The following is a 56,681-nucleotide window of genomic DNA, read 5'->3' as shown; positions in this document are numbered from 1 at the left end:
CGCGGCCGGTGAGCATCATGTCGGTCATGCAGGCCACGCCCACCAGGCGCGGAATGCGCGCCGAGCCGCCCCCGCCCACGAAGATGCCGCGCTGGCCTTCGGGCAGGCCGAAGTAGGTGCTGCCGTCGGCCACGCGGATGTGGCAGGCGGCGGCCAGCTCCAGCCCGCCGCCCACCACGGCGCCGTGCAGCGCGGCCACCACCGGCATGCGGTAGTACTGCAGCGCATCCATCACGGCATGCCAGCCGCGCGAATGTTGGATGCCCTCGGCCACGGTGCGCTCGGACAGGTCGGACAAATCGAGCCCGGCGCAGAAGTGCTGCCCCTCGCCGCTGATGACCAGGGCCTGCGCGGAAGAGGGCAGCTGGATCAGCGCGGTGTGCAGCTGCTGCATCAGCGCTTCGTTGATCGCATTGCGCTTGGCGGGCCGGTTCAGGCGGATGTGCGCGACCGCGCCGCTGAAGGACACGTGCAGCTCGGTCAACTGGGCCAGCAGGCCGGCGGCCGGGGTGAAGTGGGGAAGGGGCATGGCGTGTGGGTTCGGTGAGGGGGTGAAGGGATTCAGCGGGCGCCGAGGGCCGCCCGCAGGCCGCCCCATTGCGTGCTGAAGAGACCGGCGTCCATGGTGCGCAGGTCGCGGATCAGCGGGTGAAAGCCCATGTGCGCGAGCACGTCGCGCTCCAGGTCGATGCCGGGGGCGATCTCGGTCAGCTCCAGGCCCTCGGGGCGCAGGCGCAGCACGGCGCGTTCGGTGATGAAGCTCACCTCCTGCTGGCGCAGCGCGGCGTCGCGGCCGTTGAAGGTGAGCTGCTCGACCTGTTCGACGAACTTGCGCGAGCGGCCTTCCTGCGCGATGGTCAGGCGCCCGCCGCCGACTTCGAGCCGCAGGCCGCCGGCCGTGAAGGTGCCGCAGAAGACCAGGCGCGGCGTGGAGCGGGTGATGTTGATGAAGCCGCCGCAGCCCACTGGCCGGCCGTTGAACTTGCTCACGTTCACGTTGCCGGCCGCATCGGTCTGCGCCAGGCCCAGGAAGCTGCAGGCCAGGCCGCCGCCGTCGTAGAAGTCGAACTGTGACGACTGCTCGATGATGGATTCGGCGTTGTAGGCCAGGCCGAAGTCGCCGCCATAGGCCGGCACGCCGCCGTTGGCGCCGCATTCGACCGAGAGGCTCAGCAGGTGGGCCGCGCCTTCCTCCGCCGCCACAGCCGGGATGCCCGCCGGAATGCCCACGCCCAGGTTGGTGAGCGCGCCGGGCTGCAGCTCCAGGGCGGCGCGGCGCGCGATGACCTTGCGCTCGTCCAGCGGCAGCGAGGGCACCGAATGCATGGGCAGCCGCACGTCGCCCGCCAGCGCGGGGTTGAACGCGGTGGTGATGGTCTGCAGATGGTTGCGCGGGTCGGCCACCACCACGTAGTCCACCAGGAAGCCCGGCACCTTGACCGACTTGGGGTGCAGGCTGCCGGCCTGCACCACGGCCTCGACCTGGGCGATGACGATGCCACCGCAGGCGCGCGCCGCCTGGGCGATGGAGAGCTGCTCCAGCAGGAGCCCTTCCTTGTCCAGGCTCAGGTTGCCGTTCTCGTCGGCATAGGTGGCCCGGATCAGCGCCACGTCGATGCGCGGGCAGGGGTAGTAGAGGCATTCCTTGCCGCCGAATTCGACCAGCTTCACCAGGTCTTCGCTGCAGGCCTTGTTCAGCTTGCCGCCTTCGATGCGCGGATCGACGAAGGTGCCCAGGCCCACCTGCGTGAGCAGGCCCGGCGTGCGCGCCGCGATGTGGCGCGTCAGGTGCGAGAGCGAGCCCTGCGGGAAGTTGTAGGCCTCGACCTCTCCGGCATGCACCAGACCCATCATGCGCGGGCCGGTCTGGCCGAAGTGGCCGGCCACCACGCGCCGCACCATGCCCGGGTGCGCCAGGTGGGCCATGCCGCCCTCGCCGCCGTTGCCGATGGCGCCGCAGGCCCAGGTGGTGAGCTGGCGGGGGTGGCCGGTGGCGAGGAAGTGTCGCTCCAGCCCCAGCAGCACGTCTTCGGCCAGGCCGGTCATGGCGATGCCGCCCAGGAAGATGGTGGCGCCGTCTTCGATGAGCGGGCCGACCTCGTCGGATTGGATGACTTTCATGCTTCGATCTTTCTCTTCAGGGGTCCAAGGGGCAGTCGCTGTCGGCTGGGGCCTTCGCAGTGCCGCGTTCTCGTTCGTCCGATGGCCGCGGAGCAGGCCAGGCCACCGGACGCCGTGGAACTGGCTTCGCCAGGCCACTGGCGGCGTCCCTCGGGGGAAGGCGCCGCAGGCGACTTAAGGGGGTCACAAGCCCGTGTTTTCGATCAGCAGCGCCATGCCTTGGCCGCCGCCCACGCAGGCGGAGACGATGGCCCAGCGGCCGCCGCGCCGGCGCAGCTCGTGCGCGGCCGTCAGGGTCAGGCGCAGGCCGGTGGCGGCCAGCGGGTGCCCCATGGCGATGGAGCCGCCGTTCACGTTCAGCCGGTCCATGTCCAGCCGCAGCTCGCGGGCGCAGGCCAGCACCTGGGCGCCCTGGGCTTCGTTGATCTCGATCAGGTCGATGTCGGCCAGCTGCAGGCCGCAGCGGTCCAGCAGCGCGCGGATGGCGGGAGCGGGGCCGATGCCCATGATCTCGGGCGGCACGCCTGCGGCGGCCGCGCCGGCCAGCCGCGCCAGTGGCTGGAGGCCCTCGGCCCGCACGCGCTGGCCGGACGTGACCACGGCGGCGGCGCCGCCATCGACCAGCGCAGCGGAGTTGCCGGCCGTCTGCACGCCGCCGTCATACACCGGGCGCAGCGTGGCCAGCACGTCCAGCGGGGACGGGCGCACATGCGTGTCGCGCGCCTGCACGCCGGCCTTGCGCGGAAGCCGGATGCCCCGCGCCTCGTAGCCGGCGAGCTCGAAGCGCACGTCCTGCACCGGGGCGATCTCTTCGTCGAAGAGGCCTGCGGCCTGCGCGGCCACGGCGCGTTCGAACGAGCGGGCGGCATAGGCGTCCACCTCGGCGCGGGTGATGCCGTAGTGGACGGCCAGGTTCTCGGCGGTCTGGATCATGGACACGCGGGCTGCCGGGTCGTCCAGCGCTTCCCAGAGGAAGTCCTTGAACTCCACCGGCGCGCCCAGGCGAAAGCCGCTGCGGTGGGTGTAGGCGCAGATGGGGTTGCGGCTCATCGATTCGGCGGCCACGGCCAGCACCGTGTCGGCATAGCCCAGCGCGATCTGGTCGGCGGCCTGGCGCAGCACCTCGAAGCCGCTGCCGCAGATGCGCTGCACGCCGATGGCAGGCGCCTGCAGGGGCACGCCGGCATAGAGGCCCACGTGGCGCGGCAGCACGAAGGCGTCGAAGTCGGCCTGCGCCATGGAGGCCACGACGGTGGACCCCACCGAGCCGGGCGCGATCCCGCCGCGAGCGAGCGCGGCCCGCGCCGTGTGGATGCCCAGGTCGGTGGGCGAGACGAGCGCGAGCGGGCCGCAGTAGTCCACCCAGGGGGTGCGGGCGCCGCAGAGCAGCCAGGTGTCGTCGATACGGCGCGAGAAGAACGTGGAGGTCATGGGCGGGCGGTACGGCGGCCGATTGCAGCGGCCGGCGAATTGATTTTTGCGGTATCAGTTAGTCTAGCTAACGATATGGAAAAAACAACGCCTTTGCCGTGCGAGCTTGCTGGGGTTTTCCCCGGTCAGGGCCGGTGGAAGGGCCGGTGGGCGTAGCGGTGATGGGCGCCGCCCCGGGCTGTAGGCACGGCGGCCCACGGCTTGGCCAGTCCCTGCGCCTGGGACGGGCGGATTCGATGCATCAAATCAGGCTACAGCGCCCATGGAACAAGCGCATGCAGCTATGAAATAGATAGCATCTACATGCCCAGCGACCGCAGCAGCGCATCGGTGTCGCTGTCGCCGCCGCTGGCGGCCGGGCGGGGGGCGGGCGCGGTGGCGGCCTGGCCCTGCGCGGCGATGAGGGCGTCCGGGTCGGGCGCGTCCTGCGGCTCGAAATCGACCACCTTCACGAACTCGGTGCGGTCGATGGCCAGCTCCAGGTAGAAGATGTGGTTGCTGGCGGTGTAGAAGGTGACGCGGCGCGCCTCGGGCTTGTCCAGGTTGGCGTCCACGCTCAGCACGACCTGCTGGTTCAGCACCAGCATCTTGGGCTGGTTCTGGGTGATGTGCGTCTGCAGCTCGCGCCGCACCTTGCCGGTGAAGTCGCCCACCACCTGGTTCATGAGCTCGCCCATCACGTTGGACACCTCGTCCGAGGTGTACGACGCCGCCAGGTCGGCCTGCGACATGCCCATGCTCAGCAGGTAGCTCTGGTAGATCTCCATCGCCGCCTCTTTCGAGAAGTTGATGATGACCAGCCCCGAGAAGCCGCCGTCGAACAGCACGAAGCAGCCGATGTCGGGCTTGAGGCACGTCTTGGTGATGCGCTGGACCAGGCCCGAATAGTGGAACGGCTTCTGCGTGGCGACGCTCAGCACGCGCGTGACGGAGTTGCACAGGCTGACCAGGATGTCTTCGGTGCCGTACACGACGGTGTTTTCGTTGGGGTGCATGGGATCGCAGCGTGGGTTGGGCAGGGGTGGACAGGGGGGCGCCAAGGGCGGCGGAAAAGTCGCCCCGCGCCCGGTGCCAGTCAGTGAGCCCGCTCGCGGGCAGCCTGCCGCAGTGTATCGCCGGGCGAAGTGCCCGGCACGCCCGCCGCCGCGGTTTCGGCGCGCCGGGCGCCGGGCGGGGGCGCCACCACGACGACGCCGCCAGCCGGCCAGGCGCCCGGCGCCCGGCGCCCTCCACCCTCAGTGCGACGAGATGCGCCGCGCGTACACCGCCAGCACGATGCGTTCGGAATGCACCAGGTACTCGCCCAGCGTGGCGGCGGCCTCGGGCAGCTTGCCGGCCTCGAACAGCTCGACGATCTTCACGTTCATGTCCACGTACGGCGCGTGCAGGAACTCGGGGTCGTTGAGCAGGCCGAAGGCCAGGCGCAGCTCGGCCAGCAGGTGCGAGAACATGACGTTCAGGCGCTCGCTGTCGGCCAGCTCCACCACGGCCATGTGGAATTCCATGTTGGCCGTGCCCACGCCCTGCCAGTCGCCCGCGTCGCGGCAGCGCAGGGCGGTGTCGACCGCCGCGCGCAGGTGCTTCTTGGCCGGGTGGCGCGGGTAGGCCTGGGCCAGCGCCTGGCACTCGATCAGCCGGCGCACGCGGTAGATGTCGATGATCGACGCGATGCTGGGCGCCGCCACCGACACGCCGCGGTTGGGCTCGTGCGTGAGCAGCCCCTCCTTGGTCAGCGTGCGGAACACCTCGCGCAGGGTGTTGCGCGAAATGTCCAGGCTCTCGGCCAGGGCCGCTTCCGACAGGCGCTGGCCGGGCGCGATCTCGCCGGTCACGATCTTGCGGCGGATCTGCTCGCTGACGCGGTCCGTCAGGGTCTGGGCGGGTGGTTCAGTCATGCAAGGCGACAAACGAAAAAGCGAAGGGGTGGGGCGGTGCCGGTCCATCGACCCGCTTGCCGCAGGTTCGTCGACGGGCCTGGCCGTCGTCGCGGGCGCGCCGCACGGGCCGCCAGTGTATCGGGCGGGCACGGCCAGCGGCCCGCTGCGCGCTGCCGGCGCACTGGCGCGGTGCGAGGCGCGCACCGTTCCCATGCGGGTTATCCCCATCAACGATCAATTCTGCTTTGTTGAACAATCCAATCAGTTGGTCAGGCAATGACTCGGTTGTTGATGAGATGTTGGCCCGGTAATTGCTCAAGACTTGCAGTCTTCCCCTTCAAGAAACGGACACGCACCATGTGGATCAAGGAAACCAGCAAGGAAGAGCGCAAGACGCTCTTCGCCGCTTTCGTCGGTTATGGCGTCGATGCATTCGACTACATGATCTATACGTTCATGATCCCGACCTTCATCCTGGTCTGGGGCATGACCAAGGCCGAGGCGGGCTACATTGCCACCGGCGCGCTCATCAGCTCGGCCGTGGGCGGCTGGCTGGCCGGCATCCTGGCCGACCGCTATGGCCGCGTGCGCATCCTGCAGCTCACCGTGCTGTGGTTCAGCTTCTTCACCTTCCTCAGCGGCTTCACCCAGTCGCCCGAACAGCTCTTCGTCACGCGCATGCTGCAGGGCATCGGCTTCGGCGGCGAATGGTCGGTGGGCTCGGTGCTGATCGCGGAGATGATCCGCGCCCGCCACCGCGGCAAGGCCGTGGGCCTGGTGCAGAGCAGCTGGGCGGTGGGCTGGGGCCTGTCGGCCATCGCCTTCTGGGCCGTCTATGCCGTGTTCGACCAGCAATACGCCTGGCGCGTGCTGTTCTGGCTGGGCGCGCTGCCGGCGCTCTTCATCCTCTACATCCGCCGCAACATCAGCGAGCCGGCCGTCTACCGCGAAACCAAGGCGCAACTGGCCCGCACCGGCCAGAGCGCCAGTTTCTGGCTGATCTTCAAGCCGGGCGTGCTGCGCACCACGGTGTTCGCCAGCCTGCTGGCGACCGGCATGCAGGGCGCCTACTACGCGGTCACCACCTGGCTGCCCACCTACCTGAAGATGGAGCGCAACCTGTCGGTGCTGGGCACCAGCGGCTACCTGATGGTGCTGATCGTCGGCTCGTTCGCGGGCTACCTGACGAGTGCATGGCTCTCCGACCGGCTGGGCCGCCGCCGCTGCTTCATCCTGTTCGCCGTCTGCGCCGGCGTGCTGGTCACCTGCTACACCCAGCTGCCCATCACCGACGCCGCCATGATGGTGCTGGGCTTTCCGCTGGGCTTCTTCCTCTCGGGCATCTTCTCGGGCATGGGCGCCTATCTCTCGGAGCTGTTCCCCAGCCACATCCGTGGCTCCGGCCAGGGCTTTTGCTACAACTTCGGCCGCGCCGTGGGCTCGGTGTTTCCAGCGATGATCGGCCACATGAGCGCCACCATGTCCCTCGGCGTCGCAATCGGCTACATGGCGGCTGGCGCCTACCTGATCGTCATCGTCGCCTGCCTCATGCTGCCCGAGACCCAGGGCCGCGAGCTGTCGGCCAGCACGGGCGACTGACCGGCCCTACCCTGATTCCCCTTCATCAGCACCTTCTTCACATGCACATCGACCTGAACAGCGACCTGGGCGAGAGCCTGGGCGCATGGACCATGGGCGACGACGCCGCCATGCTCGGCATCGTCACCAGCGCCAACGTGGCCTGCGGCTTCCATGCCGGCGATGCGGCGGGCATCCTGGCCACGCTGCGCGCCGCCCAGGAGCGCGGCGTGGCGGTGGGCGCGCACGTGGCCTACCCCGACCTGGCCGGCTTCGGCCGGCGCAACATGGACGTGGCAAGCAGCGATCTGGTGGCCGACGTCATCTACCAGATAGGCGCGCTGCAGGGCCTGGCCACGGCCGCGGGCACGCGCGTCACCTACGTCAAGCCGCACGGCGCGCTCTACAACACCATCGCGCACGACCAGCGGCAGGCCCGCGACGTGATCGCCGCCATCCGCGCCATCGACCCGTCGCTGGCGCTGGTGGTGCTGGCCGGCTCGCCGCTGGAGGGCTGGGCCGAAAGCGCCGGCCTGCGCGTGGTAGCCGAAGCCTTTGCCGACCGCGCCTACACGCCCCAGGGCACGCTGGTGTCGCGCCGCGAGCCCGGCGCCGTGCTGCACGACGCCGCCGAGGTCGCACGCCGCATGCTGCAGCTGGTGCGCGAAGGCACCGTGCAGGCCATCGACGGCAGCACGACCCGCGTGCGCGCCGATTCGATCTGCGTGCATGGCGACAGCCCCGGCGCGGTGACCATGGCCCGCGCGGTGCGCGAGGCGCTGGAGCGCGAAGGCGTCACGCTGCGCGCCTTCGCTTGAATACGGGAGGCCACCGATGAACTCCCCCCTCGAAGCCGTCCGCGCCGCCGCCGTGGAGGCCGCGCGCGAAGCCCGCGCCCGCTACCGCGCCGGCCTGGTCGAGCCCACCGCCGGCCGCGCCCCGGGCATGACCCAGGCCAACATGATCGCCCTGCCGCGCGAATGGGCCTGGGACTTCCTGCTCTACGCCCAGCGCAACCCCAAGCCCTGCCCGGTGCTGGACGTGATCGAGGCCGGCCACCACGCCACCGTGCTGGCCGAAGGGGCCGATCTGCGCACCGACATCCCGCTCTACCGCGTCTGGCGCAACGGCCGGCTGGCCGAAGAGGTGGCCGATGCCGGCGCGCTCTGGGCCGAGCACCCCGATCTCGTCACCTTTCTCATCGGCTGCAGCTTCACCTTCGAAACCCCCTTGCAGGAGGCCGGCATCGAGGTGCGCCACATCGCCCAGGGCTGCAACGTGCCCATGTACCGCACCCAGCGCCAGTGCCGGCCCGCAGGCCGCCTGCATGGCGAGCTGGTGGTGTCGATGCGGCCCATTCCCGCCGAGCGGGTGGCCGATGCCGTGTCCATCTCGGGCCGCTTCCCGTCGGTGCACGGCGCGCCGGTGCACGTGGGCGACCCGGCGGCGCTGGGCATCGCCGACCTGGCGCGCCCCGACTTCGGCGACCCGGTGGAGATTCGCTCCGGCGAGGTGCCGGTGTTCTGGGCCTGTGGCGTCACGCCCCAGGCGGCGGTGATGGCCTCGGGCGTGCCCTTCGCCGTCACCCATGCGCCGGGCCACATGTTCATCACCGACGTGCCCGACAGCACCTACCACGTTTGATAGCGGCTCACACAACCCTTCTGGCGTCGTTGCCGCATCTGGTCGTACGACCCGTACTGCCTGCGATGCAGCGCCTCGCCAGAACCGCTTCGCTGGGCCGTGTGAGCCGCTCCCAGCACAGGAGTTTCGATTGCGCTTCCTTCCCGTCAACCTGAACGCCCTGCTGGTCGAGCTGGACGACCTGGACCAGACGCTGGCGTTGCTGGCGTCGCTGCGGCGCGAGCCCATCGCCGGCATCGAAGAGCTGGTGCCCGCGGCACGCACGCTGCTCGTGCAGTTCCGCCCCAGCGCGCAGAGCTTCGCCTCGCTGGTCGATGCGATCGCGCGGCGCGACGTGAGCGCGGCCGCCGAGCGCAGCGACACGCTGGTCGAAATTCCCGTCCGTTACGACGGCGAGGACCTGGCCGAAGTGGCGCAGCTGCTGGGCATCACGCCCGAAGAGGTTGTGCGCCGCCACACGGGCAGCGAGTACACCGTGGCCTTCACCGGCTTCGCGCCCGGCTTCGGCTATCTGGTGGGCGGGCACCCCAGCCTCGACGTGCCGCGCCGCGCCACGCCGCGCACGCGCATCGCCGCCGGCTCGGTGGGGCTGGCCGGCACCTTCAGCGGCGTCTATCCGCAGGCCAGCCCGGGCGGCTGGCAGATCATCGGCACCACGCCGCTGGCGATGTGGGACATCGACCGCCAACCGCCCGCGCTGCTGCAGCCGGGTTTTCGGGTGCGCTTCGTCGACATTGCTGCCAAAAAGATAGCTGCTGGCGCAGGTGCATCAAGCGCTGGAGGCCAAAAAGACCTCCAATCGGCCACTCCTGCGCGCTTGCCGGACCCCTCGGGCCTGCACGGCACGGCGCTGCAGGTGCTGACCCCGGGGCTGCAGACGGTATTCCAGGATCTGGGCCGGCCGGGCCAGGCGGGGCAGGGCGTGTCGGCCTCCGGCGCCATGGACCGGGCCGCCTGCCGCGCCGCCAGCCGGCTGGTGGGCAATGCGCCGGGCCACGCCGCGGGCGACGCCTGCCTGGAGACGGTGAACGGCGGCCTGCGCCTGCAAAGCCGGGGCGACACGGTGGTGGCCGTCACCGGCGCCGAGGGCCCGCTCACCCTGACCACCGCCGCCGGCCGCAGCTGGCCGGTGGCGCGCTGGCAGCCGCTGGCGCTGGCCGACGGCGACGTGCTGTCCGTGGGCGAGCCGGTGGCCGGCACGCGCAGCTACGTCGCGGTGCGCGGCGGCTTCGCCGTGGCGCCGGTGCTGGGCAGCCGCGCCACCGACACCCTGGCCCGGGTCGGCCCGCCGGCGCTGGCGCCCGGCGACGTGCTGGCCGTGCGCCCGGCGCCGCGCGGCGCCATCGTCGGCCCGGCCGAATCGCCGCCCGGCGACCTGCCGACCCTGCAGGCCGACGTGGTGCTGGACGTGGTGCTCGGCCCCCGCACGGACTGGTTCACTCCCGAGGCGCTGGAACTGCTGGCCCGCCAGCGCTGGCAGGTCACGCCACAGTCCAACCGCGTCGGCATCCGCCTGGCGGGCGAGGCGCCGCTGGCCCGCGCCGTCGCGGGCGAGCTGCCCAGCGAAGGCACCGCCACCGGCGCCATCCAGGTGCCGCCCAGCGGCCAGCCGGTGCTGTTCCTGGCCGACCACCCGCTGACGGGCGGCTACCCCGTCATCGGCTGCGTGGCGCCGCATCACCTGGACCGCGCGGGGCAGATTCCTGTCGGTGCCTGGGTGCGTTTCAACCCCAGCCGGGCCTTCGAGCCGGTGACTGTCTGAGAAGCCGGACCCATGAACAACCGAATGAACGTTTGTCGCGGCAAGAACGCCTGCGCAGCAAACGACGGCGATCTCGCCCACCCCTTCGCCGCTAACGGCAGAGAGTCCATCCGATGAAGAAAGTCCTGATAGCCAACCGTGGCGAGATCGCCGTCCGCATCGCCCGCGCCTGCGCCGACTACGGCGTGCAATCCGTCGCCGTGTATGCCGATGCCGACCTGGACGCCCTGCACACCCGCATGGCCGACGAAGCCCATGGCCTCGGCGGCGACCGGCCGGCCGATACCTATCTGAACGCGGCCAAGCTGCTGGACGTGGCGCGGCGCAGCGGGGCCGACGCCGTGCATCCCGGCTACGGCTTCCTGTCGGAAAGCGCGGCCTTCGCGCAGGCGGTGATCGATGCCGGCCTGGTCTGGATCGGCCCGTCGCCCACGGCCATCGCCCGGCTGGGCGACAAGGTGGAGGCCCGCAAGATCGCCCTGAAGGTAGGCGCGCCGCTGGTGGCCGGCACCGAGGGGCCGGTGAAGGACTCGGCCGAGGTGGCGGCGTTCGCCGAAGCGCATGGCCTGCCCATCATCATCAAGGCGGCCTTCGGCGGCGGCGGGCGCGGCATGAAGATCGCGTGGCGCATGGACGAAGTGGAAGACCTCTACGCCTCCGCCGTGCGCGAGGCCGTCACCGCCTTCGGGCGGGGCGAATGCTTCGTCGAGCAGTTCCTCGACAAGCCGCGCCACATCGAGGCCCAGGTGCTGGCCGACCAGCACGGCAACGTGCGCGTGCTGGGCACGCGCGACTGCTCGCTGCAGCGGCGCAACCAGAAGCTGGTGGAAGAGGCGCCGGCGCCGTTCCTCACCGACGCGCAGCGCGAGCGCATCCACCAGGCCGCGCAGGGCATCTGCGCCGAGGCCGGCTACAGCAGCGCGGGCACGGTCGAATTCCTGCTCTCGGGCAGCGGCGCGCTGTCGTTCCTGGAGGTGAACACCCGCCTGCAGGTCGAGCACCCGGTGACCGAGCAGACCACCGGCATCGACCTGGTGGTGGAGCAGCTGCGCATCGCCGACGGCCACCGGCTGGAGCGCACCGACGTGCCCGCGCCGCTGGGCCATGCCATCGAATTCCGCATCAACGCCGAGGACGTGGGCCGGGGCTTCCTGCCCACGCCCGGCGCGGTGCTGCGCTTCGATGCGCCCAGCGGCCCCGGCGTGCGGGTGGATGCGGGCGTGGCGGCGGGCTCGCAGGTGCCGGGCACGTTCGACTCGCTGATGGCCAAGCTCATCGTCACCGGTGCCACCCGTGAGCAGGCGCTGGCTCGCGCCCGCCGCGCGCTGGCGGAGTTCCGCATCGAGGGCGTCGCGTCGGTGCTGCCCTTCCACCGCGCCGTGGTCGACCAGGCCGAATTCACGGCGGCGGGGCAGGGGGCGGACGGCTTCAAGGTGCACACCCGCTGGATCGAGACCGAGTTCGCCGCCGACCTGGCCGCCGCCGCCCGGGCCGAGCCGGCGCCCGATGCCACGCTGCTGCGCACGGCGGTGGAGATCGATGGCCGCCGCGTCACCCTGGGCCTGCCGGCCGCGCTGCTGCAGGGGCTGCAGGCGCTATCCGGTGGCGCCTCGGCAGCGTCCGTGGCCGGATCGCCAGCCGCCGAGGCGGACCCGGCCGCCGTTCCCGCGCCCATCGCCGGCACGCTGCAATCCTGGAAGGTCGCGGACGGCGACATGGTGGCCGAGGGCGACGTGATCGCGGTGATGGAAGCGATGAAGATGGAGATGCAGGTAACCGCGCACCGGGCCGGGCGCATCGCGCTGCGCGCGGCGGCGGGCAGCTACCACGCGGCCGGCACTGCGCTGGCGGCGATCGAGCGGCCCTGACCGCCTCCGGGGCGGCCCGCCGGCCCGGTGCGCCGCCGCCAAGCCCCCGCCGGCCCTCGGGAAAATTCATGTTTTTTGAAGGGGTGGCTCAATTTCGTTGAAACTTGGCGCACGGCCTGGCCTCTAGACTGCCACGGCGCCCGCCGGCTGGCGGGCAGCGTCCTTGCTCCAGACCACAACGAAACCCCCATGTCTTCTGCCCTGCCTCGCTCAGCGCCCGCGCGCTACACCCGCACCGCCATCGCCCTGCACTGGGTGGTGGGCTTGGCCATCGTGGTGGTGTTCTGCGTGGGCTGGTACATGACGGGCCTGCCGTTCTCGCCCCAGCGCCTGAAGCTGTACAACTGGCACAAGTGGGCCGGCGTCACCATCCTGGCGCTGTCGGCGCTCAGGCTGATCTGGCGCCTCACGCACCGCCCGCCCGCGCTGCCGGCGGCCACCCTGCGCGCCATGCCGCGCTGGCAGCAGGTGGCGCACCACGCCACGCACCACCTGCTCTACGCGCTCTTCTTCATCGTGCCGCTGGTGGGCTGGGCGTACAGCTCGGCGGCGGGCTTTCCCATCGTCTTCCTGGGCGTGCTGCCGTTGCCCAGCTTCGTGCCGGTGAGCCCGGAGCTCGCCGAGGCCATCAAGCCCTGGCACGAGATCACCGCCTACGCCCTGGCCGCCCTGGTGGTGGTGCACGTGGCGGCCGCGCTCAAGCACCAGTTCATCGACCGCGACGGCCTCGTCGCGCGCATGCTGCCGGGCGCGCGCTGAGACGCCCGCGCCGCTTTCCTTTTTCTTTTTTGTGCTGTTTTTCTTCGACGGAACTCCCATGCGAATCCACACCTATCTGGCCGGCCTGGCGCTCGCTTCTTCCACCCTGATGGCCGCCGCGCCGGCCTGGGCCCAGCAGGCGCTGGTGCCCGCGCAGAGCGAAATCCTCTTCGTCAGCAAGCAGATGGGCGTGCCGGTGGAAGGCCGCTTCAAGAAGTTCGACGCGCAGATCGCCTTCGACCCCGCCAAGCCCGCCACCAGCAAGATCGCCTTCACGGTGGACACCGGCAGCGCCACGCTGGGCGTGAAGGAGTCCGACGCCGAGCTGCCCAAGGCCACCTGGTTCAACGTGCCCAAGTTCCCGCAGGCCACCTTCCAGTCCACCGCCATCAAGGCCACCGGCCCGGGCAAGTACGACGTGGCGGGCAAGCTGAGCATCAAGGGCGCCACGCAGGACGTGACCGTGCCCGTAACCCTGACGCAGAGCGGCGCCATCACCACCGCCACGGGCGCCTTCGGCATCAAGCGCCTGGCCTTCAAGATCGGCGAGAACGAGTGGGCCGACACCTCGATGGTGGCCGACGACGTGCAGGTCAAGTTCAAGCTCGCGCTGACCGGCGTGGGCAAGCTCTGACCCGCAAACGCTTCCTTTCCCTTTTTCAACCTGGAGATATCGACATGCGCAAATCCCTCTTCGCCCTGGCCGCCGTGGCCGCCACCCTGGCTGCCGGCGCCGCGCGCGCCGAAACGGCCACCTACGCCGTGGAGCCGACCCACACCTTCGCCACGTTCGAGATCAGCCACTTCGGCGCTGCCGTGAACCGTGGCCGCTTCGACAAGAAGGAAGGCACCGTGGAGCTGGACAAGGCCGCCAAGACCGGCAAGGTGGACATCACCTTCCAGATCGCCTCCATCAACACCGGCGTGCCCCCGTTCGACAAGCACCTGCAGAGCGCCGACATCTTCGACGCCGCCAAGTACCCCACCGCCAAGTTCGTGGGCGACAAGTTCGTCTTCGAGGGCGACAAGCTGGTGTCCGTCACGGGCGAGCTGACCATCAAGGGCAAGTCGCAGCCCGCCACGTTCAAGGCCAACCAGTTCGCCTGCTACCAGAGCCCCATGCTCAAGCGTGAAGTCTGCGGCGGCGACTTCGAGACCACCATCGACCGCACCCAGTTCGGCGTGGACTACGGCGTGCAGTTCGGCATGCCGAAGAACGTGCGCATCGTGGCGCAGATCGAGGCCGTCAAGCAGTAAGGGCAAGCACGCTCTTGCGCGCAAGCCGGGCGTGCCATGCGGCGCGCCCCGGCCCGCCCCCCAGGCCGGTTCCGCGTATGCGCGGAGCCGGCCTTTTTACTGGGCCCGAAGGGTGGGGCCGCGCGGCGGTTCAGCAGCCCTGCTGCGGGCAGGCGGTGAACTCGGGCCGGCCTTCCGCCCGGGCGGTGAATTGCGCCAACGCCGGGTGCAGCGCCGGGGGCACGGTGCCGGGCAGCACGAACTGCGTGAAGCTCCACGCCACCGCAGCGCAGAGCCCGCCGTGGTGCAGCGGTTCGCTGGCGGGCGCCGCCGCCACGTCGGCTTCCAGCGCCGCGTAGGCGGCCTCGAGTTGCCCGCCCACCCGCTCCAGCCACGGGCCGTGCTGCTTCTCGGGCGGGCGCAGATGGCGCTCATAGACGATCTGCACCGTCTTCTCGCACGCGGCCAGGGCCAGCCCGGTGCGCCGCAGGTCGCGCAGCCGGCCGTCAGCCGACGCGGGGGTCAGCCCGGCGCGGGCTTGCGGTTGCGCCTCGGCCCACTGCAGGATGAGCGTGGAATCCATCAGCACGGTGCCGTCCTGCGTCACCAGGGTCGGGGCCTTGACCACCGGGTTCACGGCCTGGAACTGCCCGAAGGTGCTGAAGACCGACAGCGGCCGGTGCTCGTAGGGCAGGCCGAGCAGGCGCAGCCCGATGGCGACGCGGCGCACGTAAGGGGAGTCGAGCATTCCGATGAGTTGCATGGCGGGTCGAGCTAAGAACGTGTTCAAAGTCTTTTCGGGGTCGCGCAAGCGCCTTGCCGGGATGGGCTGCAAGGCGCGGTGCGCGGTGGATAGCTCGGGCTATCCACAAGCGCCGCAACGCCGCAGACCGCCCGGCAAGGCGCTTGCCCGAAGGGTTGGAGTGCAATCGGGCGATTGAATGCCCCGGCTGCTTGCATGGGCATGAGCCCATGCGGCGCACCCGAGGCATCCACTCATCCCGATTGCACTTCAACGCGATCCCCGAAAAGATTTTGAACACGTTCTAAGAGTGGAGAGGCCTTCGAGCGTAGGCGCCCAGGGCCGTGCCGGCCATGGGCGGTCATCGGAATGCAGGGCCCGAAACCGATGGAACATCTGGCTCGCCAAGGCGGCGCGCGCACGACAATGCGGTGGGCCGGCGCCCTGCGTCGCCCTTCACTCCACCGCCCTTGGCGTCCACCCCATGCTCATCGACAAGAAAGACTGGTTGATCCTGCAGGCCCTGCAGACCGACGCCCGCCAGAGCCTGGCCGCGCTGGGCAAGCGCATCGGCCTGTCGCAGCCGGCAATGAGCGAGCGCGTGCGCAAGCTGGAAGCGGCCGGCGTGATCGAAGGCTACAGCGCGCAGGTGAACCTGCAGAAGATCGGCGTGGGCCTGGTGGCCATCATCCGCATCGAAACCACGCATGAAGGCATCGCGCCCTACCTGCGGCTCTTCGGCGCCATGCCCGAGGTGCTGCAGGCCGACCGCGTGACCGGGCAGGACTGCTTCATCGTGCGCTGCGCGATCGCCGAGCCGGCCGACCTGCAGCGGGTGGTGGATGCGCTGGCCGTGCATGGCGCGGTCACCACGTCGCTGGTGCTGTCCAGCCCGGTGCGCAAGCGCGACACGGTGCAGGCGCTGCGCATGCCCGCGCGCTGAAGGGGAGCGCGCCCGCGTCGCGGCCGGCATGCGGCATGCGGCCCACCGTACGCCATGTGGCGTATTTGCGGCGCGCAGGGCGGCTTTCAGAATCGGTTCCATCGATGGAGATCGGGCGCCTGGCGCCGGCTCCACGACCGTGTCCTTACCACCCTATGGAGCCGTACCTCATGCAACGTCGATTCACCCTCAAGGCCCTTACCGCTGCCGTGGCGCTTGCCAGCGCCGGCATCACCGCCCACGCGGCCGACACCATCAAGGTCGGCGTGCTGCACAGCCTCTCGGGCACCATGGCCATCTCGGAAACCGTGCTCAAGGACACGGTGCTGATGGCCATCGACGACATCAACGCCAAGGGCGGCGTGCTGGGCAAGAAGCTCGAGCCGGTGGTGGTGGACCCGGCCTCCAACTGGCCCCTCTTCGCCGAGAAGACCAAGCAGCTGCTGGGCCAGGACAAGGTCTCGGTCATCTTCGGCTGCTGGACCAGCGTGAGCCGCAAGTCGGTGCTGCCCGTGGTCGAGGAGATGAACGGCCTCCTGTTCTACCCCGTGCAGTACGAGGGTGAAGAGCTGTCCAAGAACGTGTTCTACACCGGCGCCGCGCCCAACCAGCAGGCCATTCCCGCGGTGGACTACCTGATGAGCAAGGACGGCGGCAGTGCCAAGCGCTGGGTGCTGCTGGGCACCGACTACGTCTACCCCCGCACCACCAACAAGATCCTGCGCGCCTACCTCAAGTCGAAGGGCGTGAAGGACTCCGACATCGACGAGAAGTACACCCCCTTCGGCCACAGCGACTACCAGACCATCGTGGCCGACATCAAGAAGTTCAGCCAGGGCGGCAAGACGGCGGTGGTCTCCACCATCAACGGCGACTCCAACGTGCCCTTCTACAAGGAACTGGGCAACGCCGGCCTGAAGGCCAAGGACGTGCCGGTCGTCGCCTTCAGCGTGGGCGAGGAAGAGCTGCGCGGCGTGGACACCAAGCCGCTGGTCGGCCACCTGGCGGCATGGAACTACTTCATGTCGATCAAGAACCCCACCAACACCGCCTTCATCAAGCAGTGGAGCGACTACGCCAAGGCCAAGAACATTCCGGGCCACAAGGACAAGCCGCTGACCAACGACCCGATGGAAGCGACCTGGATCGGCATCCACATGTGGAAGCAGGCCGTCGAGAAGGCCAAGAGCACCGACGTGGACAAGGTGATCGCCGCGATGGCCGGCCAGACCTTCCAGGCGCCCAGCGGCATCGTCAGCAAGATGGACGAGAAGAACCACCACCTGCACAAGAGCGTGTTCATCGGCGAGATCAAGGCCGATGGCCAGTTCAACGTGGTGTGGAAGACGCCCGGCCCGGTCCAGGCCAAGCCGTGGAGCCCTTACATCGAGGGCAATGACAAGAAGAAGGACGAACCCGAAAAGAAGTGACACCCCCCTGAGGCGCTGCGCGCCTTCACCCCCTCTCTCACGCTTCGCGTGGGAGGGGGGACGACGCCAGCGGCCGGGCGAAGCCCGTTCCGCGGCGTCTGCTGGTCTGGGGTGTGGCTAGCGCTCTGCTTCTTCTGACGTTTTGCTCCGGGTTTCACTTCCATGCTTTTTTCTACGTTCCACCGCCTTGTCGCCTGCCTGCTGCTGTGCGCCGCAGCGCAGGCGCATGCGCTCACGGCCGAGGCCGCGCGGGCCATGGCTGCGGGCGATACCGACGAGCGCATCGCGGCGCTGCAGCAGGCCATTGCGACGCCCGATGACGCCACGGTGGCGTTCATCCGGGCGATGGCGGACGATTCGGTCAAGATCGCGAGCGGCAAGGCCATCGTCGTCAAGGACGACAAGGGGCTGGACCCGGTGACGGGCGCGACCGTGCCGGTGCCGGCCGACGCCGAGGACATCGTCAACAACAACCGCATGCGCGGCGAATTCGACGCCGCGCTGGCGTCGCTGCAGCTGCTGTCGTCCGACGTGGCGCAGCGCCGCGCCGCCGTCGACGCGCTGCGCGAAGAGACCGACGAGGCGCGCCTGCCGCTCATCGAAAAGGCCCTGGCGGCCGAGCAGGACGCGGGCCTGAAAAGCCGGCTCTCGGCCATCCGCGCGCGCATGCTGATCGGCAGCAGCGACCCGGCCCGCCGGCTCGAGGCGGCGAACCAGCTGGCCGAAAGCGGCAACCCCGCCACGCGCACCGTGCTGCTGGAGCAGTTGCGTGCCGAACAAGACCCCCAGGCCCGGGCCGCCATGCAGGCCGCGCTCAAGCGCGTGGAAGACCGCCTGCAGTGGGGCGAGCGCCTGGCCGCGCTGTTCTCGGGCATCAGCCTGGGCTCCATCCTGCTGCTGGTGGCGCTGGGCCTGGCCATCACCTACGGACTGATGGGCGTGATCAACATGGCGCACGGCGAGCTGATGATGATCGGCGCCTACGCCACCTACGTCATGCAGGGCCTGTTCCAGAAATACCTGCCGGGCGCCTTCGACTGGTACCTGGTCGCGGCCGTGCCGGTGGCCTTTTGCGCGTCGGCGCTGATGGGCGCGGTGCTGGAGCGCGGCGTGATCCGCTTCCTCTACGGCCGCCCGCTGGAAACCCTGCTGGCCACCTGGGGCATCAGCCTCGTGCTGCAGCAACTGGTGCGCACCGTGTTCGGCGCGCAGAACGTGGGCGTGGAGAACCCCGCGTGGATGAGCGGCGGCGTGCAGCTGATGGACAACCTGCAGCTGCCCTGGAACCGCCTGGTCATCGTCGCCTTCGCCTTCGCGGTGCTGGCGGGCGTGGCCTTCCTCATCAGCCGCACGCGCCTGGGTTTGTTCGTTCGCGGCGTCACGCAGAACCGGCCCATCGCCTCGTGCATGGGCGTGAACACGGCGCGCGTCGACACCTATGCCTTCGCGCTGGGCTCGGGCATCGCTGGCCTGGCCGGCTGCGCCCTGAGCCAGGTCGGCAACGTGGGGCCGGACCTGGGCCAGAGCTACATCGTGGACGCCTTCATGGTGGTGGTGCTGGGCGGTGTGGGCCAGCTGGCCGGCACCGTGTATGCGGCGCTGGGCCTGGGCGTGCTGAACAAGTTCCTGGAAGGCTGGACCGGCGCCGTGCTGGCCAAGATCGCCGTGCTGGTGCTCATCATCATCTTCATCCAGAAGCGGCCGCAGGGCATCTTCGCGGTCAAGGGGCGTACCGCTGATTGAGCGGATCGAGACAGAACATGACGACGACTACGCCTTCCTCCTCCATCCAACTGCCTGCACCTGCACCGCTGCTCACCCGCGGCGGCTGGTCGGCTTTCATCGTGGCGCTCATCGTGGTGTGCGCCGTGGCCCCGGTGCTCAACCTGTGGGTGCCCGCCGGCAGCCCGCTCCACCTGTCGGACTACGCCGTGGCGCTGCTGGGCAAGATCATGTGCTATGCCATCTGCGCGCTGGCCATGGACCTGATCTGGGGCTACACCGGCATCCTGAGCCTGGGCCACGGCCTCTTTTTCGCCCTGGGTGGCTACGTGATGGGCATGTACCTCATGCGCCAGATCGGCCGCGACGGCAACTACCAGAGCGATCTGCCCGACTTCATGGTGTTCCTGGACTGGAAGGAGCTGCCCTGGCACTGGGCGCTGTCCGACAGCTTCGTCGCCACGCTCATCCTCGTCGTGGCGGTCCCGGGCATCGTGGCCTTCGTGTTCGGCTACTTCGCCTTCCGCTCGCGCATCAAGGGCGTGTACTTTTCGATCATCACGCAGGCCATGACGTACGCGGCCATGCTGCTCTTCTTCCGCAACGAGACGGGCTTCGGCGGTAACAACGGCTTCACCGATTTCAAGCGCATCCTGGGGCAACCCATCGCCACGCAGAACATGCGCATGCTGCTCTTCGTGCTCACGGGGCTGGCGCTGCTGGGCTTCTTCCTGCTGGGCCGCTGGCTGGTGCGCAGCAAATTCGGCCGCGTGCTGCAGGCGGTGCGCGACGCGGAGACGCGGGTCATGTTCTCGGGCTATTCGCCGCTGCCCTACAAGCTCACCATCTGGACCATCAGCGCCATGATGTGCGGCGTGGCCGGGGCGCTCTACGTGCCCCAGGTGGGCATCATCAACCCCGGCGAGATGAGCGCGGCCAACTCCATCGAGATCGCGGTCTGGGCGGCGGTGGGCGGGCGCGCCACGCTGATCGGGCCCATCGTGGGCGCCTTCATCGTCAACGGCGCCAAGAGCTGGCTCACCGTGACGGCGCCGGAATTCTGGCTGTACTTCCTGGGCGCGCTGTTCATCGCCGTGACGCTTTTCCTGCCCAACGGCGTGGTCGGCCTGCTGCGCCGGCCAAGGAAGTCCGCAGCAGCAGCAGCAGCCGAAGGCGCCAACGCCGCGAGCCTGCGCAAAGAGGAGGGCACGGCCCCATGACCCCCGACCTGATGGAAGAAGGCGCGCGCCGCGTGGGCGGCACGCACGCCCCGGCCCCGCTGGGCCAGACCGAATCCGGCGGCCGCGCCGCAGGCTTCTCGCGCGTGGCGGTGCCCGGCGAGGTGGACGTGACGCACGGCCGCATCCTGTACCTGGAAGACGTGCACGTCAGCTTCGACGGCTTCAAGGCCATCAACGGCCTGAACCTCGACATCGCGCCCGGCGAGCTGCGCTGCATCATCGGCCCGAACGGCGCTGGCAAGACGACGATGATGGACATCATCACCGGCAAGACCCGGCCGGACCGGGGCACGGTGTTCTTCGGCAGCACCATCGACCTGCTGCGCCACAACGAGCCGCAGATCGCCGCCCTGGGCATCGGCCGCAAGTTCCAGAAGCCCACGGTGTTCGAGCAGCTCACGGTGTTCGAGAACCTCGAACTCGCCCTGAAGACGCACAAGGGCGTGGCCTCGTCGATGTTCTTCAAGCTCGACTCGGCCCAGTCGGACCGCCTGGCCGACGTGCTGCAGACCATCCATCTGGCCCATCAGCCTGCGCGGCCGGCGGGTGAGTTGAGCCACGGGCAGAAGCAGTGGCTGGAGATCGGGATGCTCTTGATGCAGGACCCGAAGCTGCTGCTGCTCGACGAGCCGGTGGCGGGCATGACCGACGACGAGACGGCGCGCACGGCCGAGCTGTTTCTGTCCCTGAAAGGCAAGCACTCGCTGATGGTGGTGGAGCACGACATGTCGTTCATCCGGACGATTTCGGAGAAGGTGACGGTGCTCTGTGATGGGGCGGTGTTGGCGGAGGGGACGTTGGATGAAGTGCAGGGGGATGAGAGGGTGATCGAGGTTTATTTGGGGCGGTGATGACTTGCTTGTTTGGCTGTTGCTGTGGGTTTGCTTCCCGGGGCCGGGATGTGCGCCCGGCGGCGCACTCACTTTCTTTTGCTTCGCCAAAAGAAAGTAAGCAAAGAAAAGGCGACCCCCAGTCTGCGACCCCTTCGCTGCGCTACGGGGCGGACCTGCGGCGGGGCGCTTGCGGGGTGCCGCCGCAGAACTCACTTCGCGCTGGCGCGCTCCGTTCAAACAGCCGCGGCGAGTCAGAGCTTGAAGCATGCGTGTCCTTCGGCACGCATGCGCACCCCGCAAGCGCCCCGCCGCAGGCGCAGCCAGCAGGGGTGGGACAGCCCGATCCGGGCCATCGCTGCGCTTGGCCTGGAGCGCAGCGCGCAGCGCGCGCGTTGGGGGCCGAGCGCAGCGATGGCCCGAGTGGCTCCCCACTCCCTTCTGTGCGTGCCGAGAAGCGCAGGGCGGCGGGTGCGTGCGTGTGCCGAAGGACACACGCACTTCGTGCACTGACTTGCCGCAGCTGTCTGAACGGAGCGCACGCAGTGCGCGCAGTGAGTTCTGCGGCAGCACCCGCCGACCGAGCATCGCAGGTTGCCCCGGAGCGCAGCGGAGGGGACGCGCACAGCAGGGTCGCCTTTCTTTTGGGTCCTTTTCTTTGGCGAAGCAAAGAAAAGGACCTCGCCCGCCGGGGCGAGACCCGGCCCCGGGAAGCAGCGGCCCAGCAGCAGTCCACCCAGCCCCAAGCCCAGAAAAATAACACTCGGGAACTACTAATTTAATAGCATCCGGCCCAGGCAGATCAAGCGCTCCAAGCCCAAAAGACTTCAAACCCATGCTCACCGTCCAAAACCTCCACCAATACTACGGCGGCTCCCACATCCTCCGCGACGTGAGCCTTACCGCCTCCCCCGGCAAGGTCACCGTCCTGCTCGGCCGCAACGGCGTCGGCAAGACCACGCTGCTCAAAAGCCTGATGGGCCTCGTGCCCATCAAGAGCGGCACCATCACGTTCGACGGCCAGCCCATCCAGGGCAAGACCCCCTACGAACGGGCCCGCGCCGGCATCGGCTTCGTGCCCCAGGGCCGCGAGATCTTCGGCCGGCTCTCGGTGGAGGAAAACCTGCGCATGGGCCTGGCCTACAAGAGCGCGTCCACCCCTGTGCCCGAGCACCTCTACACCCTGTTCCCCGTGCTCAAGCAGATGCTGGGCCGCCGGGGCGGGGACCTGTCGGGCGGGCAGCAGCAGCAGCTGGCCATCGCCCGGGCGCTGGCGCCCAGCCCGCGCCTCTTGATCCTGGACGAGCCCACCGAGGGCATCCAGCCCAGCATCATCAAGGACATCGGCCGCGTCATCCGCAAGCTAGCGGACGAGGGCCTCGACGGCCACCCGGTCGCGGTGCTGCTGTGCGAGCAGTACTACGACTTCGCCGAAGAGCTGGCCGACGAGTACCTGGTGATGGAACGGGGCGAAGTGATCGCGCGCGGGCCGGGCAGCGAGATGCAGGAAAAGGGCATCCAGCGGCTCGTCGCGATCTGACGGGCGGCGCCAGCCTCCCTCCCGCCGCGAAGAGCCCGCGGTCGCGGCCCCGGTGCACGGAGCGCGGCGTCCGTGGCAGACTGCGGCCCATGTCCGAGCCCACGCTGCTGGTCGCAGATGACCACCCCCTGTTCCGTGCCGCCGTGCTGCACGTGCTGCGCCAGCGGCTGCCGCAGATGCGCACGCTGGAGGCCGCCAGCGCGGCCACGCTGGGCACGGCGCTGCAGGAGCATCCCGAGGTCGAGCTGGTCCTGCTGGACCTGACCATGCCCGGCACGCGCGGTTTCTCTGCGCTGCTGCACGTGCGCGGCGAATATCCGCAGCTGCCGGTGGTGGTGATCTCGTCCAACGACCACCCCAAGGTGATCCGCCGCGCGCAGCAGTTCGGCGCGGCGGGCTTTATCCCGAAGTCGGCGCCGGCCGAGGCGATGGGCGATGCGATCGTGGCGGTGCTCGATGGCGGCAGCTGGTTCCCGCCCATGGCCGAGGAGCGGTCCGAGGCCGATGCGCAGCTGGCCGCCCGGTTGGCGCAGCTCACGCCGCAGCAGTTCCGCGTGCTGCTGTGCCTGGCCGACGGCCTGCTGAACAAGCAGATCGCCCACGAACTGGGCCTGGCCGAGAACACCGTGAAGGTGCATGTCACCGCCATCTTCAAGAAGCTGGAGTGCTACAGCCGCACCCAGGCGGCGGTGCTGGTGAAAAGCCTGGACGCGGAAACCAGCCCCGAGCCCTGAAGCCAAGCTCAAGCTGACGCTGACGCGCCTGTCTGGCGATCGCGCAGATCGCTGGTTGAATTTCCGAGTCAAAAAGGCCTCTGGCGCTTGATACATAAGCGCCGGCAGCTATCATTTTTGATGAATTGGGGCCTTGCCACACCCCGGCTCAGGTCCGCTGGCTTTCCTGCAGCCGCAGCAGCGTCTGGCTGATGAGCGCGCGCAGCGCAGGGGCGCGCACCGGCTTGGCGAGAAAGCCCCAGCCACGTTCGGCCGCCTGGCGGCGCAGCGTGGCGTCGCCCTCGGCCGTGACCAGGATGACCGCCGGTGTCTGGCCCCAGCGCTCGCACAGGGCGGCATAGACGTCCGGGCCGTGGCGGCCGTCCCCCAGGTGCACCTCCAGCAGCACCAGCTGGGGCGCCTGGCCGGGCCGGGCCTGGGCCAGCGCCTGGGCGGCGCCGGCGGCCAGCGGCACCTCGCAACCCCAGCGCTGCAGCAGCGCCTGGGTGGCGGCGCGGGCCGGACCATCGTCTTCAATGACCCAGGCGCTGCTGCCGTGCAGCGGCGCGTCGGTGGACGGGCCGGTGGCGGCGGGTGGCGGAGCGATGCGCAGCAGGGCGGCAGGGTCGCCCAGCGGCACGCGCACCCAGAACACGCTGCCGCGCCCCAGTTGGGAGCTGAGGCCGATCTCGTGGCCCAGCAGCCGGCCCAGCCGCTCGACGATGGCCAGGCCCAGGCCGGCGCCGCGGTCGTCGGCGTGGCCTTCGTCGAGGCGGCGGAACTCCTCGAAGATCTCGCGCTGCAGCGACTCGGCGATGCCCGGACCCTGGTCGTGCACCTCGATGCGCACATGGCCGTCCCCCTCGCGGCGGCAGCCCACCACGATGCGCCCGCGCCGGCTGTAGCGGATGGCGTTGGAGACGAAGTTCTGCACGATGCGGCGCAGCAGGTTTTCATCGGTGCGCACCACCGCCCGGGTGGCCACGCAGTCCAGCCGCAGGCCGCGCTGCTCGGCCAGCACGCCGAAGTTGTGGCCCAGCACCTGCAGCAGCGGCCCCAGCGCCACGTCGCGCACGTGCACTTCGAGCTGGCCCGACTCCATGCGGGCGATGTCCAGCAGGCTGCTGAGGATGGCGTCCTGCGAGGCCAGCGCGCCCTCGATGCGGTCCACCGCGTGCCGCTCCGCCTCGTCCAGCGTGTGGCCGCGCAAGAGCGACGTGAACATGCGCGCCGCGTTCAGCGGCTGCAGCAGGTCGTGCACGGCGGCGGCGACGAAGCGGCTCTTGGAGCGGTTGGCGCGCACGGCCTCCTGCCGGGCGGCCTCCAGGTCGCGGGTGCGGTCGGCCACGCGCTGCTCCAGGGCGTCGGCCAGCGAGCGCAGTTCACGGGCGGCGTTCTTGTAGCTGGTGATGTCGGCGTAGCTGGTGACGAAGCCGCCCTCGGGCAGGGGGTTGCCGCGGATCTCCAGCACCGTGCCGTCGTCCTTGGCGCTTTCGTGCAGGTGCGGCGTGCCGCTGCGCAGGTGCGCCAGCCGGCGCTCGATGGCCTCCTGCATCGGCCCCGGGCCCAGCAGCCCGCGACGGGCGTTGTGGCGCAGCAGCGCCTCGATGGGCTGGCCCACGCGCATCAGGTAGGCCGGGTAGCGGAACAGCTGCACGTAGCGCGAGTTCCAGGCCACCAGCTTCAGGTCGGCGTCGATGATGACCACGCCCTGGGGCAGGTGCTCCAGGCTGCGCGACAGGCCCATGTCGGTCTGCTGCGCCGCCTGCTGCGCGGCCTGCACGATGCCGTCCTGGGCGGTGCGCAGCTCCTGCGCGTGCTGCTGCAGCACGGTTTCCAGCTCCTGCCGGCTGCGCAGCCGCAGGCGGGCCAGGCGCTGGCGCTGGCGCACGAACAGCACCAGCAGGCCCAGTGCCAGCCAGCCGCCCGCGCCGGCCGCGGCGGCCCAGCGGCTGTCGGCCAGGCTGCTGTGCGTCTCGTGCAGCAGGTGCAGCTGCCACGGCGTGCCCGGCACCGGCCGGCTGTGCCACAACCGGCGCCCCGCCAGGGCCGGCGCCTGCATGCTGACCACCTGGCCGCCGCCCTCCAGGCGTTCGGTGACGCGGTAGTCCAGCGGGCGCAGCGGCTGGTCGGCGTATTGGCGCGTGGCGTTCAGCTCGGCGCGCGCCTCGTCGTCCAGCGGGTGCAGCAGGCGGTAGCGCCAGGCGTCCTGGCTGGCCAGGAACAGCACGCCATGCGCGTCGGAGGCGAGCACGATGTCCGGCGTCTGCAGCCATTCCCGCTCCAGCTCCTGCAGGGCGATCTTGATGGCCACCAGGCCGATGGTGCGGCCCTGCTCGTCGCGGATGGACTGCGACAGGAAGTAGCCCGGCTCGCCGGTCGTCACGCCGATGCCGTAGAAGCTGCCGCTGCCCTGCGCCAGCGCCTGCTGCACGTAGGGCCGGAAGCTGTAGTCCACCCCCACGTTGCTGGTGCGGGTGCGCCAGTTGCTGGCGGCGATGGCCCGGCCCTGGGCGTTCAGCAGCGTCAGCGTGGACGACTGGCTCGCGCCGTTGGCCCGCTCCAGCTTGTGGTTGAGCCGCTCCACCTCCTGCGGTGCCAGCCGCCGGGTGAGCGCGGAACGCAACTGGTCGTCGAGCGCCAGCACCTCGGGCAGCGTGCGGTAGCGGTCGATGCGCTGCTCCAGCGTCTGCCCGTAGAGCGCCAGCTGCCGCTCCACCGTGTCGCTCTCTTCCCGCAGCGAGTGCCGCCAGGCCAGGTGGCCGGCCAGGAACATGCTGGCGGCCATGCCGCCGAAGAGGACCAGCAGCGTCCAGAGGACGGATCGGGAGGGGGAGGGCAAGCGCACGCAGCGATTGTCCCCCGCCGCATCGTCGGCGACCGTTGCAGGGCTTCCCTAGGGATTTCCCTATGTTGGTGCGGCCTTCCATAGGGGCGCGTGGCCCCGTAATACCAATAGGTTATCGGCCGCCAGGGGGGGCGGCGGTACAACCGGCACCCTTGACTGCACCCACGCGGTGCACCGCCCAGCGTCCGGAGACCCCACCATGCAACCCATCCCCACCGCCGACATCCGCCATCCGCGGCTGCCCCTGCCTTTCTACCGCCAGCTGTACTTCCAGGTGGTGGTCGCCATCATCCTCGGCGTGCTGCTGGGCCACTTCGAGCCCGCCTGGGGCGCGGCGCTCAAGCCGCTGGGCGATGCCTTCATCAAGCTCATCAAGATGATCATCGCGCCGGTCATCTTCCTGACCATCGTCACCGGCATCGCCGGCATGACCCAGCTCAGCAGCGTCGGCCGCGTGTTCGGCAAGGCCATGGCGTACTTCCTGACCTTCTCCACGCTGGCCCTGGTGGTCGGCCTGGTCGTCGCCAACGTGATGCAGCCGGGCGCCGGCATGCACATCAACCCGGCCGACCTGGACCAGAAGGAAGTCACCTCGTACGTGGCCAAGTCGCACGAGATGACCCTGACCGGCTTCGTGATGGACATCATCCCCAAGACGCTGGTCAGCCCATTCGTGGGCGACAACATCCTGCAGGTGCTGCTGGTGGCCGTGCTGTTCGGCGTGGCGCTGGCGCTGTCGGGTGAGACCGGCCGGCCGGTGCACAATTTCCTGGAAGCGCTCACCGTGCCCGTGTTCAAGGTCGTGCACATCGTGATGAAGGCCGCTCCCATCGGCGCGTTCGGCGCCATGGCCTTCACCATCGGCAAGTTCGGCGTGGGCTCGCTGCTCAATCTGGCCGGGCTGGTGGCCACGTTCTACATCACCTCGCTGCTGTTCGTTGTCGTCATCCTGGGCGCCGTGGCGCGCGCCTGCGGGTTCTCGGTGTTCAAGCTCATCAAGTACCTGAAGGCCGAACTGCTGCTGGTGCTGGGCACCTCGTCGTCGGAATCGGCCCTGCCGTCGCTGATGGAGAAGATGGAGCGCGCCGGCTGCAAGAAGTCCGTCGTCGGCCTGGTCGTGCCCACCGGCTATTCGTTCAACCTGGACGGCACCAACATCTACATGACGCTGGCGGCGCTCTTCATCGCCCAGGCCACCGACACGCACCTCACGCTGGGCCACCAGGTCGCCCTGCTGCTGGTCGCGATGCTGTCGTCCAAGGGCGCGGCCGGCGTGACCGGCGCGGGCTTCATCACCCTGGCCGCCACCCTGGCCGTGGTGCCGGAGGTGCCGGTCGCCGGCATGGCGCTCATCCTGGGCGTGGACCGTTTCATGAGCGAATGCCGCTCGCTCACCAACTTCATCGGCAACGCCGTGGCCACGGTGGTCGTGTCGCGCTGGGAAAACGCCCTGGACCACGACCGCCTGGACGCGGCCCTGGACGGCCACCCGCTGCCCGCGCCGGCGGTGGTCGCCGATGTGCCGGTGGTGGTGGCCGGCCGGCCCGCCGTCTGATCGCAGCCAGCAGCCGGCTACGCCCGGCGCTGCCAACGACAAGAGCCCCCGCAGCGCCGCTGCGGGGGCTCTTTGCATTTCCGGGCTCCGCCGCCGGTTTTTCTTCAGCGATTCGGCCCGGCGTGCCCGTCCGTCGCCTCCGCCAGCGCCGATTCAGGCCGCTGCGTGCGGCTGCACCGCGACGGCATCGATTTCCACCAGGTAGCCATGGTGCAGCTCGGGCACCGGCACCACGCTGCGGGCCGGGCGGGCGTCGCCCAGCAGCGCGCCGTAGACGGCGTTGAAGCGCGGCCAGTGGCCCACGCCGACGATGTAGGCCGTGACCTTGACAAGGTCCTGGGGGCCGCAGCCGGCCGCCTTCAGCACCGCGAGCAGGTTGCGCACCGCCTGCTCCGCCTGGGCGTCGAAGCCGCTGTCTTCGAGCGGCAGGCCGTCCGGGCGGATGGGCAACTGGCCCGAGACGTACACCTGGCCCCGCGAGACGATGGCCTGGGTGTAGTGCCCGGCGGGCGCTGGGGCCTGGTCCGTCAGCACGTGGGTCAGCACGTGGGCCACGGTGGGGGCGCCGTTCATTGCCAGCCTCCGAAGCGTGGCCATTCGGCCTCCACCCGGTCCGACGTGCCGCGCACCACGTGGTAGCTGCGGTGCTGGGCGCCGGTGGCGCAGGCGTGGTTCGGCAGGATGCGGACCTGCTCGCCGATGGCGAGCTGCGGCAGCGCGCGGCCGGAGCCGGGGCGCACGGTGATGATGCCGTGCTCCTGGTTGGCATCGGCGACGATCACGTCGCCATAGGGCCGGCCCGCGCTGTCGCACACCAGGCCGTAGCCCTGGTTCACGGCCTGCCGCGAGGTGCCCTTGTCCTGCGACATGGCCATCCAGCCCGCGTCGATCAGGATCCAGCCCTTGTCGTGCTGGTGGCCGATCACGGTGGCCAGCACCGACAGGGCGATGTCGTCGACCTGGCAGACGCCGATGCCGGCCATCACCAGGTCGAAGAACATGAAGACGCCCGCCCGTACTTCCGTCACGCCCGCGAGGTCGCTGGCATGGTGGGCCGTGGGCGTGGAGCCGACGCTGCGCACAGGGCAGGCGAGGCCCGCGTCCTGCAGGATGGTGGCGGCATCCACCACGCTGCGCCGCTCGGTCTCAGCGCACTGCTGCAGCGCCTCGGCCCCTCGCGCGGCGTAGCTGCCGCCCGCGTGGGTGAGCACGCCGCGCAGCTCGGCCCCCTCCTGCAGCGCCTGGCCGATGGCGACGAGGCGCTCGCGGTCGGTGGGCAGCACGCCGGAGCGGTGGCCGTCGCAGTCGATCTCGATCAGCGCCGGAATGCGCATGCCGGCCGCGCGCGAGGCGGCGGCGACGGCCTGCGCCTGCTCCACCGTGTCCAGCACCACCGCGAGGTCGGCGCCCGAGGCGCGCAGCGCGACCACCTGGCCGAGCTTGGAGGGCGCGATGCCCACCGCATAGATCAGGTCGCGCACGCCGGCGGCGATGAACTGCTCCGCCTCCTTGAGCGTGGAGACGGTGGCGGGGCCTTCGGGCGACGTCATGGCGCGCCGGGCGACCTCCACGGACTTGGCCGTCTTCAGGTGCGGCCGGAACGACACGCCCAGCCCATGCAGGCGGCCGCGCAGGCGGGCGATGTTGCGCTCCATGCGGTCGGCGTCCAGCACGAGGCAGGGGGTTTCCAGGTCGGCGAGCGTGGTCGCGGACGCGGCGGCGGTGGGGTGCTCGAGGGCAAGGGGGGTGTTCAAGGTATCTCTCCGTCAATGGGGGCGAAGCGCCGGCCGGCCCTGCCGGGCTGTGGGCAGCAGCCTCCGCACAGACCGATGATGCGCCGGAATGCTGCAGATTAGAATTAATGCAAACTGCATGGCTTGTTAATGACCAGATTAATGATCGGCTCGGACGACCTGGCGTTCTTCGGCGTGCTGGCGCAGTCGGCGTCGCTCGCCGAATGCGCCCGCAGGCTCGACGTGACGCCGCCGGCGGTGACGCAGCGGCTGCGGGCGCTGGAAGAGCGCATCGGCATCCGGCTGGTGGACAGGTCCGGGCGCGGCATGAGCCTGACCGACGAGGGCGCGCTGGTGCTGGCCCACGGCACGGTGGTGAGCGATGCGCTGGAGGCCTTGTCGGAGGCGCTGTCGGACCGCAAGAAATCGGTCACCGGGCACCTGCGGGTCGCAGCGCCCCATGGCTTCGGGCGCCTGCACGTCGCGCCTGTGGTGGACGGCTTCGCCCGTGCGCACCCCGGCGTCACCGTCACGCTGGACCTGTCGGACCACCCGGGCGCGCGCCTGCTGGAGAGCAGCGACGTGGTCGTGCACATCGGGCCGCCCCCGCACCTCGACGAAGTGGTGACCACGCTGGCGCCCAACCGGCGCATCCTCTGCGCCAGCCCGGCCTACCTGGCGGGCGGCCCGCCTCTGCGCTCGCCCGCCGATCTGGCGCGGCACCGCTGCCTGGTCGTGCGGGAGAACGACGAAGACGTCACGCTCTGGCGCTTCACGCACCCGTCCAGCCCGCCCAGCACGGTACGCATCCACCCCACCCTGTGCAGCAACGACGGTGCCGTGGTGCGCGATTGGGCCGTCGCGGGGCAGGGCGTGACCATCCGGTCGGAATGGGACGTGGCGGATGACCTGGCGCAGCGGCGGCTCAAGCGGCTGCTGGCCCCGTGGGAGCCGCCGGCCGCGGACGTGATCGCCCTGCTGGGCACCCGGGCGGCGCGCAGCGCCCGCACCACCGCGTTCGTGGCGCTGCTGCGCCAGTCGCTGTCGCCCACGCCGTGGCGGCACAAGGCCCGGTCCTGAGGGCATTGCCACAGGGACGCCGCCCCGCCGCCGCGGGTGTGCTCAATACCCCAGCACGGCCTTGGTCTCGAGGTATTCCTGCAGCCCCTCGACGCCGTATTCGCGCCCGTTGCCCGAGCGCTTGTAGCCGCCGAACGGGGCGTGCGGGCTCCAGGCGGGGTTGTTGATGTGCACCTGGCCAGAGCGGATGCGCAGGGGCACCGCACGTGCCTGGGCCAGGTCGCGGCCCTGCACATGGGCGCCCAGGCCGTAGACCGTGTCGTTGGCGATCTCCACCGCCTCGGCCACGGTGTCGTAGGGGATGATGGCAATCACCGGGCCGAAGATCTCTTCCTGCGCGATCTGCATCGACGAGCGCACGTCGGAAAACAGGGTGGGCCGGGCGTAGAAGCCCCGCTCCAGCCCCTCGGGCCGGCCGGGGCCGCCGCACACCAGGCGCGCGCCTTCCGCGATGCCGATGCCGATCATCTCCTGCACGCGGCGGAACTGCGCCCGGTTGGCCACCGGGCCGTGCGTGGTGGCCTCCGAGCGCGGATCGCCCACCACCATGGTGGCCACGGCCTGGGCGGCCAGGCGCTCCACCTCGGCCAGCCGCGCGCGCGGCACCACCATGCGCATCGGCGCGCTGCACGACTGGCCCACGTTGCGCATGCCCGCCGCCACCGCCGCCGGCACGGCCACCGCCAGGTCGGCGTCGGGCAGGATCACGTTGGGCGACTTGCCGCCCAGCTCCTGCGCCACCCGCTTGACGGTGGGTGCGGCCGCCTGCGCCACCAGCACGCCGGCGCGGGTGGAGCCGGTGATGGACACCATGTCCACGTCCGGGTGCGAGGCGAGCGCGGCGCCCACCTCGGGGCCTTCGCCGTTCACCAGGTTGAAGACGCCCGGCGGAAAGCCCGCGTCGTGCATCGCCTCGGCGAAGAGCAGGGCGCTGAAGGGGGAAAGCTCGCTGGGTTTGAGCACCACCGTGCAGCCCGCCGCCAGCGCAGGGCCCACCTTGGCGGTGATCTGGTAGAGCGGCCAGTTCCAGGGCGTGATCAGGCCGCACACGCCGATGGGCTCGCGCACGATGGCCATGCCCTCTCGCTGGCTGACGAAGGCATAGCTGCCGGCCAGCTCGCAGGCGACGCGGATGTGCTCGGCCGCGATCGGCACCTGCGCCTGGCGGGCGACGGTGATGGCCGAGCCCATCTCCAGCGAGATGGCCTGGGCGAAGTCTTCCGCCCGCTCCAGCAGCAGGCGGTGCAGCGTGCCCAGCAGCGTGGCGCGCGTGCCGGGGACGGTGGCGGACCAGTCGGCGAATGCGCGCCGCGCCGCCGCCACGGCGGCCGCCACCTCCTGCGCGTTGCCCAGGGCGATGTCCGCCACGGCCTCCTCGGTGGATGGGTCGGTGACGGTGGCGCGGGCGCGCCCCTGGGGCGGCAGCCATTCGCCGTTCAAAAATATGCGGTCCAGGCGGCCGTCGCGGGCCAGGCGGTCGATGAGGGAGAGGGTCATGGGGAGGAGTCGGGCGGGTGGGCAGGCGCCGCGTCGTGCAAGGCGGCTTCCAGGGACGGACATTGCACCATGCGGCCCCAGGCAGCCGATGGTGAAAAACGGCCCTCGGCGGCGCAAAGCTGCGGTTTTGCCCGGCCCTTGCGGCATGCCCTGCGTCGCGTGGCCGGCCCGGCAGGTCGCCCGGTGCGCGGCCCGTGCGCGCGCGGTCCGGATCAGGTGCGGGGAGCCAGGTCGGTCTCGTCGTCCGGTTCGCCCTCCGGCACACCCAGCTGCCGCGCCAGCGCGAGCAGGCTGTCCACGTGCAGGTCGTTGCCCGCGCGCGGCGACACGTCCTTGGGGTGGGCCGCGCCGAACTCCAGCGGCCGTTCCACATAAGCCGTGCGCAGCCCGCAGGCCCGGGCGGCCTCCAGGTCGTCGTGGTGCGCGGCCACCAGCATCACCTCGCCGGGCGACAGGTCGAACGTTCGCGCCACGCCCAGGTAGGTGGCCGGGTCGGGCTTGTAGGCGCGGAACACCTCGGCGCTGAGGATGCAGTCCCAGGGCAGGCCGGCGCGCTTGGCCATGTGGGTGAGCAGCCCGATGTTGCCGTTGGAGAGCGTGGTGAGGGTGTAGCGGGCCTTGAGCCGCCGCAGGCCCGCCACGCTGTCGGGCCAGGGCGCGAGGCGGTGCCACACCCGGTTCAGGTGCTGCCGCTCGGCCTCGGTCAGGTGCTGCAGGCCGAAGCGGGGCAGCAGTTCGTCCAGGATGAGGCGGTGCAGCTCGTCAATGCGCGTCCAGCCCAGCTCGCCGCTGCGCACGCGCTGCATGGCCGGCTGGTAGCCCGCGCGCCAGGCGAGCGCAAAGGCATCGGCGTCCACGCCGGGGTGCAGTGACCGCATCTCGCGCACGATGCTGCCGTGCCAGTCCACCACGGTGCCGAAGATGTCGAAGGCCAGGACCTTCACGCCGTGCCAGGTAGGTGCGCTCATGCTGCTCGATCCTCGATGAAGTGCGGTGGAATGGGTGGCCATGATCGCACCGCCACGCCCTTCCTGCCGGCAAGGGCACGGCGGCGACCGCACGGGCCCCGCAAGGAGCCGTGCTATGGTTTCGTTTTCCAGGGTTTACCCTGTGTTGCACGCGCCGCGCAGTCACCCTCCAGCCTCAATTTGCCGCCCCTCCCGCCATGTCCACGCCGTCCCTGCCCGCTGAAACCCCGCCTTCGTCCGCTGCCGCGCCGGACAGCCGCACGCTGCTGCGCGCCGTGCTGGCGCTGGGCGTGGGCGGGTTTTCCATCGGCACGGGGGAGTTCGTCATCATGGGCCTGCTGCCCGAGGTGGCGCGCGACATAGGCGTGTCCATTCCAGAGGCCGGGCACGTCATCAGCGCCTACGCGCTGGGCGTGGTGGTGGGCGCGCCGGTGCTGGCCGTGCTGTCGGCCGGCTGGGGCCGCCGCGCCTTGCTCATGGCGCTGATGGCGGTGTATGCGCTCGGCAACTTCGCCTCGGCGCTGGCGCCGGGCTATGCGTCGCTTGCCGGCATGCGGCTGTTGACGGGGCTGCCCCACGGCACGTATTTCGGCGTCGCTGCGCTGGTGGCCGCATCGCTCGCGCCGCCCGGGCAGCGGGCGCGGGCCGTGGGCCTGGTGATGCTGGGCCTGACCAGCGCCACGCTGGTGGGCGTGCCCATCGCCGCCACGCTGGGCCAGGTATTCGGCTGGCGCGCCGCCTTCGTCTTCGTGGGGCTGGTGGCGCTCGCGGCGGTGGTGCTGGTGCGCCTGGGCGTGCCCGCCATCGCGCCAGACCAGGGCGCCAGCCCGCTGCGCGAGCTGGGCGCGCTGCGGCGCAAGCAGGTCTGGCTCACGCTGGGCATCGGCGCCATCGGCTTCGGCGGCATGTTCGCGGTATTCAGCTACATCAAGCCCACGCTCACCGAGGTGGCCGGCCTGCCCCTGTCGGGCGTGCCCTTCGTGCTGGCGCTGTTCGGGCTGGGCATGGTGGCGGGCAACCTGGTGGGCTCGCGCATGGCGGACAGGGCGCTCATGCGCACCATCGGCCGGTTGCTGGCCTGGTCGGTGGCGGTGCTGGTGTTCTTCGTGTTCGCCTCGCACCACGTGGCGACGGCGGCGCTCGCCACCTTCTTGCTGGGCACCGTGGTCGCCATCGGCCCGGCCCTGCAGATCCGGCTGATGGATGTGGCGGACGACGCGCAGACGCTGGCCGCGGCGCTCAACCATTCGGCCTTCAACGCGGCCAACGCGCTCGGCGCCTGGCTGGGCGGCCTGGCGATCGCGCAGGGGCTGGGCTGGACGTCCACCGGCTGGGTGGGCGCGCTGCTGGCCCTGGCGGGCATGGGCATCTTCGCGTGGTCGCTGGCCAGCGACCGGACGCGCGGCCGCGTCGCGGCCCCGGGCCAGCAGGCGCCCGCCCGCTGAGCCGGCCGGCGCGTGCCTTTCAGCGCAGCGCGCCGTCCGTGGCCGGCGTCATGGCCGCCGACCGGAGCCGGTGCCAGCGCGTGGCGCCCTGCAGCAGCAGCAGGCAGCAGGTAACCCAGACGCCGCCCGTGATCCATCCGCCCAGCACGTCGCTGGCGAAGTGCACCTGCAGCACCACCCGGCTCCAGCCCACCGTGACGATGACGGCCGCCGCCGCCAGCATGGAAGGCAGGTGCCAGCGCGGCGGCAATAGCCGGATGGCCAGGTAGGCCAGCATGGTGTAGGCCACCAGCGACGAGCTGCTGTGGCCGCTCGGGAAGCTGAAGCCGTCCGCCACGGCGATCTCATGCGTGTGCACCGGCCGGATCCGCTCGAAGCTGTGCTTGAAGGCGCGCGTGAGCAGGCCGTTGCCGGCCAGCGCCACGGCCCAGCCCGTCGCCAGCATGCGGTGGCCGCGCCACAGCAGGGCCAGGCCCACGCCGGCGGCCAGCACGAACAGCACGGCGGTATCGCCGAAATGCGTGAGCCAGGCAAAGAGCGTCAGCGTGCCGACGGAGGCCGTCGCGCGCAGCGTGCCCGCCAGCCCGTCGTCCAGCACCGCCCACGCGGTGGTGGGCTGGCCCCAGGCGTCGGCGATCAGCGCGAGGGTGTGGGCGCAGGCCCAGACCAGCGCGGCGGCCAGCACCATCGCGGCCGCGAGGCCCGCCGGGCCGGAGGGGCGGGGCAGGCGGGCGGGCCAGGCAGGGCGCGGCCCGGCGCCGCGCACCAGGGCCGCGTGCAGCACGCCTGCCGCGCCGGTCGCCAGCACCAGCCCACAGAGCCAGACCGCGAGCGGGTGCGTGCCGGCCCAGCCGACCCAGGCGTGCAGCCCGCTCATGGCCGGCCTCCTGCTGGTGCCGCTAAGAACGTGTTTACGATCTCGCAGGGGATCGCGTTGGAGCGCAATCGGGATGAGTGGATGCTTCGGATGCGCCGCATGGGCTCGTGCCCATGCAAGCAGCCGGAGCCTCCAATCGCCCGATTTCGCTCCAACCCGAAGGGCAGCGGTGTGGGCGGGCGCTCTGCGGCGTTGCGGCGCTTGTGGATAGCCGTGCTATCCACTGCGCACCGCGCCTTGCAGCCCACCCGCCCACACCGCTGCGCGACCCCTGGGAGATCGTAAACACGTTCTAAGAGGCTGGGCAGGGCGTGGAGTCGGGGCGGGGATGGGGGCATCGATGGCATGGCGGCGGAACGGGTGGGGAGCGGGGGGTGAAAGCGTTGCGAGGGCGCCATTGTGGTGACGCCACCGGCGCGCGGAGCGGCCGTGGGGGCTTTTATCGGCATTGGATGACACGGCCCGGGGCAGGGTTCCGGCCTGCTGTGGCCGCGCTGGTGCCGACAATCCGGCCCATCGCACCGTTTCGACGCCGGCTCGTCCAGGCTGCCCTGTCGGCAGCCCGCCGCGCGGGTGTTCCACCATGACGCCATCTCAGCCCTACCTGCCCCCCCGGCCCGATGCCCACGGCACGATCCACATCGTGGTGCCGCTGCGCCCCGGCGCCGACCTGGACCAGCTGCGCGGCAAGCTGGAGGCCGTGCCGCACCTGCAGGAGCGCGCCGTGAAGTGGCACGTTCCCAAGGCCCGGGCCGACATCGTGCAGCTGTCGCACGAGGCCGCCCGCGCCGCCAAGGCCGACGCCGGGCTGGTGGTGGCCGCCGGTGGCGACGGCACCATCAACGCCGTGGCCACGGCCGCCTGGGCGGAGGGCGTGCCGATGGGTGTGTTGCCCATGGGCACCTTCAACTATTTCGCCCGCGACCAGTCGCTGTCGCTCGACCCGCAGGAGGCCGTGCAGGACGTGCTGAAGGCGCTGGAGGGCGGCGACATGCGGCCCGTGGGCGTGGGCTTCGTCAACGACCGCATGTTCCTGGTGAATGCCAGCGTGGGCCTGTACCCGCGCCTGCTGGACGACCGCGAGCGCGCCTCCAGGCGCTTCGGCCGCACCCGCTGGGTGGCCATCATTTCGTCGGTCTGGAGCGTGCTGCGCGGCACCGCGTCGCGCCGCTGGCGCGTGTCCGTGCGGCCCGACGAGGGCGCGGCCGTGCAGCAGCAGGAGCATCTCGTCTCCACGCTCTTCGTGGGCAACAACCATCTGCAGCTGCAGCGCGTGGGCATTCCAGAGGCGCGCGACGTGGCCGATGGCGAACGCCTGGCCGTGGTGATGCTGAAGCCCCAGCCGGGCGATGCGTCGATGGCGCGCACCGTGTGGAACGCCGTGCGCGGCAAGCTCGGCGAGGACGAAGCCGTCAGCAGCGTGGCCTGCACCGAGATGGTGGTGGAACCCGCCAGCTGGAAGCCGCAGCGCGTGAAGGTGGCCTTCGACGGCGAGCGCGAGTGGATGGCGCCGCCGATCAACTTCCGGGTGGGCGAGCGGCCGCTGTGGCTGGTGGCCCCCACGGCCACCGTCAAGAGCGACGACCCCGCGCCCGCCGCGCAGGCGGCCGAGGAGGCGCCCGCGGCGGGCCTGGCGCCGGCCTGACCCGGCCACCACCCCGCATGAGCGTTCTGCTGCACCTGTCCGACCTGCACTTCGGCGCGCACGACCCCGCCGTGTGCGAGGCCGTGGCCCGCCTGGCGGCGCGGCTCGGCGTGCGGGTGCTGGTGGTGTCGGGCGACCTCACCCAGCGCGCCACGGCCGAGGAATTCGAGCAGTCGCACCGTTTCCTTTCCAACCTTCCCACCGAGCACTGCCTGGTGCTGCCCGGCAACCACGACCTGCCGCTCTACGCCTGGTGGGAACGGCTGGGCGGCCGTGCCTACGAACGTTACGCCCGCTGGTGGGGCGACGCGCTGGAGCCCACCTGCAGCGCCGATGGCTTCCTCGTGGTGGGCGTGAACACCACCCGCTGGTGGCGCCACCAGCGCGGCAGCCTGTCGGTGCGGCAGATCGACGCGGTGGCCGAGCGGCTGTCGGCCGCCCGCCCGGATGCCTGGCGCATCGTCGTCGGCCACCATCCGCTGGTGGCGGCCCACCCGCAGGACCGCAGCCACCGTCCGCACCGCTCGGAGCGCGCGCTGACCCGCTGGAGCGCCGCCGGCGCGCAGCTGCTGCTGTCGGGCCACGCGCACGAGCCCGGGCTGATCGAGCCCATCACCGGCCTCTGGTCGGCGCAGGCCGGTACGGCGGTGTCGGTGCGGCTGCGGGCCAGCGCGCCCAACAGCCTCATCACGCTGGAGCGGCTGCCATCGCCCTCGGGCACCGGCGACCAGCGCTGGCTGACGCGCTGGGACTACGTGCGCGAGGCGGGCGAATTCCTGCCCGTGCGCCGCCACGACCTGACCAGCCCGTCGCCGCTGGCGCCCGATGCGGGGCGCCCCACGGGCGCGCCGGGCGGCCAGCCGCCCACCGCCTGACCCGCGCGCCGCCGGCGTTCACATCGCCCAGATGCGGGGCCGCTGCGCCGGCAACTTCCACAGGGCGATGCGCCAGGCGGCCCACACGCGCTGCAGCAGCGCCATGGCCGGCTCCACCACCGGCGCCAGCACGCGCACCACCACCACGCGGTCGTTGGGGCAGGTGGCGCCGGCGGTGGCGGCCAGCGGGTCCGCCTCCAGCACGGCGCGGGCACTCTCCAGCGCCGCTTCCCGGCGCTCGCGGGTGAGCGCGGTGCCGGTGACGAAGAAGAGCGAAGCCATGCAGCGGTGGCCGGCCAGGCCCAGCGGGCCGTCCATCAGCAGCGCATCGGCGGCATCGACGCGGCCGCGCTCCAGCCACTGGCCGGGCACCTCGATGTGCTGCTGGAACTGCCCTTGCGTGAAGGGCTTGCCGGCATGGGGCAGGCCGAAGGCCGCCACGTCCAGGCCGATGAGTTCGGCCCCCGGCGCCAGCTCCATGGTCAGGCGGTTCTCGGCCTGGCAGGCGTCGAAGCACAGCGCCTCCAGCGGCAGCCATTCCAGCCGGGCGCCGGCCTGCAGCACCGCATGCGTGCGCTGCAGCGCCAGCGGCCCCAGCGAGCGGTAAAAGCGCGTGGCCCCGGGCGTGGTGACCAGGCCATGCGCCCCTTCGCCAACGGCGAGGGCGATGTCCAGCGTGTCGCCGCCCACCAGCCCGCCGGGCGGATGCACCAGCACGTTGTGGCAGACCGCGTCGCCTTCCGGGTAGAGGCTCTGCAGCACGCGCAGCGGCCCGCTGTGCTCGAAGCGGGCGACGGTGCGGGCGTGTTCGCGGCGGTAATCCAGTTGCAGGCGGGCGTGCCAGGTCATGCGGTGATTGCTATCGAATGAGGAGCGGGATGCGCATGATATACGGGCGCTGCAGCCTGTTCAGGCTGCAAGCGCCGGTGGGGCTCAGGCCTTCCAGGCCCCCACGTGCGAGGCCGAGGCCTCGTCGATCAGCGCCGGGCCGATGCATTCGATGGCGTGGGGCGAGGCGGCGAAGACGTCGCGGCAGGAGAGTTCGGCATCGCGCTGGTCCTGCCGCTCGCCGCGAAACGCCCGCAGCCGCTCGGCGTCGATGCCGTACACCACCCGGCCGATGTTGGCCCAGAAGATGGCGCCTGCGCACATCACGCAGGGCTCGCCCGACGAATACAGCGTGGCCTGGGCCAGCGTGTCGCGCCCGTGCGCCGGGCTGGCGAGCCGGATGGCCGAGGTCTCGGCATGGGCGGTGCAGTCGCCGGTCTCGCCGTTGGCGTTCCAGGCTTCGGCCAGCAGCGTGCCGTCGGCCGCCACGATGACGGCGCCGAACGGCCGGTTGCCGCGCGCGCGGGCCGTGTCGGCCAGGGCGATGGCCTGGCGCAGGTAGCGGCCGTCGGCATCGCCCAGCGGCACTTCCGCGGGCAGGGTGCAGTCTGCGGGCGCGTTCATGCGGACACCTTGCGGTCGGCCGCCGCGGGCAGGAAGTCGGCGTTGAAGATGCGTTCGGGCGCGGGCCGGGCGGGCAGGTTGAAGACGGTGGCGACCTCATCCACCTGGCGGGCCAGCACGGCGGGCTGCACGCCGCCCAGGCCGCTGGCCTCGGTCTCGGGCGTCAGCAGGTACTGGCGTGTGATGGCCCAGCGCTCGCGTTCCACGTCCAGGTTCAGGATGGGCTCGCGGGCCTTGACGGCGGCGAAGGCGGCCTCGGGGTTGGCGAGCGTCTCGCGCAGCGCCCGGTTGCTGGCACGCAGGAAGGCGCGGGCCGCCTCGGGCTTGTCCTGCAGCAGGCGGCCGGCCAGCAGCGCGTTGCCGTAGAGCTGCAGGCCGGCGCGGCCATAGTCGAGCACGGCCAGGTCCTTGCGCGGAATGCGCGCGAAGAGCGACACGGCGGAATCGTGGAAGTAGGTGGCGGCATCGACGTCGCCGCGCACCATGACGTTGTCGCGCGCGCTGAAGTCGGTGGTCACCCACTCGAAGAGGTCGGGGCCGGCCTTGAGCGAGCGCGCCACCATGGGCCAGCAGCGGCGGGTCGCTTCCACGGCGGCGGCGGCCACCTTCTTGCCTTTGAGCGACATGAAGTCCTCGGTGATGCCCCGGTCGCGCCGCCCGATGATGACGAAGGGAGCCCGGTTGTAGTACTGGTAGATGGCCTGCACGGGCGTGCCGGGGTTCTGCGCGTGGAATTCCGCCAGCGCGCTGAGGTCGCCCAGCCCCAGGTCGTAAGCGCCGCTGGCCACGCGGGTGATGGAGGCCACCGAGCCCGAGCCCACGTCGATGGAGACGTCCAGCCCTTCGTCCTTGTAGTAGCCCTTGGCCAGGGCCAGGAAGAAGGGCGAGGTCTGGCTGGTCACCCGGAAGTCGAGCGTGAACTTGATCGGCACCAGGCTGCGCTGGGCGTGCACGGCGGGCGCCAGGCCCAGGCCCGTGGCAGCGGCGGCGATGGTGGTGGAGAGGCCGGTGGAGAGGAAGTGGCGGCGTTGCATGGCGGAGGCTCCTCGCAAGGGGAGAAAGGTCAGTCGAATAACCGGCACGCAGCGGCGATGCCACCTGCGCTGTCGGTGCGAACTGAGCAATTTCCGGGCGCCGCCGGCTGTGGGATGGCCGGCCGCGCTGAACGCTTCTACTCGGCAGGGGCTGTTGCACGAAGCGTGCCGGCCCGGTGGCCACCAGCCTGCGCCGGCTTGGTGCAAGCGCCTTGGCCTGTGAATTGCATGCGCCCCTGGCAAGAGTAGAAGCGTTCAGTTCGGCTCCTGGGCATGGCGGCACCCGCCGCGGCCCGGGTCCGGCGGGTCATTGCTCTTGAAGCCGGTGCCAGCCAGCTGCGCGGGCCGCCGCTCCCTTTGTGGGGATGCGGCCCGCGCACGGCTGCTGCCATGTCCCTTCAAGAGTCCGTGGCGCCGCCAACGTCGTGTCGCCGTGCCGCACGCGCCACGGGTTCTTGTGGGTTTCCATCATCGCCAGAGGACCACCCCCATGACCGACCCGACGCTTGCCCCCACCCCCGTCTATGAACCCGCCAACGCCCAGGGCGTGATCGCCGAGCTGGAAAAGGAAGCCCGCATGGGCGGCCTGGGCCAGGAAACGCGAGCGCGCGAGGTGCGCTGCATCGACATCTCCGACTTCGAGGCGCGCAAGGAAGAGATCGCCGAGGCGCTCTGGAGCGCGTCGGTGGAGATCGGCTTCTTCCAGGTGTCCGGTCACGGCATTGCGCTGGACGACATCCGCGCCGCCTTCGAGCGGGCGGAGCGTTTCTTCGCCCTGCCCGCCGAGACCAAGGCGCAGTGGCCGCTGGCGCGCAACGCGGGCTGGGAGCACAAGGCGCAGATCCGCCCGTCCACCCGCACGCCGGACCAGAAGGAGTCCTACCAGGTCACGCGCCCGCGCATGGCCGGCCTGTGGCCGACCGAGCAGGAGCTGCCCGGGTTCCAGGAGGCCACGCTGCGGTTCGAGTCGCAGTGCTGGCATGTGGCGATGCGGCTGCTCTCGTGCTTCGCGTGGAAGCTCGGCTTCGCGCCCGACTTCTTCACCCGCGCACACGACCCCGCCGTGCCCGCCTACCAGAGCACGCTGCGCATGCTGCATTACTTCGCCGTCGATCCGGCGCTCAAGGACGAGCTGGGCCTGTGGCGCGCCGGAGCGCACACCGATTTCGACTGCCTCACGCTGCTCTTTCAGCGCGCCGGCCAGGGCGGGCTGCAGGTGCTGCCGGGCAAGGAGATGGAAGGCCGCGCCTGGACGCCGGTGGACCCGATCGAGGGCGTCATCACCTGCAACATCGGCGACATGCTCACCCGCTGGAGCGACGACGTGCTGCCCAGCAACTTCCACCGCGTGCGCAACCCGCTGCCGCACGAATACCAGGGTGCGCGCTACAGCCTGGCCTTCTTCGCGCAGGCGAATGAAGACGCGTTGATCGAAGGCCCGGCGAAAAAGCATCCGCCCATCACCGGCGCCGAGTACCTGCGCCAGCGCATCAGCGCCAATTTCTCCAACCGTTATTAGTCGAATCGGCCTCCGGCGCTTGATATATAAGCGCCTGTTGCTATTTATTCGATAGCAATCAGTGCGGCGCGGACAACCAGGGCCGCAGCCAGCCCAGGCCGTCGCGCGTGGCGTGCGGGGCTGCTCCGCGTGCCGGGCGGTACTCGCAGCCGATCCAGCCTTCGTAGCCCAGGCTGTCGAGCAGCCGGAACAGGTAGGGGTAGTTCACCTCGCCCACGTCCGGCTCGTGCCGTTCGGGCACGCCCGCGATCTGCACATGGCCCACGCAGCCGGTGGGCAGGTACTGGCGGATCTTCATCGCCAGGTCGCCCTCGACGATCTGGCAGTGGTAGAGGTCCATCTGCACCTGCACGTTGGCCGCGCCGGTCTCGGCCACCAGCGCATGGGCCTGGTCCTGCCGGTTCAGGTAAAAGCCCGGCATGTCGCGCCCGTTGATGGGCTCCAGCAGGATGCGGATGCCGTGCGGCGCGGCCTGCTCGGCCGCATGGCGCACGTTGGCGACGTAGGTGGCGCGCACTTCGGCCGGGTCCGCGCCCGGCGGCACCAGGCCCGCCATCACGTGGATGCGCGGGCATTGCAGGGCCTGGGCGTACTCGATGGCCTGGGCGATGCCGGCGCGGAATTCCGCCTCGCGTCCGGGCCGGCAGGCGATGCCGCGCTCGCCCGCCTCCCAGTCGCCGGGCGGGGCGTTGAACAGCACCTGCTGCAGGCCCAGCGTGCGCAGGCGCTGGGCCAGCACCTCGGCAGGCCAGGCGTAGGGGAACAGGTATTCGACGCCCTCGAAACCGTCGCGGGCGGCGGCGGCGAAGCGGTCGAGAAAGTCCACGTCGTTGTAGAGCAGGGACAGGTTGGCGGCGAAGCGGGGCATGGGGCGACAGCGTGAATGAAGCGCTCAATTTAAGCGAATCTCGTCACCGCTCCTGCATGCCGGGCTCGTCATCACCCAGCTTCGCACACGGCGCCAGCAAGGGGGAGGGGGCTACGGCTTTGCGGTAGCGTCGGCCGCCGATCTGCTTTCGCCCGCTTCACCGGCCATGCTCGGCCTTCGGACTGTCATCGCAGTCCGGCAGGCAGCTCCGACGGCTCCCGCACCGCCGTGCCGTTGCGCTCGGCGCGGAACTGCGCCGAGCGTTCATACGCCAGCTTGCGGGCGCGCATCACGTTGCCGAGGGGTTGGTGCGCCGCCAGTCCGCGCCACGGGCTGAAGAACAGGCCGTCTTCCGACACTGCGGCGATGGCCTCGCTCCAGGCGGCCTGGGGCGGCGCCACCAGCCGGGCGACGGTGACATAGGGGCTCTCGTCCTGCGGCCATTCCACCGAGGCGTCTTCCACGGGCATCTTCTCCAGGTCGGTGCACAGCTGCACGCGCAGGTCCCATTCGGCGCCGTGCGCCGCCATGAAGCGGACGACCTCCTCGCGCAGCCCGTTGGGCCGGTCGTCCAGATCCACCTTCTGGCCGGCAAGGGCCTGCAGCGCCGCCGATGCCGGCGCGAGCGACAGCTTGGCGATGTAGCCGCCGTGCCGCAGCGCGGCGCCAGTGAAGAAGGTGGCGCCCAGCACGTGCGTGGGCGCGTGGCCGCCGAGCGAGATCAGCTTGCCGCTCTGCCCGCCGAAGGCCTCGACCACCCGCTCCGCCACCTGCAGGGTGGCCGACAGCGCCTTCTTGGCGCCTTCGGCCACGTCGGTGGTCGCCGCCAGGGGCTTGAGGTTGCCGAGGAACTTCTTGGCGGTGGGCGCGGCGAAGACGGGGCTGTCGGCGAAAACGAAGTTCTGGGTGCTGTCGCCCTCCGAGCCGGGCAGGCGGGCGCCGGGCACGCCCAGGATCTTGAGCCCCAGGCCGCGCGGCAGCGACACCTTGTCGTCAAGCACGTCGCCGGGGTTGGTCGAGAACCGCATGATCGCGTCGTAGCTGCCGGGCTGGGCGAAGAGGCCCTGCGCGAGTGCCTCGGGCAGGCCGGGCAGCACCGTCAGCCGGGCGTGCAGCACGCCGTGGGCCTTGGCATGCACGCTGCGCCGGGCGTGGCCGCTGTTGTCGAAGGTCTTCTCGCGGATCTTGGCGAGGGTCTCATCCAGTTCCTCGATCACCTCGGGTTCGTCGGGCTCGCTGTGTTCGACGGCGGCGTGGAAGGGCACGGGCGATGGGCTGGCGGTGTCTGGGCGCATGGCGGCTCTCGGGCTGAAAAGGGAAGGGAGTCGAAGAAAGAGGAGTTGGCGGCGGCCGAGCGGTGGAGGACGGCTCAGCCGGCATGCACCCGGACCGGGATCGATTTGGCCGCGGGCACGTGGCTTTCGCGGGCATGGTGCTTCAGGGGCATCAGCGGGTTGAGCTCGGGGTAGTAGCCCGCCACCGAGCCGGGCGGCAGGTCGTAGGCGACCACCGTGAGCCCGCCCACCTCGCGGCGCACGTCGTCCTGCCGCCACTCGGTCCGCGCCGTCACCACCTCGCCCGCCCGCAGGCCCAGCCGGTCGATGTCCTGGGCATTCATGAGCAGCACGCGCCGGTTGCCCTCGATCCGACGGAAGCGGTCGTCCAGGCTGTAGATGGTGGTGTTGAACTGGTCGTCGCTGCGGAGGGTGAAAAGCCGCAGCACATCGCCCTCCACCGGGGTCGGCACCTCGTCCGGATCGGCGTCCATGCCCTGCGGGGTGGTGAACACGGCCTTGCCGCTGTCCGTCTCCCAGACCCGCTGGCGCGCCGCGTTGGGCCGCGCGAAGCCGCCGGGTGTGGCCAGACGTTCGTTGAAGTCGTGGAAGATCTTCGGGAACGTGTCGGCAATGGCGCGCCGCACGCGGGCATAGTCGTCCGTCCAGGCTTGCCAGGGCACGGTGCCTTCTGGCGGCAGAGTGGCCTGCGCGATGCCCGCGACGATGGCCAGCTCGGAACGGAGCGTGGCCGCCGCCGGTTCCGCCACGCCCCGCGAGGGGTGCATGACGCCGGTCGAATCCTCGGTGGACACTGTCTGCTCGCCACTGGCCTGCCGGTCGATCTCCACCCGGCCCAGGCAGGGCAGCAGATAGGCCACCTCGCCATGCATCACATGGCTGCGGTTGAGCTTGGTGGCGATCTGTACCGTGAGGCGCAGGCGCTGCCAGGCCGATTCGATCAGCGCGGTCTCGGGCACGGCGCGCACGAAGTTGCCGCCCAGGCCCAGGAAGGCGCGCACCGACCCGTCCAGCACACCCTGGCAGGCGCCCACGGTGTCCAGCCCCTTGTGGCGCGGCGGCTCGAACTGGAACTGGCGTGCCAGCTGGTCCAGCGGAGCGAGTTCTGGCTTTTCGGTGATGCCGACCGTGCGCTGGCCCTGCACGTTGGAATGGCCCCGCACCGGACACAGCCCCGCGCCGGGCGTGCCCACATTGCCGCGCAGCAGCAGCCAGTTGGCCAGCATCTGTACGTTGAGCACGCCTTCGCGGTGCTGCGTCAGGCCCATGCCGTAGACGCCGATCACGCGCTGCGCGCCCATGTAGGTCTGGGCGGCCTGCTCCAGGCTGGCGCGGGAGAGGCCCGATTCGCGCTCGATGTCGTCCCACGAAGCGCGCTGCATGGCCTGCGCCAGCTCGTCGTAGCCCTGCGTGTGCTGGGCCACGAAGGCCGCGTCGATGACGCGGGCGCCGCCCGTGGCGATGGCGGCGTCGTCGGCCTCGATCACGCATTTGCACAGCCCGGTCAGCGCCGCCACGTCGCCCCCCGGGCGCACCTGCAGGTACTGCGTGCTGATGCCCGTGCTGCCGGGCGTGAGCATTTCCACCGGCGACTGCGGGTTGCTGAAGGCCACCAGCCCGCTTTCGCGCAGCGGGTTGAAGGTGACGATGGGCACGCCGCGCTGGCGCGCCTCCTGCAGCGGGTGCAACATGCGCGGGCTGGAGACGCCGACGTTCTGGCCGAAGAAGAAGATCGCGTCGCAGTGCTCGAAGTCTTCCAGGTCCACCGTGCCGACGGGCGAGCCGATGGATTTCTTCAGGCCCACCGAGGTGCTCTCGTGGCACATGTTGGAGCTGTCGGGCAGGTTGTTGGTGCCGTAGAGCCGGGCGAACAGCTGCCAGAGGTAGGAGGTTTCCAGCGCAGCGCGGCCCGATGCGTAGAACACCACCGAATCCGGCTCCAGCGCGCGCAGTTCGCGGCCGATGCCCTCGAAGGCTTCTTCCCACGATATCTCGCGGTACCGGTCCAGGCAGGCGTCGTAGCGCAGCGGCACCGTGAGCCGGCCGGCGGCCTCCAGCGCGTGGTCGGACCATCCCGCCAGGTCGGCCAGCGTGTGCCGCTCGAAGAACTCGGCGCCCGCCCGCTTGCCGGTCAGCTCCCAGGTCGTGGCTTTGGCGCCGGATTCGCAGAACTCGGCCGCGTGCGGATGCGCGGGCTTGGCCCAGGCGCAGCTGGAACAGGTGAAGCCTTCGTGCTTGTTCTGCAGCGCCAGCGCCTTGACGACGGCGATGCCCGGCCGGTCGCGCAGCACGCTGCCCGCCACGGCCTTGATGGAACCCCAGCCGCCGGCGCTGGGCGGGTCGCTCTCGGCGGGGACGTGGACCGCGCCGTGGCCGTCCGTGGGCAGGCTATCGGCCATGGGACGCTTCCGGTGCGTCGCCGCGGTGGTGCATGGAATTCTCCTGAACGTCCTCGTGGGGACTGGTGAACGTTCAGGTTACCCGGCATCGGCGGGCCCCGGGGCTGTCTGACAGGCAGCCTGATAGGAAGACGCGGCAGCGGCCGACAAGCCGGTTTGCAGCGCGTGGCGCTCGTGATGTTCGTGAGGCTGGGCCACGGATCGCGGCCTGCCGGCGGTGCGGCGCCGGCAGGCCTGGGTGGCGCACGGCGCCCCGTGAGGACGCCGCTCGCCGTTCAGCCGCCCTGCGAGCCCCGGTGGGCCCAGCCCGTGGTGTGCTTTTCCAGCACGCTGAAGAGTTCGTACATCACCATCGCCATCGCGCCCACCACCATCAGGCCGGCGAAGGCCAGGCCCATCTGCATGGACGAGCCGGCGGAGATCAGCAGGTAGCCGATGCCTTCGTTGGCGGCGGTCATCTCGCTCACCGTGGTGCCGACGAAGGCCAGGGTGATGGCGACCTTGAGCGAGCCGTAGAAGTAGGGCAGCGAGCGCGGCATGCCGACCTTCACCAGAACGTCCCAGCGCTTGGCGCCCAGCACGCGCAGCACGTCCTCCAGCTCGGGCTCCAGCGTCGCCAGGCCGGTGGCGATGTTGACCATGATCGGGAAGAAGCTGATGAGGAAGGCCGTGAGGATGGCCGGCCCCACGCCGATGCCGAACCACACCACGAGGATGGGCACGAACGCCGCCTTCGGGAGCGCATTGAAGGCGGTCATGAGCGGATAGACGGCCGCATACGCCAGGCGCGAGGAGCCGATCAGGAAGCCCAGCAGCACGCCCACCACGATGGCGATGCCGAAGCCCGCCATGGTCACCCAGAAGGTGCGCCAGGCGTGGCCGGCGATGATCCACTTGAATTCGACGAACTGGTTCCAGATGGCCAGCGGGCTCGGGAAGATGAACTCGGAGACATTGAAGGCCGAGCAGATGACCTGCCACGCCACGATGACGGCGAACAGCAGCACCCACGGCGACCAGCGCTCGACCTGCTTGCGGTGTTGGACGGTCATGCTCATTGGGTGATCTCCCCGCCGGTCTTGCGCAGCGCGCCGATGTGGCCGCGCAGTTCCAGCACGATGTCGGTGAATTCCTTGGTGTAGGTCAGTTCCAGCTCGCGCGGGCGCGGCAGCTCGATGTCGCGGCGCACGACGAAGCGGCCGGGGCTCTTGCTCATCACGTAGACCGTATCGGCCAGGAACACGCTCTCGCGCAGGTCGTGCGTGACCAGGATGACGTTGAACTGCTGCTCGGCCTGCAGGTCGCGCAGGATGCACCAGAGCTCCTCGCGGGTGAAGGCGTCGAGCGCGCCGAAGGGCTCGTCCAGCAGCAGCATCTTGGGCTCGTGGATGAGGGCGCGGCAGATGCTGGCGCGCTGCTGCATGCCGCCCGACAGCTGCCAGGGGAACTTGTCTTCATAGCCCCCTAAGCCCACCTTCTGCAGCAAGGTGCGGGCGCGGGCCTCGTATTCCTTGCGCCGTGCCTTGAACTGGCTGCGGTGGGGCTCCACGATCTCCAGCGGCAGCAGCACGTTGCCGACCGTGGTGCGCCAGGGCAGCAGCGACGGCGCCTGGAAGGCCATGCCCGAGATCTTGAGCGGGCCGGTGACCGGCTCGCCGTCGATGCGGATCTTGCCCATCGAGGGCATCTTCAGGCCGGTGGCCAGCTTCATGAAGGTGGACTTGCCGCAGCCGGACGGCCCGACGATGGCGATGAACTCGCCCCGGCGCAGCTGCAGGTCGATGGCTTCCACGGCGAAGTGGTTCTGCGCGAGCAGCTCGTCGTTGTAGGCGAGCCAGACATCACGGAAGTCCACGAAATAGGAGTCTTCAGCCAGCATGGTTTGAATCGAATGGGCCTGAAGCGCCCGTTCCATGGGCGCATCATGCTATGAAATGAATAGCAAATGGCGGCAGGTGGCGTCAGGCGGTGGCACCGGGGCCGGCCGTGCCGCCGGCGCTCACTTGCGCGGCAGGATGTTCAGCTCGGCCGCTGGCGGCAGGAAGCTGCCGTTCCACACCTCGGCGGCATTCACGCGCGACTTGGTGGCGAAGGTGTCGGACACCTGCGACGCCATCAGTGCCAGCCGCTGGGGCTGGGTCTGGCCGAAGCCTTCGGCGCGCGCGTCGGGACTGTTGATGACGGTGTCGATGGCGAGCTGCAGGCGGCGCGTTTCCAGCTGCGTGTTGACGATGCCGTCGCGCTCCTTCACGTAGGCGATGGCGGCGCCCGGGTTGGCGATGACCTCCTTGGCGCCCTTGCTGAACGCCTTCAGGAAGGCCTTGATCGCCTCGGGGTTCTCCTTGACCAGCTTGGGGCTGGCGATGATCACGTTGCCGTAGAGCTTCACGCCGTAGTCGGGGTAGGGCAGCACGACCACGTCGCTCGCCTTGGCGCCGCGCGCTTCCAGGTTCAGCAGCGAGGTAAAGGTGAAGCCGGTGATGGCGTCCACGTCGCCCCGCACCAGCATGGTCTCGCGCAGCGGCGGGTCCATGGCGATCCACTGCACGTTGCCCACGCCGTTGGCCTTGGCAAAGATCGGGAAGGCCCGGCGGCCGGCGTCGAACACCGGCGCGCCCATCTTCTTGCCCGCCAGGTCGGCGGGTTTGGCGATGCCGCTCTTCTTGAGCGCCATCACCGAGGCGGGCGTGTTGTTGTAGACCATCATCACGGCGATGGGCTTGTTCTGCGCGTCGGGGTTGTTGGCGTGGAATTCCATCACCGCCGCCAGATCGGCGAAGCCCATGTCGTAGGCGCCAGAGGCCACGCGCTGCACAGCGCCGCCCGAGCCGTTGCCGGCGTCCACGGTGACGTTCAGGCCGGCATCCTTGAAGTAGCCCTTGGCCGTGGGCAGCAGGAAGAAGGCGGAGGGGCCCTCGAAACGCCAGTCGAGCTGGAACTTGATCGGCGTGGGCGTCTGGGCCTGAGCGATGGAGAAGGCACCGGCGCAGGCGAAGGCCAGCGCGGCTTGCAGCAGGGATCGTTTGTTCATGCGGAAACTCCGTTCAGTCAAGAGCGTGGGAGGAACGCGGCCGGCAGGGCCGCGCCATCGCCCGGGGGTTCGCAAGATCGATGCCCGTTTTTGTATACAGATCGGGCCATCTCCTTGTGGGCAGGATGATGGAGTGCTCACCAAACTGGTGCAACCGGGCTTACGCCATGCAAAACGCCGCGTGGGACGCGGCGTTTTGCAGGTTCCGTGGGACCGGCTGGCCGAGCGCTAAGCGCGCCGCCGGCCGAAAGCAGCCGGGCAGGCCGTCGGCGCGGCTGCCCGGCACCCGGCGGTCAGCCGGCGCGGCGCAGCTTGTCGGCGGCGGCGTTGGCGGCGGCCAGGGCCGTCATGTTGACCACGCGGCGCACGGTGGACGAGGGCGTGAGGACATGGGCGGAGGCCGCCGCGCCCAGCAGGATCGGGCCGATGGTGGTGCCGTGGCTGCCGGTGGTCTTCAGCACGTTGAACAGAATGTTCGCGGCGTCCAGGTTGGGGCAGATCAGCACGTTGGCCGCGCCTTCCAGCGTGGTCTCGATCAGCGACTTGCGGCGCACGCTCTCCGACAGCGCCGCGTCGCCGTGCAGCTCGCCGTCGCATTCGATGTGCGGCGCGGCCTGCTTGAACAGGTCGCGGGCCGCGCGCATCTTGCGCGCCGACGGGCGGGTGGACGAGCCGTAGTTGGAGTGCGACAGGAAGGCGACCTTGGGCGGCAGCCCGAAGCGCTGCACTTCGTCCGCCGCCAGCTGGGCGATGCCGGCCAGTTGCTCGGCGGTGGGGTCTTCGTTGATGTAGGTGTCGGCGATGAACAGGGTGTGCTGGTCGAGCATCAGCGCGTTCACGGTGGCGAAGCCCGGCGTGCCTTCCTGCAGCCCGATCACGTGGCGGATGTGGTCCAGGTGATGGTCGAAGCGCCCCACCAGGCCGCACAGCAGCGCGTCCGCGTCGCCCAGGCGCACCATCAGCGCGCCGATGAGCGTGTTGGAGCGGCGCACGGCGGCCTTGGCCGTCTCGGGCGTGATGCCGTCGCGGCCCATGAGGGCATGGTAGGCCTCCCAGTACTGGCGAAAGCGCGGGTCGTCCTCGGGGTCGCAGATTTCCACGTCGCGGCCCGGCTGCAGGCGCAGGCCGGCCTTCTTGATGCGCATCTCGATCACGGCCGGGCGGCCGATCAGGATGGGCCGGGCCAGGCCGTCATCGACCGCGACCTGGGCGGCGCGCAGCACGCGGTCGTCCTCGCCCTCGGCATAGGCCACGCGCTGGGGCGCGGCCTTGGCGGCGGCGAACACCGGGCGCATGAACATGCTGGTCTGGTAGACGAAGCGCGTCAGGCTCTCGCGGTAGGCGGCATAGTCCTCGATGGGACGGGTGGCCACGCCCGATTCCTCGGCGGCCTTGGCCACGGCGGGCGCGATGCGCAGGATCAGGCGCGCATCGAAGGGCGTGGGGATCAGGTAGTCGGGGCCGAACGACAGCTCCTGGCCCGCGTAGGCGGCGGCCACCTCGTCGCTCATCTCGGCCTTGGCCAGGTCGGCGATCTCGCGCACGCAGGCGAGCTTCATGGCCTCGGTGATCTTCGTCGCGCCGCAGTCGAGCGCGCCGCGGAAGATGTAGGGGAAGCACAGCACGTTGTTCACCTGGTTCGGATAGTCCGAACGGCCGGTGGCGATGATGCAGTCGGGGCGGATGGCCTTGGCGAGCTCGGGGCGGATCTCGGGCTCGGGGTTGGCCAGCGCCAGGATGATCGGCTTGTCGGCCATAGTCTTCACCATCTCGGCCGTCAGCACGCCGGGGGCCGAGCAGCCCAGGAACACGTCGGCGCCGTTCACCACGTCGGCCAGGGTGCGGGCCTGGGTCTTCTGCGCATAGCGGGCCTTGGACTCGTCCAGCGGGCCGCGGCCCTCGTAGATCACGCCCTTGGAGTCGACCACGTAGATGTTCTCGCGCTTCACGCCCAGGCCCACCATCACGTCCAGGCAGGCGATGGCGGCGGCGCCGGCGCCGGAGACGGCCACCTTCACGGCGCCGATGTCCTTGCCCACCAGTTCCAGGCCGTTGAGCAGCGCGGCGCTGGAGATGATGGCCGTGCCGTGCTGGTCGTCATGGAACACCGGGATGTTCATGCGCTTGGAGAGTTCACGCTCGATGTAGAAGCACTCGGGCGCCTTGATGTCTTCCAGGTTGATGCCGCCCAGCGTGGGCTCCAGCGCCGCCACGATGTCGATGATCTTGTCCGGGTCGCGCTCGGCCAGCTCGATGTCGAACACGTCGACGCCGGCGAACTTCTTGAACAGGCACCCCTTGCCCTCCATCACCGGCTTGCCGGCCAGCGGGCCGATGTCGCCCAGGCCCAGCACGGCCGTGCCGTTGGTGATGACGCCGACCAGGTTGCCGCGCGAGGTGTATTCGGCCGCCAGCGACGGGTCGGCCTGGATGTCCAGGCACGGGTAGGCCACGCCGGGCGAATAGGCCAGCGACAGGTCGCGCTGGTTGGACAGCGGCTTGGTGGGCGTGACGGAGATCTTGCCGCGCACGGGGCTGCGGTGGTATTCGAGCGCGGCTTCGCGCAGGGCGGCTTCGGCGGCGGAGAGTTGCTGGGTCATACGGATTCCCGAGAAATTGCAGGGTGCAGGGTGCGAAGTACCAAAAAAAGGCGGTGCCGGTCGAGCTTAACGCCGTGCCTGGGCGGTGGCGCCCCGGGCCCATGCGTTGTGCGCATGACGTGACGCCGCCCCGGCAGGAGCGGCGCGGCGGCGGGCTGGGCGGGCGGCGAACCCCGGTGCGGGGCTCGCCCTGCGGCGCGGGCCGGCGTCAGTGCGCGTCGGCCTGCCGGGCGGCGTCCACGGCCGCGGAGGTGTCGCGGCTGGCGCCATTGAAGAAAACATTCAGGAGCACGGCGGTGATCGAGGCCAGCAGAATACCGGATTCGATGAGCGGATGAATAGAGTGCGGCATCCACTGGCGGAAGTTGGGCGCCACCAGCGGCACCATGCCCACGCCGATGGAAACGGCCACGATCATCGCGTTGAACCGGTTGGTCTTGAAATCGACCGCGCCCAGGATGCGGATGCCGGTGGCCGCCACCATGCCGAACATCACCAGCCCCGCGCCGCCCAGCACCACGGTGGGCAGCGACTCGACCAGCGCCGCCATCTTGGGCAGCAGTCCCAGCAGGATCAGGATCAAGCCGCCCGCCACGCAGACGAAGCGGCTCTTCACGCCGGTCACCGCCACCAGGCCCACGTTCTGCGAAAAGCTCGTATAGGGGAAGGTGTTGAAGATGCCGCCGATGAGCGTGCCCAGCCCGTCGGTCCGCAGCCCGCGCGTGAGCGCCGCCTGGTCGATCTTGCGGTCGGTCATCTCGCCCAGCGCCAGGAACATGCCGGTGGATTCGATCATCACCACGACCATCACCAGCGTCATGGTGAGGATCAGCACCGGGTCGAAGATGGGCAGCGCGATCTCGAAGGGCAGCACCAGGTCGAACCACTGCGCCTTGGCCACCTTGTCGAAGCTCATGAGGCCCATGGCCGTGGCGGCCACGCCGCCGATGCAGATGCCCAGCAGCACCGAGATGTTGGCCAGAAAGCCCCGGGCGAACTTGGCGATCAGCAGGATGGAGAGCAGCACCAGCGCCGAGATGCCCACGCCTGTCAGGTCGCCGTAGCGCGGGTTGGGCACGGTGGGCACCACCGCGAAGCCCTGGGGCACCGGCGGCAGCGAAGAGCCCGGCGCGCCGGCCGCGGCCTGGGCTTCGGCCAGCCACTTCACGTGGTCGGGGTTGACGACGGCCGGCGCCGTGGGGCCGACGGGGTTGCCGAAGATCCAGTTGATGCCCACGCGCATCAGGCTGATGCCGATCACCGCGATGATGGTGCCCGTCACCACCGGTGGGAAGAAACGCAGCATGCGGCTGATGAGCGGCGCGATCAGGATCGAGACCACGCCCGCGCCGATCACCGAGCCGAAGATCAGCCCGGCGCCGGCCGGCCCGGCCGTGGACTGCGCCATGGACACCATGGGCGCCACGGCCGCGAACGTCACGCCCATCATCACCGGCAGCTGCACGCCGAACCAGCGCGTGGCGCCCAGCGCCTGGATCAGCGTGACCAGGCCGCAGCAGAACAGGTCGGCCGAGATGAGCTTGGCCACCAGGTCCGGCGTGAGGTTGAGGGCGCGGCCGATGATGAGCGGCACGGCGACCGCCCCGGCGTACATGACCAGCACGTGCTGCAGGCCCAGGGCGGTGAGCTGGCCGGCGGGCAGGTGCTGGTCCACGGGGTGGAGGGCGGAAGAGGCGGTGGACATGGAGCGGGTTCCTTCGGATGGCATCGTGCACACTGGTGTATGGAAAAAGTGTATGCAAAATGAGTGCCACCACCACCGTGGAAACCCGGGCCGGCCCCGGCCGCGCCCGGTCCGCCGCGCGATGTGCTCAGGCCAGCAGTGCCTTGACCAGGTCGTGCTGCCGGTCGGCGCGGCCCGCGTCCAGCGCCAGGCTGGCCTCGATGCGGGCGAGATGCTCCACCATGCAGGCGACGGCCGCGTCGGCGTCGCCGCTCTTGCAGATGCGCAGGAACTCCGCGTGCTCGCCCGACGAGCAGTGCGGGTCGTTCGACGAGTGGTAGAGCATGGCGATGAGCGAGCAGCGCGCCACCATGTCGCTGACCAGCTGCGCCAGCGTCTGGTTGCCGGCGGCCTCGGCCAGGGCGACGTGGAAGTCGCCCAGCAGCTTTTCCTGCACGTGGCCGGCGGTGGTGCTGGTCTTGAGCGTGCTGCGCTCGAAGCGGATGTGCTGCTCCAGCAGCTGGTAGTCCGCCCGGCCGGCCTTGGCCACGAAGAGGCGCACCACTTCGCTTTCCAGGATGCGGCGCACGGCGAACACCTCGCGGGCCTCCTGCACGCTGGGGCGGCTCACGAACGAGCCCTTGTCGGGGATGGTCTCGATCAGCCGGTCCTTGGCGAGCATCACTAGCGCCGCCCGGATCTTCGTGCGGCTGACCGAGTAGACGCGGCCCAGCGCCTCCTCGCGCAGCCAGGTGCCGGGCGGCAGCCGCTTCTCGACGATGGCGCTCGCCAGGTCGCGGGCGATGCTTTCGATGGACGCCTGGGTGGCTTCGCCCTCGGCAGGGACTGGGGCCGGCTCCCCGGTGGGCGGGCTGGCTGCGCGTTGCGCGCCACGCGCCCGGGGGGCGGCGCCCGCGGAGCGCGCTGTTGCGGCACCGGCGGAAGGGGTCTGGGGGCGAGGAGAGGAAGCGGCGCGGGGCATGGCTGGATTGTGGCGCGACCGGGCGGCGGGAAGCTTCCAAAAAGATAGCGCCTGGCGCAGGTGGTTGGGGCGTTTCCGGTGGAAACCTCGCGAAAGGCTTGGAGGTCCAGCGCGTGGCGCTATGGTTTCAATAGCGAATACCCCTGTGTCGATCACGCCCGCCGCGCGGCCCGGGCGGCGGGTGGGGTGCCTGGGCGGGCCGTTACGGCGCGGCGGGGGCAGCGTCCAGCGTGAAGGCGGCCAGCGCACCGGCCATCGCCTTGGGCAGCGGACGGGCCAGCTCGCCGTGCTTGCTGGTCGCCAGCCGCAGCGTCACCAGCGATTCGACCAGCGTGGTGGCGGCCGCCACGCCGTCGATCACCGGCACGCCCAGCGTCTGGCCGATGTGGTCACACAGGTCGGCCATGCCGGCGCAGCCCAGCACGATGGTGTCGCAGCCGTCCTCGGCCAGCGCGCGGCGGCATTCATCCACGATGCGTTCGCGGGCGTGGGAGCCGGGCACTTCCAGCTCCAGCACTGGCAGCTCGCAGGCGCGCACGTTGGCGCAGAAGCGTTCCATGCCGTAGACCTCGGCCAGGTGCCAGGCCTGGCCCATCGTGCGGCCGAGCGTGGTCACCACCGAAAAGCGTGATCCCACCATACTGGCCAGGTGCATGGCGGCTTCGGCGATGCCCAGCACTGGCCCGCGCGCCAGCTCGCGGGCGGCCTTCAGGCCCGGATCGCCGAAGCAGGCGATCACATAGCCATCGACGCCGGCCGCCTCCCCCAGGGCGATCTCCTGCAGCAGGCCGGGCACCGCCAGCGCCTCGTCGTAATGGCTTTCGATGGACGCAGGCCCCATGGCGGGGCTGACGGCGATCACCTCGGTGCCCGGCCGCGCCACGGCGCGTGCGCAGTCGCCGATCTTGTCGGTCATGCTCCAGGTGGTGTTGGGGTTGATGATCTTGATGCGCACGATGGGAGTCAGTTCTTTCCGCTGCCGTTGCCGTTGCCGCTATGGCGGTTCAGGGCCATGTAGATGACGAAGCCCAGGCCCATGCCGATGAACCAGGCGTAGTTCGCCGCGCCGCGCCAGCTGGGCACGATCACGCAGAGGATGGGCACCAGCGCGGCCGGCACCATGGTCATCACGGCGCGGGGGTTGTAGCCGTTGCTGTACCAGTAGCGGCCCTCGCGCTCCATGCTGTAGAGGTCGTCCACCACCACCTGCTGGCGGCGTACGAAGTAGTAGTCGGCGATCAGGATGCCGAACAGCGGCCCGATGAACGAGCCCAGGATGTCCAGCGTGTAGTGGATGACCTGCGGGTTGTTGTAGAGGTTCCAGGGCGTGATGAAGATCGAGCCGACGGCGGCGATCATGCCGCCCGTGCGCCAGCTGATGTGCTGCGGTGCCACGTTGGAGAAATCGAACGCGGGCGACACGAAGTTGGCCACGATGTTGATGCCGACGGTGGCGATCATGAAGGTGAGCGCGCCCAGCACCACGGCGGTGGTCGAATCGATGCGGCCCACGGTGTGGACCGGGTCGGTGATGAGTTCGCCGAACACGGGCAGCGTGGCGGCGGTGCTGACGACGGTGAGCAGCGAGAAAAAGACGAAGTTGACCGGCAGGCCCCAGAAGTTGCCCTTCTTCACCGCATCGAAGCTTTGCCCATAGCGCGAGAAGTCGCCGAAGTTGAGCATGGGGCCACTGAAATAGCTCACCACCAGCGCGATGGCCGAGAGCATCACCGGCACCGCGTCCCAACCCTGGAAGCGGACGCCGCCCAGGTTCAGGTCGATGTGCTTCCAGCCGGCCTTCCAGACCAGCCAGCCGCACAGGATGCCCATCACCACATAGACGCCCGGGCCGGCCCA

Annotated in this window: 48 protein-coding genes (2 of these 48 only partly in view); 22 read left to right on the top strand and 26 right to left on the bottom strand. The window is 70.3% G+C overall.

The window, feature by feature from the left end; all coding sequences use genetic code 11:
• The 5 genes from ABWV53_RS02795 to ABWV53_RS02775 form a co-directional block, all read right to left on the bottom strand.
• On the bottom strand, positions 1–529 hold the 5' portion of the coding sequence (locus ABWV53_RS02795; RefSeq protein WP_353362673.1) for a crotonase/enoyl-CoA hydratase family protein. 287 nt of this gene lie to the left of the window's left edge; the window shows 529 of its 816 coding nt (coding positions 1–529); the start codon lies at positions 527–529; the stop codon falls past the left edge of the window.
• A gap of 32 nt (positions 530–561) precedes the next feature.
• The gene (locus tag ABWV53_RS02790; RefSeq protein ID WP_353362671.1) at positions 562–2,121 is read right to left on the bottom strand and encodes an acyl CoA:acetate/3-ketoacid CoA transferase; all 1,560 of its coding nucleotides are present in this window, start codon (positions 2,119–2,121) and stop codon (positions 562–564) included.
• Between the two features lie 183 nt (positions 2,122–2,304).
• Positions 2,305–3,552 (bottom strand): thiolase family protein, encoded by a 1,248-nt coding sequence (locus tag ABWV53_RS02785; RefSeq protein WP_353362669.1) that lies wholly within the window; start codon positions 3,550–3,552, stop codon positions 2,305–2,307.
• A gap of 299 nt (positions 3,553–3,851) precedes the next feature.
• Positions 3,852–4,547, bottom strand: coding sequence for a DUF3334 family protein (locus ABWV53_RS02780; protein ID WP_353362667.1), 696 nt, complete (start codon positions 4,545–4,547; stop codon positions 3,852–3,854).
• Between the two features lie 240 nt (positions 4,548–4,787).
• The gene (locus ABWV53_RS02775) at positions 4,788–5,447 is read right to left on the bottom strand and encodes a GntR family transcriptional regulator (protein ID WP_353362665.1); all 660 of its coding nucleotides are present in this window, start codon (positions 5,445–5,447) and stop codon (positions 4,788–4,790) included.
• Between ABWV53_RS02775 and ABWV53_RS02770 the strand changes: the two genes are divergently transcribed.
• From ABWV53_RS02770 to ABWV53_RS02730, 9 genes are all read left to right on the top strand, one after another.
• Positions 5,446–5,709: a hypothetical protein gene (locus tag ABWV53_RS02770; protein WP_353362663.1), complete on the top strand. Its 264-nt coding sequence runs from the start codon at positions 5,446–5,448 to the stop codon at positions 5,707–5,709. The genes ABWV53_RS02775 and ABWV53_RS02770 overlap by 2 nt on opposite strands.
• 77 nt (positions 5,710–5,786) lie before the next feature.
• Positions 5,787–7,028 carry an MFS transporter gene (locus tag ABWV53_RS02765; protein WP_353362661.1) on the top strand — a complete coding sequence of 414 codons (1,242 nt, stop codon included), beginning with the start codon at positions 5,787–5,789 and terminating at the stop codon, positions 7,026–7,028.
• A gap of 41 nt (positions 7,029–7,069) precedes the next feature.
• Positions 7,070–7,825: a LamB/YcsF family protein gene (locus ABWV53_RS02760; RefSeq protein WP_353362659.1), complete on the top strand. Its 756-nt coding sequence runs from the start codon at positions 7,070–7,072 to the stop codon at positions 7,823–7,825.
• A 16-nt stretch (positions 7,826–7,841) separates the two neighbouring features.
• Positions 7,842–8,651, top strand: a complete 810-nt coding sequence (locus ABWV53_RS02755) for a putative hydro-lyase (protein WP_353362657.1) — start codon at positions 7,842–7,844, stop codon at positions 8,649–8,651.
• A 130-nt stretch (positions 8,652–8,781) separates the two neighbouring features.
• Entirely contained in the window at positions 8,782–10,413 is a 1,632-nt protein-coding gene (gene pxpB, locus ABWV53_RS02750; protein WP_353362655.1) for a 5-oxoprolinase subunit PxpB, read from the top strand.
• Between the two features lie 113 nt (positions 10,414–10,526).
• Entirely contained in the window at positions 10,527–12,281 is a 1,755-nt protein-coding gene (locus ABWV53_RS02745) for an acetyl/propionyl/methylcrotonyl-CoA carboxylase subunit alpha (RefSeq protein ID WP_353362653.1), read from the top strand.
• A gap of 189 nt (positions 12,282–12,470) precedes the next feature.
• Positions 12,471–13,040, top strand: a complete 570-nt coding sequence (locus ABWV53_RS02740; RefSeq protein ID WP_353362651.1) for a cytochrome b — start codon at positions 12,471–12,473, stop codon at positions 13,038–13,040.
• 58 nt (positions 13,041–13,098) lie between these two features.
• Positions 13,099–13,674, top strand: a complete 576-nt coding sequence (locus ABWV53_RS02735) for a YceI family protein (protein ID WP_353362649.1) — start codon at positions 13,099–13,101, stop codon at positions 13,672–13,674.
• A gap of 44 nt (positions 13,675–13,718) precedes the next feature.
• Positions 13,719–14,297, top strand: coding sequence for a YceI family protein (locus tag ABWV53_RS02730; RefSeq protein WP_353362647.1), 579 nt, complete (start codon positions 13,719–13,721; stop codon positions 14,295–14,297).
• A 130-nt stretch (positions 14,298–14,427) separates the two neighbouring features.
• Here the strand turns inward: ABWV53_RS02730 and ABWV53_RS02725 are convergent, their stop codons facing one another.
• Positions 14,428–15,039, bottom strand: coding sequence for a glutathione S-transferase (locus ABWV53_RS02725; protein WP_353362645.1), 612 nt, complete (start codon positions 15,037–15,039; stop codon positions 14,428–14,430).
• Between the two features lie 463 nt (positions 15,040–15,502).
• Between ABWV53_RS02725 and ABWV53_RS02720 the strand changes: the two genes are divergently transcribed.
• From ABWV53_RS02720 to ABWV53_RS02690, 7 genes are all read left to right on the top strand, one after another.
• Entirely contained in the window at positions 15,503–15,961 is a 459-nt protein-coding gene (locus tag ABWV53_RS02720) for an Lrp/AsnC family transcriptional regulator (protein ID WP_353362643.1), read from the top strand.
• Positions 15,962–16,131: 170 nt separating this feature from the next.
• A complete protein-coding gene (gene urtA, locus ABWV53_RS02715) occupies positions 16,132–17,391 on the top strand; it encodes an urea ABC transporter substrate-binding protein (RefSeq protein ID WP_353362641.1) in 1,260 nt (419 codons plus the stop codon).
• A 162-nt stretch (positions 17,392–17,553) separates the two neighbouring features.
• Positions 17,554–19,134 (top strand): urea ABC transporter permease subunit UrtB, encoded by a 1,581-nt coding sequence (urtB, locus tag ABWV53_RS02710; RefSeq protein ID WP_353362639.1) that lies wholly within the window; start codon positions 17,554–17,556, stop codon positions 19,132–19,134.
• Positions 19,135–19,151: 17 nt separating this feature from the next.
• Positions 19,152–20,333, top strand: coding sequence for an urea ABC transporter permease subunit UrtC (gene urtC, locus ABWV53_RS02705; protein WP_353362637.1), 1,182 nt, complete (start codon positions 19,152–19,154; stop codon positions 20,331–20,333).
• Positions 20,330–21,205, top strand: a complete 876-nt coding sequence (gene urtD / locus ABWV53_RS02700) for an urea ABC transporter ATP-binding protein UrtD (RefSeq protein ID WP_353362635.1) — start codon at positions 20,330–20,332, stop codon at positions 21,203–21,205. Before urtC ends, urtD begins: the two co-directional genes overlap by 4 nt.
• Positions 21,206–22,019: 814 nt before the next feature.
• Positions 22,020–22,724 carry an urea ABC transporter ATP-binding subunit UrtE gene (gene urtE / locus ABWV53_RS02695; RefSeq protein ID WP_353362633.1) on the top strand — a complete coding sequence of 235 codons (705 nt, stop codon included), beginning with the start codon at positions 22,020–22,022 and terminating at the stop codon, positions 22,722–22,724.
• Between the two features lie 89 nt (positions 22,725–22,813).
• Positions 22,814–23,458 carry a LuxR C-terminal-related transcriptional regulator gene (locus tag ABWV53_RS02690; RefSeq protein WP_353362631.1) on the top strand — a complete coding sequence of 215 codons (645 nt, stop codon included), beginning with the start codon at positions 22,814–22,816 and terminating at the stop codon, positions 23,456–23,458.
• A gap of 148 nt (positions 23,459–23,606) precedes the next feature.
• Here ABWV53_RS02690 and ABWV53_RS02685 read toward each other — a convergent pair whose 3' ends face one another.
• On the bottom strand, positions 23,607–26,225 hold the full coding sequence (locus ABWV53_RS02685; RefSeq protein WP_353362754.1) for a hybrid sensor histidine kinase/response regulator: 2,619 nt from the start codon (positions 26,223–26,225) through the stop codon (positions 23,607–23,609).
• 259 nt (positions 26,226–26,484) lie between these two features.
• On the opposite strand from ABWV53_RS02685, the gene ABWV53_RS02680 reads away from it, so the two are divergent.
• A complete protein-coding gene (locus tag ABWV53_RS02680) occupies positions 26,485–27,840 on the top strand; it encodes a dicarboxylate/amino acid:cation symporter (protein ID WP_353362629.1) in 1,356 nt (451 codons plus the stop codon).
• A gap of 153 nt (positions 27,841–27,993) precedes the next feature.
• On the opposite strand, the gene ABWV53_RS02675 is transcribed toward ABWV53_RS02680, so the two are convergent.
• Both ABWV53_RS02675 and ABWV53_RS02670 read right to left on the bottom strand, forming a co-directional pair.
• Positions 27,994–28,413 (bottom strand): RidA family protein, encoded by a 420-nt coding sequence (locus ABWV53_RS02675; RefSeq protein WP_353362627.1) that lies wholly within the window; start codon positions 28,411–28,413, stop codon positions 27,994–27,996.
• Positions 28,410–29,495, bottom strand: a complete 1,086-nt coding sequence (locus ABWV53_RS02670) for an alanine racemase (protein WP_353362752.1) — start codon at positions 29,493–29,495, stop codon at positions 28,410–28,412. Before ABWV53_RS02670 ends, ABWV53_RS02675 begins: the two co-directional genes overlap by 4 nt.
• Before the next feature lie 228 nt (positions 29,496–29,723).
• Here ABWV53_RS02670 and ABWV53_RS02665 point away from each other — a divergent pair, with 228 nt between their 5' ends.
• On the top strand, positions 29,724–30,653 hold the full coding sequence (locus tag ABWV53_RS02665) for a LysR family transcriptional regulator (protein ID WP_353362625.1): 930 nt from the start codon (positions 29,724–29,726) through the stop codon (positions 30,651–30,653).
• Positions 30,654–30,695: 42 nt separating this feature from the next.
• Here ABWV53_RS02665 and ABWV53_RS02660 read toward each other — a convergent pair whose 3' ends face one another.
• Together ABWV53_RS02660 and ABWV53_RS02655 are read right to left on the bottom strand one after the other, a co-directional pair.
• Positions 30,696–32,150 (bottom strand): aldehyde dehydrogenase family protein, encoded by a 1,455-nt coding sequence (locus ABWV53_RS02660; RefSeq protein WP_353362623.1) that lies wholly within the window; start codon positions 32,148–32,150, stop codon positions 30,696–30,698.
• A gap of 212 nt (positions 32,151–32,362) precedes the next feature.
• Positions 32,363–33,118, bottom strand: coding sequence for a haloacid dehalogenase type II (locus ABWV53_RS02655; protein WP_353362620.1), 756 nt, complete (start codon positions 33,116–33,118; stop codon positions 32,363–32,365).
• A gap of 197 nt (positions 33,119–33,315) precedes the next feature.
• Here ABWV53_RS02655 and ABWV53_RS02650 point away from each other — a divergent pair, with 197 nt between their 5' ends.
• Entirely contained in the window at positions 33,316–34,563 is a 1,248-nt protein-coding gene (locus ABWV53_RS02650) for an MFS transporter (RefSeq protein WP_353362618.1), read from the top strand.
• 19 nt (positions 34,564–34,582) lie between these two features.
• On the opposite strand, the gene ABWV53_RS02645 is transcribed toward ABWV53_RS02650, so the two are convergent.
• Positions 34,583–35,440 (bottom strand): phosphatase PAP2 family protein, encoded by an 858-nt coding sequence (locus ABWV53_RS02645; RefSeq protein WP_353362616.1) that lies wholly within the window; start codon positions 35,438–35,440, stop codon positions 34,583–34,585.
• A gap of 583 nt (positions 35,441–36,023) precedes the next feature.
• Between ABWV53_RS02645 and ABWV53_RS02640 the strand changes: the two genes are divergently transcribed.
• Together ABWV53_RS02640 and ABWV53_RS02635 are read left to right on the top strand one after the other, a co-directional pair.
• The gene (locus ABWV53_RS02640) at positions 36,024–37,085 is read left to right on the top strand and encodes a diacylglycerol/lipid kinase family protein (protein ID WP_353362614.1); all 1,062 of its coding nucleotides are present in this window, start codon (positions 36,024–36,026) and stop codon (positions 37,083–37,085) included.
• Between the two features lie 17 nt (positions 37,086–37,102).
• A complete protein-coding gene (locus ABWV53_RS02635; RefSeq protein WP_353362612.1) occupies positions 37,103–37,960 on the top strand; it encodes a metallophosphoesterase family protein in 858 nt (285 codons plus the stop codon).
• Positions 37,961–37,978: 18 nt separating this feature from the next.
• Here ABWV53_RS02635 and ABWV53_RS02630 read toward each other — a convergent pair whose 3' ends face one another.
• From ABWV53_RS02630 to ABWV53_RS02620, 3 genes are all read right to left on the bottom strand, one after another.
• A complete protein-coding gene (locus ABWV53_RS02630; RefSeq protein WP_353362610.1) occupies positions 37,979–38,809 on the bottom strand; it encodes an urease accessory protein UreD in 831 nt (276 codons plus the stop codon).
• Between the two features lie 84 nt (positions 38,810–38,893).
• A complete protein-coding gene (locus ABWV53_RS02625) occupies positions 38,894–39,412 on the bottom strand; it encodes a nucleoside deaminase (RefSeq protein ID WP_353362608.1) in 519 nt (172 codons plus the stop codon).
• On the bottom strand, positions 39,409–40,446 hold the full coding sequence (locus tag ABWV53_RS02620; protein ID WP_353362606.1) for an ABC transporter substrate-binding protein: 1,038 nt from the start codon (positions 40,444–40,446) through the stop codon (positions 39,409–39,411). Before ABWV53_RS02620 ends, ABWV53_RS02625 begins: the two co-directional genes overlap by 4 nt.
• A 490-nt stretch (positions 40,447–40,936) precedes the next feature.
• On the opposite strand from ABWV53_RS02620, the gene ABWV53_RS02615 reads away from it, so the two are divergent.
• Complete coding sequence (locus ABWV53_RS02615) at positions 40,937–41,965, top strand: isopenicillin N synthase family dioxygenase (protein WP_353362604.1); 1,029 nt, start codon at positions 40,937–40,939, stop codon at positions 41,963–41,965.
• Between the two features lie 58 nt (positions 41,966–42,023).
• Here the strand turns inward: ABWV53_RS02615 and otnI are convergent, their stop codons facing one another.
• The 11 genes from otnI to ABWV53_RS02560 all read right to left on the bottom strand — a co-directional run.
• Complete coding sequence (otnI, locus tag ABWV53_RS02610; protein ID WP_353362602.1) at positions 42,024–42,833, bottom strand: 2-oxo-tetronate isomerase; 810 nt, start codon at positions 42,831–42,833, stop codon at positions 42,024–42,026.
• 185 nt (positions 42,834–43,018) lie between these two features.
• Positions 43,019–44,128 carry a catalase family protein gene (locus ABWV53_RS02605; RefSeq protein ID WP_353362600.1) on the bottom strand — a complete coding sequence of 370 codons (1,110 nt, stop codon included), beginning with the start codon at positions 44,126–44,128 and terminating at the stop codon, positions 43,019–43,021.
• 74 nt (positions 44,129–44,202) lie between these two features.
• Positions 44,203–46,527 (bottom strand): FdhF/YdeP family oxidoreductase, encoded by a 2,325-nt coding sequence (locus tag ABWV53_RS02600; protein WP_353362598.1) that lies wholly within the window; start codon positions 46,525–46,527, stop codon positions 44,203–44,205.
• A gap of 275 nt (positions 46,528–46,802) precedes the next feature.
• Complete coding sequence (locus tag ABWV53_RS02595; protein WP_353362750.1) at positions 46,803–47,579, bottom strand: ABC transporter permease; 777 nt, start codon at positions 47,577–47,579, stop codon at positions 46,803–46,805.
• A gap of 2 nt (positions 47,580–47,581) precedes the next feature.
• Positions 47,582–48,406 carry an ABC transporter ATP-binding protein gene (locus ABWV53_RS02590; RefSeq protein WP_353362597.1) on the bottom strand — a complete coding sequence of 275 codons (825 nt, stop codon included), beginning with the start codon at positions 48,404–48,406 and terminating at the stop codon, positions 47,582–47,584.
• A gap of 120 nt (positions 48,407–48,526) precedes the next feature.
• Positions 48,527–49,558 carry an ABC transporter substrate-binding protein gene (locus ABWV53_RS02585; protein ID WP_353362596.1) on the bottom strand — a complete coding sequence of 344 codons (1,032 nt, stop codon included), beginning with the start codon at positions 49,556–49,558 and terminating at the stop codon, positions 48,527–48,529.
• Positions 49,559–49,851: 293 nt separating this feature from the next.
• Entirely contained in the window at positions 49,852–52,158 is a 2,307-nt protein-coding gene (locus tag ABWV53_RS02580; protein WP_353362594.1) for an NADP-dependent malic enzyme, read from the bottom strand.
• Positions 52,159–52,366: 208 nt separating this feature from the next.
• Positions 52,367–53,863, bottom strand: a complete 1,497-nt coding sequence (locus tag ABWV53_RS02575; RefSeq protein ID WP_353362592.1) for a nucleobase:cation symporter-2 family protein — start codon at positions 53,861–53,863, stop codon at positions 52,367–52,369.
• 127 nt (positions 53,864–53,990) lie between these two features.
• A complete protein-coding gene (locus ABWV53_RS02570) occupies positions 53,991–54,824 on the bottom strand; it encodes a GntR family transcriptional regulator (protein ID WP_353362590.1) in 834 nt (277 codons plus the stop codon).
• 202 nt (positions 54,825–55,026) lie between these two features.
• Complete coding sequence (locus tag ABWV53_RS02565; RefSeq protein ID WP_353362588.1) at positions 55,027–55,779, bottom strand: aspartate/glutamate racemase family protein; 753 nt, start codon at positions 55,777–55,779, stop codon at positions 55,027–55,029.
• Positions 55,780–55,787: 8 nt separating this feature from the next.
• Positions 55,788–56,681: the 3' portion of an NCS1 family nucleobase:cation symporter-1 gene (locus ABWV53_RS02560; protein WP_353362586.1), read on the bottom strand. 627 nt of this gene lie beyond the right edge of the window; the window shows 894 of its 1,521 coding nt (coding positions 628–1,521); the start codon falls outside the window, past its right edge; it ends in the stop codon at positions 55,788–55,790.

This window comes from Acidovorax sp. FG27 (assembly GCF_040365715.1).
Classification (GTDB): domain Bacteria; phylum Pseudomonadota; class Gammaproteobacteria; order Burkholderiales; family Burkholderiaceae_C; genus Paracidovorax.
This window is presented reverse-complemented; position numbering and strand designations above follow the sequence as displayed.

Coding starts and splice junctions, on each gene's coding strand:
- ABWV53_RS02790 (WP_353362671.1), bottom strand. CDS start 2,121: ATGAAAGTCATCCAATCCGACGAGGTCGGCCCGCTCATCGAAGACGGC.
- ABWV53_RS02785 (WP_353362669.1), bottom strand. CDS start 3,552: ATGACCTCCACGTTCTTCTCGCGCCGTATCGACGACACCTGGCTGCTC.
- ABWV53_RS02780 (WP_353362667.1), bottom strand. CDS start 4,547: ATGCACCCCAACGAAAACACCGTCGTGTACGGCACCGAAGACATCCTG.
- ABWV53_RS02770 (WP_353362663.1), top strand. CDS start 5,446: ATGCAAGGCGACAAACGAAAAAGCGAAGGGGTGGGGCGGTGCCGGTCC.
- ABWV53_RS02775 (WP_353362665.1), bottom strand. CDS start 5,447: ATGACTGAACCACCCGCCCAGACCCTGACGGACCGCGTCAGCGAGCAG.
- ABWV53_RS02765 (WP_353362661.1), top strand. CDS start 5,787: ATGTGGATCAAGGAAACCAGCAAGGAAGAGCGCAAGACGCTCTTCGCC.
- ABWV53_RS02760 (WP_353362659.1), top strand. CDS start 7,070: ATGCACATCGACCTGAACAGCGACCTGGGCGAGAGCCTGGGCGCATGG.
- ABWV53_RS02755 (WP_353362657.1), top strand. CDS start 7,842: ATGAACTCCCCCCTCGAAGCCGTCCGCGCCGCCGCCGTGGAGGCCGCG.
- ABWV53_RS02745 (WP_353362653.1), top strand. CDS start 10,527: ATGAAGAAAGTCCTGATAGCCAACCGTGGCGAGATCGCCGTCCGCATC.
- ABWV53_RS02740 (WP_353362651.1), top strand. CDS start 12,471: ATGTCTTCTGCCCTGCCTCGCTCAGCGCCCGCGCGCTACACCCGCACC.
- ABWV53_RS02735 (WP_353362649.1), top strand. CDS start 13,099: ATGCGAATCCACACCTATCTGGCCGGCCTGGCGCTCGCTTCTTCCACC.
- ABWV53_RS02730 (WP_353362647.1), top strand. CDS start 13,719: ATGCGCAAATCCCTCTTCGCCCTGGCCGCCGTGGCCGCCACCCTGGCT.
- ABWV53_RS02725 (WP_353362645.1), bottom strand. CDS start 15,039: ATGCAACTCATCGGAATGCTCGACTCCCCTTACGTGCGCCGCGTCGCC.
- ABWV53_RS02720 (WP_353362643.1), top strand. CDS start 15,503: ATGCTCATCGACAAGAAAGACTGGTTGATCCTGCAGGCCCTGCAGACC.
- urtA (WP_353362641.1), top strand. CDS start 16,132: ATGCAACGTCGATTCACCCTCAAGGCCCTTACCGCTGCCGTGGCGCTT.
- urtB (WP_353362639.1), top strand. CDS start 17,554: ATGCTTTTTTCTACGTTCCACCGCCTTGTCGCCTGCCTGCTGCTGTGC.
- urtC (WP_353362637.1), top strand. CDS start 19,152: ATGACGACGACTACGCCTTCCTCCTCCATCCAACTGCCTGCACCTGCA.
- urtD (WP_353362635.1), top strand. CDS start 20,330: ATGACCCCCGACCTGATGGAAGAAGGCGCGCGCCGCGTGGGCGGCACG.
- urtE (WP_353362633.1), top strand. CDS start 22,020: ATGCTCACCGTCCAAAACCTCCACCAATACTACGGCGGCTCCCACATC.
- ABWV53_RS02690 (WP_353362631.1), top strand. CDS start 22,814: ATGTCCGAGCCCACGCTGCTGGTCGCAGATGACCACCCCCTGTTCCGT.
- ABWV53_RS02685 (WP_353362754.1), bottom strand. CDS start 26,225: ATGGCCGCCAGCATGTTCCTGGCCGGCCACCTGGCCTGGCGGCACTCG.
- ABWV53_RS02680 (WP_353362629.1), top strand. CDS start 26,485: ATGCAACCCATCCCCACCGCCGACATCCGCCATCCGCGGCTGCCCCTG.
- ABWV53_RS02675 (WP_353362627.1), bottom strand. CDS start 28,413: ATGAACGGCGCCCCCACCGTGGCCCACGTGCTGACCCACGTGCTGACG.
- ABWV53_RS02670 (WP_353362752.1), bottom strand. CDS start 29,495: ATGGAGCGCAACATCGCCCGCCTGCGCGGCCGCCTGCATGGGCTGGGC.
- ABWV53_RS02665 (WP_353362625.1), top strand. CDS start 29,724: ATGACCAGATTAATGATCGGCTCGGACGACCTGGCGTTCTTCGGCGTG.
- ABWV53_RS02660 (WP_353362623.1), bottom strand. CDS start 32,150: ATGACCCTCTCCCTCATCGACCGCCTGGCCCGCGACGGCCGCCTGGAC.
- ABWV53_RS02655 (WP_353362620.1), bottom strand. CDS start 33,118: ATGAGCGCACCTACCTGGCACGGCGTGAAGGTCCTGGCCTTCGACATC.
- ABWV53_RS02650 (WP_353362618.1), top strand. CDS start 33,316: ATGTCCACGCCGTCCCTGCCCGCTGAAACCCCGCCTTCGTCCGCTGCC.
- ABWV53_RS02645 (WP_353362616.1), bottom strand. CDS start 35,440: ATGAGCGGGCTGCACGCCTGGGTCGGCTGGGCCGGCACGCACCCGCTC.
- ABWV53_RS02640 (WP_353362614.1), top strand. CDS start 36,024: ATGACGCCATCTCAGCCCTACCTGCCCCCCCGGCCCGATGCCCACGGC.
- ABWV53_RS02635 (WP_353362612.1), top strand. CDS start 37,103: ATGAGCGTTCTGCTGCACCTGTCCGACCTGCACTTCGGCGCGCACGAC.
- ABWV53_RS02630 (WP_353362610.1), bottom strand. CDS start 38,809: ATGACCTGGCACGCCCGCCTGCAACTGGATTACCGCCGCGAACACGCC.
- ABWV53_RS02625 (WP_353362608.1), bottom strand. CDS start 39,412: ATGAACGCGCCCGCAGACTGCACCCTGCCCGCGGAAGTGCCGCTGGGC.
- ABWV53_RS02620 (WP_353362606.1), bottom strand. CDS start 40,446: ATGCAACGCCGCCACTTCCTCTCCACCGGCCTCTCCACCACCATCGCC.
- ABWV53_RS02615 (WP_353362604.1), top strand. CDS start 40,937: ATGACCGACCCGACGCTTGCCCCCACCCCCGTCTATGAACCCGCCAAC.
- otnI (WP_353362602.1), bottom strand. CDS start 42,833: ATGCCCCGCTTCGCCGCCAACCTGTCCCTGCTCTACAACGACGTGGAC.
- ABWV53_RS02605 (WP_353362600.1), bottom strand. CDS start 44,128: ATGCGCCCAGACACCGCCAGCCCATCGCCCGTGCCCTTCCACGCCGCC.
- ABWV53_RS02600 (WP_353362598.1), bottom strand. CDS start 46,527: ATGGCCGATAGCCTGCCCACGGACGGCCACGGCGCGGTCCACGTCCCC.
- ABWV53_RS02595 (WP_353362750.1), bottom strand. CDS start 47,579: ATGACCGTCCAACACCGCAAGCAGGTCGAGCGCTGGTCGCCGTGGGTG.
- ABWV53_RS02590 (WP_353362597.1), bottom strand. CDS start 48,406: ATGCTGGCTGAAGACTCCTATTTCGTGGACTTCCGTGATGTCTGGCTC.
- ABWV53_RS02585 (WP_353362596.1), bottom strand. CDS start 49,558: ATGAACAAACGATCCCTGCTGCAAGCCGCGCTGGCCTTCGCCTGCGCC.
- ABWV53_RS02580 (WP_353362594.1), bottom strand. CDS start 52,158: ATGACCCAGCAACTCTCCGCCGCCGAAGCCGCCCTGCGCGAAGCCGCG.
- ABWV53_RS02575 (WP_353362592.1), bottom strand. CDS start 53,863: ATGTCCACCGCCTCTTCCGCCCTCCACCCCGTGGACCAGCACCTGCCC.
- ABWV53_RS02570 (WP_353362590.1), bottom strand. CDS start 54,824: ATGCCCCGCGCCGCTTCCTCTCCTCGCCCCCAGACCCCTTCCGCCGGT.